Source organism: Burkholderia seminalis, from assembly GCF_001718535.1.
GTDB lineage: Bacteria > Pseudomonadota > Gammaproteobacteria > Burkholderiales > Burkholderiaceae > Burkholderia > Burkholderia seminalis.
In genome coordinates this window covers 1-55,124 of record NZ_CP013400.1, presented here as the reverse complement: position 1 = coordinate 55,124, position 55,124 = coordinate 1, and the positions used below count along the sequence as shown (strand labels likewise).

The window sequence follows — 55,124 nt, the reverse complement described above, 5'->3', positions numbered from 1 at the left end:
ACGTGTGGGCTCTCGGAAAAGATGTCTTTGGCCACCTATAGAAATCAAGGACTTGGACATCTTTTCTGAGAAAGCTGCATGCCACTCGTCTCAGAAAAAGTGTCCGCGGCCACGGAAACTCTCAGAAAAATTGTCCTTGGGAATTTCGCGGCTTCGCCCGGGCGTGTCGATGGAACCTGGCCCAAAAAGCAACGCTCCGAAATCGCGCCTCAGCATCCGCCGGCACTGGCTCGTTTGTGCTATGAATGTGCAAATAGTATGCATCGAACAATTTGCTATGAATCTCGATCTCACTTGCGACGCAACGCCACCAATTGGTTTCGACCAGTTCATGGCGACCTTGCGGGATTCCGAGAGCGTTGCACCGATCATCTCGGCACGGCGCTTTGCGGCCGCCTTGCATGTCGACATTCAAACGCTCGCTCGACTGGCCCATGTCCATCGCAATACAGTCACGCAAGCGTGCAAAAGTACCTTCGGGAAGCGCTGCGAATCATCCGAGCTGCGACCGATATCTCTGGCGACGTCCCAAAGGCCCTATATTGGTATCGCAATGAGCCGTTGCCAATCTTCGACTACAAGACAGCGGAACAGCTGGTGTCGGAAGGACGCGCAGACGACTTGCTACGCTACGTCGTTGCGCTCGATGCGGGTGTAGCGGGGTGAGGCGGGAAGCGCACTTTGCAGGTCAACGGAATACCGGTTACTCGCGCTGACCTCTGGTCGGTGATAGAAACAGGGAACGGGGAGGCATATCGGACTGGACGTCGTTCCGCGGTACGTTGCCAGCCCCACCTCTTCGAATTCCCGTTCGATGAGCGGGAATTTCCTATCCAGCAATCTAACGGCGTCCTCTCAGCACGTCAGACGGATACACAGTCGCGACAGACTAGCCGTTAGCAGAGCCGACGAGCGACCGTTAGATGACTGTGGCGTCACACTCCGAGAAATCGAACGGGCTAGCAACCGTGTTTCGGTTACTCGCGCCGACGAGCGAACTGAGGTGTTGCGCAAGAGCGAGTGACGTTCCCATCGGGACGATCCTCACCCCCATTTCAAGGGCCGCATTTACCTGATGGAATCCCTCAACCCACTCCAGATTGCCTTCAGTCGGCACGACCAATGGCACCTCAAAGAAACCCTTTCTGAGCAATTCCTTGTTCATGTGGACCTTCCCGGCGTTGTAATAGTACACACCGTTTGACTCCATCATCTCTTGGACCTTTTTTGAATCGGAAAGAACGATCGCTTGCGGCTCTCCATCACTGAACTCGTCGGCGAGGTATCCGAGACTCTTCGAGAACAATCTACACTTTACCATTAGTATCCCGAAGAACTCTGGCTGACTCAGCAGAACTTTCTGGACATCGACATTTTTCACAACGAGCGCGACAAACGCCTCAAACTGCGGCAGAGTCATCTGTTCCGCATTCTTGTGCAACATCGACCAGTTCGAGTAACCATACGAACGTGCAATGTTGTCGTGGTACACGGCAAGCTTTTGATCCGGATCGCTCTTCTTCAGACTCTTTGCGACACGCTTGAGCAGGCTAATGACTTTGGCGCGGTCGGCCAAAAGGGGACGAGTAGTCAGTTGGGACACGATTAACTCCTACCGAGCACATTCATTTCAGGCACGGCCCGCAGTTCCCGAGTGCTCGGAGAGGTTAAACGTGAGGAAGAGATGCGATGCTTCGCCTGCGCGGGCCGGCTGGCTTTCTCATAAGCCAGTTTGGATTCTGGCGTAGCCCCGGAAAAACGTCAATCCCCACGTATGTGGTCCGGTACCCCGTGGAGGCGATCGTGGCTATTGCACTCGAACAGGCCGGTGTACCCTTGATGACCCCGGCGGACTTTCCAGGTCGCTTCGATGGCCGCTGGCATCGTGAGCTGAAGGCGCTGGGATTCGAGATCCGGAACAAGCAGAACAAGTACGCCATGACCTCCAAATGTCCCACCGTGTCGGCCGCCGAGTTACTGGACATCATCACTAATCTCGGTGCGCCCGTCGTCATCACGAAAAACAAGAAAAAGTCGGCCGAGCAGAACTTTCGCGTCGATCCCTCGAACTCGAAGCAGTGGCTCGATGGTGACTGGAGGGGCCTCCCGCAAGATGTCGAACCGAAAGATGCCTATGTGCTGCACTGGATGGTCAACAGGTCAGTGGTCTGCATTGGCCGATACCTCGGCACCGTAGCGACGGATACCAAACGAAACTGCCTCATCCTCGACCAGGAGCACTTTTACAAAGTTGCCGACATGAACGGGGTATCGCAGACACATGAGAGACTCCGTGCCATCCTGAAGCAGCCAGGCCCCGTTACATACTCGTACTATCGACCTGCCCTGACTAACCCAAATGAAACCCCTGAGCAACGAAAAGCGCGATACCAGTTGGCCCAGGCACGCTTGGAACAGCCAGCGTTTCGTCGGGCGGTGCTCGCGCATTACGGCGGTAAATGCGTGATAACGGGTTGCGCCACGGAAGCGTTGTTGGATGCAGCCCACTTACCAGGTCGAGACTGGCGCTTGGGGCACAACAAGGCTACCGACGGCATCCCCCTACGCGTCGATCTTCATCGTGCGCTGGATCGGAAGTTTATCGAACTCAATGAGAAACACGAATTGACTTGGACGAGCCCCGAGCTTCACGGCATCTACGACGAGTATCTCGCCGAGAGCCGGGCCCGCGGCCGCAAATATGCGTAGCACCAGAAGGCGGGGATATGCAGATCGAGTGGCACCGTTGCGCGTCGTATGACGACGCGAAAGAATTCTCGCGCGTGGTCTATCTGCACGAGTGGGATGGGAAGCCTTTTTACTGGGGAGCGATACCCGAGAGTTTTTTTGGGGGGCACAAGCGTACCCGGGGCGACCTAACCGCCACGGGTCGATATACCAACGGATATCGTCACTGGATCGAGGGTTGCCTGAAGCACGGGGGGTGTCTGTATATCGGGGTGCCGGAGACGAATACGGTCGAATGTATCGAGGGAATCGAGGCCTACCTGATCCTGACCTATCCCAGCGAGATGAATCGCAAGATGCCGACTCAGTGCGGTGACATAACTCTGCTGCACACCGGCGACGTGCCGCTCTCTCTGCGGCAAGTCGACCAGTCCACGCCAACACCTCGTTGATTAGGTGGTTTCTGGAGCCATCTGGCTCATCTGCCGGTGGGTCAACATCTGGTCGTCCCAGAATTCCGTCTCGCAGTTCGGCGGCAGGTCTGCGGTGCGAATGGGGAGCAGTTTTGATGCAAATACTCGGCGATCCTGAGCAAGAAGGCGAAGGCAGCGATTGATCGCGAATTCAGTCAATACATGACTGCATAGAGTTCGTTAAGCGCTTAGCATGATGGCGTTCCATACCAAAGATTGCGCTTGGGGTGATCGTTGTCCGCATGATCATTCACGCGGACAACTTCTTGAGAATCCGGACAGGTATTTCGAGAAACAACAACACGCACCGCACCGAGCCCCCCCAAGCAGCATCCCCCCGTACCGGCATCCATCCACATAACTGTACCGGTACTGTACAGAAAACCGTCGCTAAACTGACCTCCATCCCAGTCCAGAACAGAAATGGAGAATCCGCGATGGAATTCCTCACCCTCAGCGCGTTGCCCGCCGGCATGCTGTTCGCGCTCGTCACGTCAATCACGCCCGGCCCGAACAACACGATGCTGCTCGCATCCGGCGTCAACTTCGGTTTCCGCCGCACGATGCCGCACCTGTTCGGCATCAGCATGGGCGTCGCGATCCTGATGCTCAGCGTCGGCTTCGGCCTCGGCGAGGCGTTCAAGCGCCTGCCGCTGCTGTATACGATCCTCGAGGCCGCCAGCGTCGCGTACCTGCTGTACCTCGCGTGGCGCATCGGCACGTCGGGCGAGGTGAAGGCGCACGGCGCCAAGCCGCGGCCGATGACGTTCGTCGAAGCCGCCGCGTTCCAGTGGGTCAACCCGAAAGCCTGGATGATGGTGCTGACCGCCGCGACGACGGTCCGCCTGTCCGCCGACTACGGGATGAACGCCGCATGGATGTCCGTCGTGTTCATCCTGATCGGCTTCCCGTGCATCTGCCTGTGGGCCGCGTTCGGCCTCGGCCTGCGCCGCTTCCTGTCGAATCCCCGCGCGCTGCGCATCTTCAACGTGACGATGGCCGTGCTGCTGATCCTGTCTCTGTATCCGCTCGTCGCGCACCTGCTGCCGCAGTAAGCGCTCACGGCGCGCCCGTTGAGATTCGCGCAAGGCAGGCGTACCCTTTTGGTACGGGCGCGCGCAACCGCTTCGCCGGTTGCGCCGCAGCTGTCGGGAGACAAGCCGATGAAGCCACTGCTGAGGGCGGGCGAACACATCGAGGGCGTGCACTGGATCGCCGAGTATCACCCGCTCACGCACGATATCCGCGTGCTGCGCGAGAACATCGAAGTCGGCACTTACTGCGCGCCGCCGACACTGTTCGGCGACGAGGAAGAGATGGGCGCCGCGAACCACGACGATCATCGCGGCCGGGAGGCCGCACTGCGCGCGTATCTGCGCAATTTCGTCAAGGAACACGACGCGGAAGAATAGCGGCCCGAGCGGTGCCGCTGGAAGCGGGGCCGGCGCAACGCACCGGCCCTTGCGTCGCTCAATGCCCGAGCGACTCGATCTTGCCGGCCGGCTGCGCGACGCCATGCGGCCGCGCCGTCTGCTTGATCAGCAACGCGATGCACGCGAGCACGCCCGCAACGGCGATCGTCGCGAACACGCCCGCGAACGAGAAGTGCCGGCGCGTCAGTTCGGCGACGAGGAACGATCCCGCGATCCCGCCGAAGCGGCCGACGCCGAGCATCCACGCGACGCCCGTGCCGCGCCCTTCGGTCGGATAGAACGCGGCGGCCAGCGCCGGCATCGACGATTGCGCGGTGTTCATCAGCACGCCGGCCACGAACACGATCAGCACGAGCAGCCCGACGTTGCCGGCCGCCTGCCCGATCGCGTACACGCTCACCGCCGTCAGCGCGTAACACACGGCGATCACGCGGTTCGCGTTGAAGCGGTCCATCAGCACGCCGCACAGCACCGCGCCCACGCCGCCGAGCGGGAACAGTGCCGAGATCAGCGTCGCGCTCTTCGGCGTCAGCCCCGCATCCTTCAGCAGGATCGGCATCCAGTTGATCGACGCGTAGAAGATCACGAGGCCCATGAAGTACGCGAGCCACAGCATCACCGAGCCGACGATGTACGAGCGCGACAGCACGACGCCGAGGCCCTTGCTGCCGGTTTGCGGCGCGGCTTCGGTCATCGCGAACGAGCCGGCGTTCAGCGCGTCGCGCGAGATGCGCGCGAGCGTGGCGCGGATCCTGTCGATGGACTGACCGCTCGCGACCATGAAGCGCACCGATTCCGGCATCTTCAGCAGCAACAGCACGCCGAGCAGCAGCGGCGTCACGCCGCCGAGCACCAGCACGCTGCGCCAGCCGAAATGCGGAATCATCCACGCGGCCAGGAAGCCGCCGAACGCGGCGCCAAGCGGGAAGCCGCAGAACATCAGGTTGATCACGGTCGCACGGCGCTTGTCCGGGCAGAACTCGCCCATCATCGTGACCGCGTTCGGCATCGCCGCGCCGAGCCCGACGCCGGTGATGAAACGCAGGATCGTCAGATGCCCGATCGTGTTCGAGAAGGCGGACATCAGGCACGCGACGCCGAACAGGAACACCGAGCCGAGCAGCAGCGAGCGGCGCCCGAGCCGGTCGGACAGCGGGCCCGACACGAGCGCGCCGCACGCGAGGCCGAACAGCGCGGCACTCAGCACCGGGGCGAGATCGGGTTTGGTCAGGTTCCATTCGCCGAGCAGCGACGGCGCGATGAAACCGATCGCGGCCGTATCGAAGCCGTCGAGCAGCACGATCACGAAACACATGAGGAACACGAGCCATTGAAAGCCGCCGAACGGCTGCTCGTTGATGAAGGTCTGGACATCGACCACGGGTGCGCGATTCATCGCGAGTCTCCTGGATATAGGTACGAGCAAGACGGCATGAAGCCGTGCCCTTTCTTTGTTCGCGCACCGGCCATCCGGTGCGCCGCGTGCCGATGCTCTGCCGGCACGTTCATCGATCCCGTCGCGCGACCCGCTTGCGACAGCAGGCCGCGCGACGGCGGCCGGCCGCCCTCAGCCGGCCGCGCCTGACCGGCCGTCTTACGCGGCCGCGTCCTGTTCCTTGAAGATCTTGTCCGCGAGATGGAACGCGGAATTCGCGGCCGGCACGCCGCAATAGATCGCGGTCTGCAGCAGCACTTCCTTGATCTGGTCGCGCGTCACGCCGTTGTTGCGCGCGGCGCGCAGGTGCAGCGCCAGTTCCTCGCCGCGGTTCAGCGCGACCATCATCGCGATGGTCAGCAGGCTGCGCGTATGGCGCGGCAGGCCGTCGCGCGTCCAGATCTCGCCCCATGCATAGCGCGTGATCAGGTTCTGGAATTCGTCGGTCACCTCGGTGCGGTTCTCGAGCGAGCGGTCGACGTGCGCGTCGCCGAGCACCGCGCGGCGCACCTTCATCCCTGCTTCGTAACGTTCCTGGTCGTCCATCGTCGTTACCTCATGCGTTCAGGAAATCGAGCAGCGCACGGTTGAAGCCGTCGGTGCACTCGATGTTCGAAATGTGCGCGGCGTCGAATTCGACGTGCAGCGCACCGGGAATCGCGGCAGCAAGCGCGCGGCCCTGGTCGGGCGGCGTCGACATGTCCTTCGCGCCGGTCACGACGAGCACCGGCAGCGTGATGCCCTTCACCTCCTCGCGCAGGTCGGCGGCGTTCAGCGCGTCGCAGTTCGCCGCGTAGCCGTCCTTGTCGGTATGCACGAAGGTGTCGCGGATCGCGTCGAACAGGCGCGGCTCGCGTTCGACGAATGCGTCGGTGAACCAGCGCGGCAGCACGGCGTCGGCGAGCGCGGCCATGCCTTCGGCACGCGCCTTCTGCGCACGCGGCACCCACACTTCCGGCGAACCGATCTTCGCGGCGGTATTCGACAGCACCGCGCGCACGATGCGTGACGGGTAGCGCGCGGCGAGCGCGGCGCCCGTCAGCCCGCCCATCGAAATCCCGCAGAAATGCGCGCAGTCGATGCCGACGTGGTCGAGCAGGCCGATCACGTCGCCGGCGAGCTGCTCGATCGTGTACGAACCGGCCGGTGCGTCGGAATGACCGTGGCCGCGCGTGTCGTAGCGCAGGATGTTGAAGTGCTGCGTGAGCGGGCGGATCTGCGGCGCCCACATCTGCAGGTCGGCGCCGAGCGAGTTCGAGAAGACGAGCCACGGCGCGTCGGCGCGCGCGGCACGGTCGATCCGGTAATGCAGTTTCACGCCGTTGACAGTGGCGAAAGGCATCAATGTTCTCCTGGTTGTTGCGCGCCCGCATGCAGCGCGAGCACGGCGTCGACATAGGCCTGCGCCTCGCCGACGTAATGTGCGGGATCGAGCAGCCGCGCGAGCGCGTCGCGCGACAGATGCGCCGACACGGTCGCATCGGCGGCGAGCACGTCGAACAGCGTCGCGCCGGTGCGCACCGCTTCCTTCGACGCATGCTCGACGACATGGTGCGCATCGAGCCGGCCGATGCGGTCGCCGAGCGCGAGCATCACGGCTTCGCCGAGGATCAGCCCGTGCGTGAGGTCGAGGTTCGCGGCGAGGCGTTCGGTATTGACGTCGAGCCCCGCGACGATCTGCGCGATCTGCGCGAGCGCGCCGCCCGTCAGGCGCGCGAGGTCGGGCAGCGCATCCCATTCGGCCTGCCAGCCGCCGAGCGCGCGTTCGTGCTCCTGCACCATCCCCGCGAATACGGTCGCGACGAGGCCCGGCGCGCGCACCGCGGCGGTCAGTACGGCCGCGCAGCCGACCGGGTTGCGCTTGTGCGGCATCGTCGACGAGCCGCCCTTGCCGGCGGCCGCCGGTTCGCCGAGCTCGCCGACTTCGGTCTGCATCTGCAGCGACACGTCGCGCGCGATCTTGCCGAGCGTGCCCGTCAGCATCCCGAAGCAGGACGCGGCTTCCGCGATGCGGTCGCGCTGCGTATGCCACGGCACGGCCGGCGCTTCAAGCCGCAGGTCGGCCGCGAGCGCGGCAGTGACGCCGCTCGCCTGCTCGCGCAGGCTCGCGAGCGTGCCGGCCGCGCCGCCGAACTGCAGCACGAGCGCCCGCGCGCGCAATTCGGCGAAGCGCGCGCGATGGCGCAGCAGCGCGTCGAGCCACTGGGCGAATTTCAGGCCGAGCGTGATCGGCAGCGCCTGCTGCAGCCACGTGCGGCCGATCATCGGCGTCGCGCGGTGCGTGCGCGCGAGCGCCGCGAGCGACGCGCACGCTTCGTCGAGCATCGGTTCGAGCACGTCGAGCGTGTCGCGCAGCTGCAGCACGGTCGCGGTATCGATGATGTCCTGGCTCGTTGCGCCCCAATGCACGAACTTCGCGGCCTCGGGGTCGTCGGCCTTCACCTGCGCGGTGAGCTGCTTGACGAGCGGAATCGCGAGATTGCCGCCGAGCGCCGCGCCGTGCGCGAGCGCGTCGGCGTCGAGCCGGCCGGCGTCGCATGCGCGTTCGATCGGCGCGACCGCGGTGGCGGGAATCACCTGCCGCGCGGCGAGCGCGCGCGCGAGCGCGGCCTCGACGTCGAGCATCCGCTGGATCGTCGCGCGGGGCGACCAGATCCGGTTGAGCGGCTCGGTGCCGCAGATGAGGGAGGTCAGGCGGGCGCTGTCTTCAAGCATGGCATCGGATTGGGGAAACGGCGTGTGCCTATTGTCCACCCAAGCGGGCCGGCCTGCGCGCGAGCGCACGCGCCGGCACGCCGGCGGTTCAGGCAGCCGCCTTCTGCGTCGCGTCGATCAGCGGCACGCCGGTCAGCTTCTGCAGTTCGTCGAACGACAGGTCGGTGAAGATCTCGCTCACCGCGAGGCCGTCGGCCGTCACGTCGAGCACCGCGAGATCCGTATAGATACGGCTTACGCATTGCACGCCGGTGACCGGATACGAGCACTGCGCGACGATCTTGCTTTCGCCCTGCTTCGTCAGGTGCTCCATCATCACGAACACCTGCTTCGCGCCGATCGCGAGATCCATCGCGCCGCCGACGGCCGGAATCGCATCGGGTGCGCCCGTATGCCAGTTCGCGAGGTCGCCGGTCGCCGACACCTGGAACGCGCCGAGCACGCAGTAGTCGAGATGGCCGCCGCGCATCATCGCGAACGAATCGGCGTGGTGGAAATACGCGCCGCCGGTGAGCAGCGTCACGTGCTGCTTGCCGGCATTGATCAGTTCGTCGTCTTCCTCGCCCGGCGCGGGCGCGGGGCCCATGCCGAGCAGGCCGTTCTCGCTGTGCAGGAAGATTTCCTTGCTCGGGTCGAGGTGGTTCGCCACCAGCGTCGGCACGCCGATACCGAGGTTCACGTACGCGCCTTCGGGGATGTCCTGGGCGACGCGCTTGGCCATTTCATCGCGGGTCAATCGTTTCATGTCGGGTCTCCTGGCGACCGGGGCTGACGCTTCAGCGCTTGCTCCGGTCCCATACAAAGTTCGGTCAGGCAGCTTGCGAAGCGGCGTGTTCGGCAGCCAGCTCGGCCGCGTGCGCGGCCTGCGGCACCTCGACGACGCGCTGGACGAAAATGCCCGGCGTCACGATGTGTTCCGGGTTCAGCGCGCCGAGCGGCACGACTTCCGACACCTGCACGATCGCGACCTTCGCGGCGCTGGCCATGATCGGCCCGAAGTTGCGCGCGGTCTTGCGATACACGAGGTTGCCCCAGCGATCGCCCTTGTACGCCTTCACGAGCGCGAAATCGGCGTGGATCGGCGTCTCGAACACGTACGGCTTGCCGTCGATCACACGCGTTTCCTTGCCTTCCGCGAGCTTGGTGCCGTAACCCGTCGGCGTGAAGAAGCCGCCGATGCCGGCGCCTGCCGCGCGGATGCGCTCCGCGAGGTTGCCCTGCGGCACGAGCTCCAGCTCGATCTCGCCCGCCCGGTACAGCCCGTCGAATACCTGCGAATCGCTCTGGCGCGGGAACGAGCAGATGATCTTGCGTACCTGCTTCGCCTTCAGCAGCGCCGCGAGGCCGGTCTCGCCGTTGCCCGCGTTGTTGTTGACGATCGTCAGGTCGCGCGCGCCCTGCTCGATCAGCGCGTCGATCAGCTCGGACGGCATGCCGGCCGTGCCGAAGCCGCCGATCATGATTGTCGCGCCATCGTGGATGTCGGCCACCGCCGACTGGAGCGATTCGAAAATCTTGTTGACCATGTCTCTTCCTGATACGAACCCGCGGCTCGATGCGCGGCCTGTCGAGGGGACACGCGCGTGCCGCGTGCCGCGCCGGGGCCGACGTCGATCCCGGCATTTGTTCGCTAATCGAACCTAGATTCGATTAGCGAACGATGGGCCGATCATAGAGGCGCGCACAGCGCGTTGTCAAGGCGGGTTCCCTCGGGGGCCGTCGCGTCGTCGAACGGCAATCCGACGTAGTTTTCGGCGAGCGACTGCGCGGCGGCCCGCGAGCGCGTCACGTATTTCAGTTCGGCAAACTTCAGGCGATTGACGAACGGCGAATCGTCCGGCGACGCGTGCAGCATGTTCGTCATGAAGTACGAGAAGTGCTCGGCGCGCCACACGCGTTCGAGGCAGGTCGCCGAATAGGTGTCGAGCGGCGTCGCGTCGCCCGTCCGGTAGCGTGCGCCGAGCGCGCGAGACAGCGCGCGGACGTCGGCCACCGCGAGGTTCATCCCCTTCGCGCCGGTCGGCGGCACGATATGCGCGGCATCGCCGGCAAGAAACAGGCGCCCGTGCTGCATCGTCTCCGACACGAAGCTGCGCATCGGCGTCACGCTCTTCTGCGTAATCCGGCCCTCGGTCGGCGTCCAGCCCGTGTCGTTCGAGAAGCGCGTGTGCAGTTCGTCCCAGATCCGCGCGTCGGACCATTCGGCGAGATCCTCGTCGGGCTTGCACTGCAGGTACAGGCGCGTGACCGTCGGCGAGCGCATCGAGAACAGCGCGAAACCGTTGTCGTGATGCGCGTACACGAGCTCGTCGAGCGACGGCGCGGCGTCGGCGAGGATGCCGAGCCACGCGAACGGGTAGACACGCTCGAACGTCTTCAGCCGCTCCGCGGGAATCGTCTGGCGCGCGATGCCGTGGAAGCCGTCGCAGCCGGCGATGTAGTCGCAGTCGATGCGGTCCGCGCGGCCGTCCGCATGCTTGAACGTGACGAACGGGTGCTCGCCTTCGACATCGTGCAGCGCGACGTCGCTGACCTCGAAGTGCATCGGGTGGCCGTGCTCGACGCCGGCCGCGATCAGGTCGCGCACGACTTCGTGCTGGCTGTAGACGGTGATCGCGCGCCCGCCGGTCAGCTCGGACAGGTCGATGCGATGGCGCCGGCCGTCGAACAGGAGTTCGATGCCGTGATGTTCGAGCCCTTCGCGGCGCATCCGGTCGCCGAGGCCGGCTTCGTTCAACGTGTCGACCGTCCCCTGCTCCAGCACGCCGGCACGGATGCGGTTCTCGCAGTATTCGCGCGAACGCGCTTCGACGAGGATGGAATCGACGCCTTGCAGGCGCAGCAGATGGGAAAGCAAAAGGCCGGACGGACCGGCGCCGATGATGGCGACCTGGGTGCGCATTGTTCGTCTCCTGAACATTGGTTCGAGTAATGGAACACATTTGAGCGCTTTCCCGACTATGCGGCAACGCGATTCAGGAGATATGTTGTATACGTTTTGACGATACTGGCCCGACGATGGAAGCGCTCGATCTGAACCTGATTCCCTACCTCGTCGCGCTCGACGACACGCGCAACGTGAGCCGCGCGGGCGACCTGCTCGGCGTGAGCCAGCCGCGCGTGAGCACCGCGCTCGGGCGGCTGCGCGAGTATTTCGGCGATCCGCTGTTCGTGCGCACGTCGCGCGGGATGGAGCCGACGCCGCGCGCGCTCGCGCTGCTGCCGGCCGCTCGCGACGCGCTCGCGCAGATCGAGCGCGGCCTCGTCGCGCCGCACGACTTCGACCCGGCCGCGAGCACGCATACATTCTCGATCGCGCTGTCGGACGTCGGCGAGATCGTGTTCCTGCCGAAGCTGCTGCAGGCGTTCGCGACGCGCGCGCCGCACGCGAACCTGCGTTCGGTCTCGCTCGCGCACGACGAAGTCGGGCGCGGCCTCGAAGCCGGGTCGATCGATCTCGCGGTCGGCTACTTCCCCGACCTCGACGGCAACAACTTCTTCCAGCAGCGGTTGTTCACGCACCGGTTCGTGTGCCTGATGCGGCGCGGCCATCCGTTCGAGCAGGCGCCGCCGTTCACGGTCGAGCAGTTCCTCACCTGCGGGCATGCGGTGGTGCGCGCCGAAGGCCGCAGCCAGGAGGTGCTCGAGAAATATCTCGCGAAGCAGCGCATGCAGCGCCGCGCGGTGCTCGAGACGCCGCACTTCATGAGCCTGCCGTTCATCCTGAGCCGCACCGACCTGATCGCGACGGTGCCGCATGCGATCGGCTATGCGTATGCGGCCGAGCACGCGTTCATCGTGCCCGTCGAGCCGCCGCTCGCGCTGCCGCGCTTCGACCTGAAGCAGCACTGGCACCGCAAGTACCACAACGATCCGCGCACCGCTTGGCTGCGCGGGGTCGTCGCGTCGCTGTTCAACGACGAGCAGGACGAATGGCCGAAGTGACGAAGGGTGAGCGCGGGGCCGCACGCACGACCCGCGAAAGCATGAAACAATGGCCGGATATCGGCCGCCGGAGGCGGCCTTCGATGGAGCCACTACATGGGTAAGGGAAAGAAAACCGTACGGCCCGAGCCGGCCGTCACCCGGCCGAGCCGCGAAGAAGCGGAAGACGCCGTCCGCGTGCTGTTGCGCTGGGCCGGCGACGATCCCGCGCGCGAAGGCCTGATCGATACGCCCGCGCGCGTCGTGCGCGCGTACGAGCAGTTCTTCGCCGGCTACGCGCTGGAGCCGCGCGACATCCTCGCGCGCACGTTCAGCGAAGTCGACGGCTACGACGAGATGATCGTGCTGAAGGACATCCGCTTCGAGAGCTACTGCGAGCACCACATGGTGCCGATCATCGGCCGCGCGCACGTCGCGTATCTGCCGAACCATCGCGTGGTCGGCATCTCGAAGCTCGCACGCCTCGTCGATGCATTCGCGAAGCGCCTGCAGATCCAGGAAAAGATGACCGTGCAGATCGCCGACACGCTGTTCGACGTGCTGCAGCCGAAGGGCGTCGGCGTGATCCTCGAAGCCGCGCACCAGTGCATCTCGACGCGCGGCGTGCACAAGCCGGGCGTCGAGATGGTCACGTCGCGCATGCTCGGCACGTTCCGCACCGATCCGTCGACGCGGCGCGAATTCCTGTCGATCGTCGCGAATCCTTCTTCAGTCAACCTCACGAATACCTGATGGCGCAGACGAAGCAAGCGGCGCACGCGCCCGTCGTGCTCGTGACCGGCGCCGCGCGCCGGGCCGGGCGCGCGTTCGCCGAGTATTTCGCGAAGCACGGCTATCGCACCGCGGTGCATTACGACCGCTCGGCCGATGCCGCGCAGGCAACCGCGCGCGCGATCGCCGAAAGCGGGCACGATGCGGTCGCGCTGCAGGCCGACCTGTCGGATGCCGCGCAGATCGCCGCGCTGATCGACCAGGTGTATGCGCGCTTCGGGCGCCTCGACGTCTTGGTCAACAACGCGTCGGTGTTCTGGCAGGACCATTTCCCGAGCTTCGACCTCGCGGCGTTCGACCAGGCATGGGCCGTCAACTGCCGCGCGCCGATCCTGCTCACGCGGGCATTCTACGAACGGGCGCGCGCCGCCGGCACGCAGGGCGTCGTCGTGAACGTGGTCGACCAGAAGATCAAGGAAAACTTTCACCGCGACCACTTCAGCTACACGGTCGCGAAGGCCGCGCTCGGCAACCTCACGCAGATGCTCGCGCTGTCGTCCGCACCGGTGCTGCGCGTGAACGCGGTGTTCCCCGGGCTGATGCTGCCGAGCGACGACCAGACGCAGGCCGATTTCGAACACGCGAGCCGCGCGTCGACGCCGCTCGCGCGCATCGCCGGCCCCGACGACGTCGCGAGCGCGATCCTGCTGCTGACCGGCAATGCGTACAACGGCGTGGATTTCGTCGTCGATGCGGGACAGAACCTGATCCGCGTCGACCAGGACGTGCTGTACAAGCACCGCTCGCCGGACGGCAAGCACTGACGCACACGGCGCGCGCCCGTGCGAAGCGGGCGCGCCGCCGCCCGCCGCGTTACGGCTTCTCGGCGCTCCCGCCTTCGCGAACCTTGCCCTGCGCGACGCTGGTGCCAGGCGGCACGCTGTGCGTGAGCCACACGTTGCCGCCGATCACCGAGCCGCGTCCGATCGTCACGCGGCCGAGAATCGTCGCGCCCGCGTAGATCACCACGTCGTCCTCGACGATCGGGTGCCGCGCATTGCCCTTCACCAGCGCGCCTTCGCCATCGGCCGGGAAACTCTTCGCGCCGAGCGTGACGGCCTGGTACACGCGCACGCGCTCGCCGATGATCGCGGTTTCGCCGATCACCACGCCGGTGCCGTGGTCGATGAAGAAGCTCGGGCCGATCTGCGCGCCCGGGTGGATATCGATGCCGGTGGCCGAGTGCGCGATTTCATTGATGAAGCGCGCGAGCAGCGGCACGCCAAGCCGGTGCAGCGCGTGGGCGAGCCGATGGTGCATCATCGCGAACACGCCGGGGTAGCACAGCAGGATCTCGGTGATGTGCTGCGCGGCCGGATCGCCCGCATACGCGGCCTGGATGTCGCTGACGAGCAGCGCGCGGACCGCCGGCAACTGCCGGCCGAATTCGCGCGCGATCTCGAACGCGCGTTCGTCGAGCTCGGCGAACGGCGTATCGGCATGCTCGGGCAGGAACGGCAGCGCACGGCGAATCTGCTCGGCCAGGATGCGCAGCGTGCTTTCGAGCGTGTGGCCGACGTAATAATCGACGCTTTCGTCGGTCAGGTCCGGTGCGCCGTAGTGCGTCGGAAACATCGACGCGCGCAGGCCGGTCACAATCTTGCAGATCGCATCGCGCGACGGCAGTTCGCGGATGCCGCGCGGATGGCGCGTGCGATGGAGTTCCTCGCGCGACTCGCGCAAGCCGGCGACGATTTCTTCGAGGCCCCACTGACGGGCGGGTGATGTCGACATATGCCAATGCACGCGGCCGCGCTCGGTCGCACGGCCGCTAATAAAGTGACGGGTTCCGCAAGATTACCGCGTTTTTCGTCCGGGAGCGGGACACCGGGGCTCGACCGGACGGCCGGTGCTGCACCGGCGCGGCGGCGTCACATCGTGACGCTGCTCGCGTCGATCCATCGCACGGCCCAGTCGCGCGCGTGCGCGATCGCGTCGCCTTCGTCGTTGAACTGGAGCTCGATCGGAAAAAAACGGTTCGCAACGAGCTCCCCGTCGCTCGATCGGGAGATCACGACGTAGGGCTTGAACGACCCGTCGCTGGCGCGCGCGGGCGCGCAATTCAACAGATAACCGCGGTGCGTGAAGGCAGTAGTCGCTTGCATGAATCCGCCACCTCTAGTCCCTTGCTTTGTTGTTCACTACCCGTCTCCAAGGGGTGCTGCGGCGCCCCGGCGCGGGCAGAGGCGGCGCGTCTGCATCCCCTGTCGCCGCTTCGCAGGAAAAGAATCATACTCTGTAGAAAACGTGTCTTCTAGCTGAAATAAATCATGACAAATCAGTGCGCGCCGCGCGGCTGCGGCGGTCGCTCGCGCGCCTTTTCCCGTCGTGCCCGGAACGGGATTTGCTTCGATCCGGAGCGTTTCGCCGCCAGGAGAGCCGCGATGGAATCATCCGGTCAAACAGGTCGTGTGCATCCGCGCAGCATCGAGCTCGACAACGACGACACGCACGACAGCACGGTCGACACCGACGGCAAGAACCGCGAGGCGTCGCGCCTCGCCGGCGGCGGGCCGATCTCGCCCGACCAGATCACGCGCAGCAATGCGTCGCTCGTCAACGCGATGCCGGAAGCCGGCGACGGCTTCGCCGGGTTCGACAGCCGCCCCGGCGGCAACCATCCGGCATTCGCGCTGCGCGCGGGCTACATGGTGATCGAGAAAGGTTTCGACGCGCCGGCTCCGGGCGACGCGCCGTTCGGCCCCGTTCACAGGATGTACGGCAGCGCGTACTGGCCCGGCCATGGACGGCGGCCGGAACGCATCATCGAACTGACGGCCGTACCGCGATAGCCGGCGCGCCGTTTGAATCGATCGTTCGTTTGCGCAACGGCATCGGTCGGCGACCGGTGGCGGCGGACCGGCGTGCGCGACCGATGCTCGATTGAACGATTTCACGCATCGGCATCCACGGCTTCATGCATGCCGCGAATCGTGCCAATGCCCATGCGTTGATCGAAGTCATGTCGAAACGGCCCGGTTGCGATTGAATGGCGACACGGGCGGTGCATCGACGTGTCTGTCACGCCCGGCTGGTGCATGTCCTCATGCGTTCCCGCCGCCGACGCGCGCGGCGGCCACGACCGAGCCGCACGCGACGCACCCCGCGTCGCGCGGTGCGGCAGGCGCCGTGCGGCCGCGCGACCCGGCGGGCGCCGCACTGCAAAGTCCCCGCCGTTGGTTTACCCTGCCTCGCAGCATCGCGCATTGCCCAGCCCGATCGGCCATCCGGCCGACTTCGTTTCAACCCGCCATTCGGAGACACTATGTACAAGCGTATTCTGGTTGCCGTCGACGGCAGCGACACGTCCCGCCACGCGTTCGATGCCGCGCTGGCGCTTGCGAAAGCGCACGGCGCCGAGCTGCAACCGTTCTACGTCGTCGAGAACGCCGCGATCTACTACAACGTGCCCGGCTACGATCCGTCCGTGCTGCGCGATCAGCTCGTCGCGCAGGGCAACGCACTCGCGCAGGATTTCACGAAGCTGATGCAGGCCGCCGGCGTGAAAGGCGAAACACGGCAGAACGAAGCGACGTCGCTCAACGATGTCTCGTCGTTGATCCTCGATGGTGCAAAGGCGTTCGGCGCCGATCTGCTCGTGCTCGGCACGCATGGCCGCCGCGGCTTCCGCCGCCTCGTGCTCGGCAGCATCGCCGAACAATGCGTGCGGCACGCCACCGTGCCCGTGCTGCTGATCCCCGCGGCCGCGAACGTCGACGAACAGCCCGCCTGAACGGTATCCGGCACGCGCCGCCGGTCGCGACGTTTTGTCACCCGACAGCGGCAACTTGCGGTGGGACAATGATTCCGTCGATCCAACGCCGGAGTAAACGATCATGCTGACGCCCGTCGCCACACGTCCCGCCGCCACGCCGCACACCGGTAGCTGGGCGCCTCGCCAGGCCGCGCACTGCTCGTCGTGCGCAATGCGGCACCTGTGCATGCCGCAGGGCCTGGCACCCGAAGCACTCAGCCGCCTCGAGTCGGTCATCTGCGCGGCACGCCCCGTCAAGCGCGGCGAAGCGCTGTTCCGCGAAGGCGACGCATTCGACAACCTGTACGCGGTGCGCTCGGGTTCGCTGAAAACCGTCGCGACCCGCCACGACGGCCGCGAACAGGTCACGGGCCTGCATCTCGCCGGTGAAGCGCTCGGCCTCGACGGCATCTGCGACGATACCCACCCGCGTACCGCGGTCGCGCTGGAAGACAGCTCCGTCTGCGTGATCCCGTACAGCGCGCTCAAGGCACTGTGCTCGGAAGCCGGCTCGATGCAGCTGCGCATGCACAAGCTGATGAGCGAACAGATCGTGCGCGAAACGTCGCAAACGATGCTGCTCGGTTCGCTGAATGCGGAAGAGCGCGTCGCCGCCTTCCTGCTCGACGTGTCGTCGCGCTACCTGAAGCGCGGCTACTCGCCGTCGGAATTCAACCTGCGGATGACGCGCGAAGACATCGGCAGCTATCTCGGCATGACGCTCGAAACGGTCAGCCGCACGCTGTCGAAGTTCCAGAAGCGCGGCTTGATCGAAATGCAGGGCCGCCACGTGCAGATCGTCGACTTCGACGGCCTGCAGCACGTCTGATCCCGCTCGGCGCGCACGGCTCGCGCGCCGCCGGCATCGCCTGCCGAATCAATCGAGAAACAGCGCGGCGCGCGTCTTCAGCGCCGCGCTGAAATCGTCGAGCCAGCCGATCGACAGGCGCCAGCTCTGCCAGTAGAGATCGATGTCGACGGTGCGCCCGCGCGACATGTCCACGAGCTCACCCGCCGCCAGCTGGCGATCGACCATCCGGTCCGGGCACATCCCCCATCCCAATCCCGTTTCGCATGCGCGCAGATAGCCTGCCACGTGCGGTATCCAGTGCTGCGGCGGATCGAGATCCGCGCGTGTCACGCGCCGGATGAAACGCGCCTGCAGCCCGTCCTTCGGATTGAACATCACGCACGGCGCGCGGCGCAGCGCGTCGCGCGTGATGCCCGCGCTGAAATAGCGGTCGTAAAACGCCGGCGAGCACACCGCGCGATAGCGGATGCGGCCGAGCCGTTCCGACCGGCATCCCTGGATCGGCTCGGCCTGCGCGGTCACGGCGCCCTGCACGCTGCCGTCGCGGATGCGCGACGCCGTGTAATCCTGGTCGTCGATCACGAGGTCGAGCAACGTCTCGCGCTCGGTGCAGAACGGCCCGACCGCATCGATGAACCACGTCGCGACGCTGTCGTCGTTGACGGCCACGCGCAGCGTCGGCCACGCGCTCGCGATCTGGCCCGGCAGCGCCGGCATCCGGCCGCCCAGTTCGGCCTCGAGCAACTGCACGCGTTCGGTATGCCTGCACAGCAGCGCGCCCGACGTCGTCGCGACGCACGGCTGCCCGCGCTTGACGAGCACGCTGCCGACGCGCTCCTCCAGCAGCTTCACGCGCTGCGACACGGCCGACGGCGTGACATTCAGCTCCTTGGCCGCCCGTTCGAACGAACCATGCCGGATCACGGCCGCGAGGGCATCGAGCAACGCATAGTCGAGCATTAGATTTCCTTAATCCGCATTAGGTGAATTAGCTTCTCTTATCTTCATGCTGACCGCAGACTAGCGCTACCCGATTCATTCGTCTACTGCCCATCCCGCTGCCCATCATCATGAACTGGCTCGCTTTTTCCCACGGCGCCGCCCTGTGCGGATCGCTCATCGTCACCATCGGCGCGCAAAACGCGTTCGTCCTCCGCCAGGGCATCATGCGCGCGCACGTCGGCAAGATCGTGCTGCTGTGCGCGCTGTCCGACATGATCCTGATCGGCGCGGGCGTCGGCGGCGCATCGGTGCTCGTCGAACGCTATCCGGCCTTCGTCCATGCGGTGCTGTATGTCGGGCTCGCGTATCTCGCCTGGTTCGGCATCAACGCGCTGCGCCGCGCGTTCACGCCGGGCCACGCCACGCTCGACGTGCGCGGCGACGCGGTCGCGCCGCCGTCGCAGGGCGGGCTCGCGATCGTGCTGATGACGCTCGCGTTCACGTGGCTCAACCCGCACGTGTATCTCGACACGTTCCTGCTGATCGGCACGGCCGGCGCACGCGAACCGGAAGGCGCACGGCTCGCGTTCGCGATCGGCGCGATGACGGTCAGCGTCGTGTGGTTCCTCGGGCTCGGCTACGGCGCGCGCCTGCTGGCGCCGTGGTTCCGCAAGGCCGTCGCGTGGCGCGTGCTGGACGGCGCGATCGGCGGCATGGTGCTGTTTCTCGCGGCGGTGCAGTTGCGCTGACGGCCCTCCTCGGACGGGCGGCCGACTGCCGCCCGTCTTTCCCACCGCGCCGGCACCCCGCCCGCGCAGCCTGCCTCCTCGTCGCCCCCGCCGCCGTAAAAAATTCGCTCCCGATCGAACGCAGCCGCACGAAACGCGCACGTAACGGACGACGCATCCGTCATCTGCCGCGAGCCGTCCATCATCGCGGCGACGCACCGGCTGCACGAACCGGAGCGATCGGCGAGAATGTCCGGTGTCCCGCGACAACGGCGAAACCGCATCGCGCACGCCGCCGTCCCGCCGCATTCGTATCGCCCCATCCGCAGTTCAATCCCGTCACCCGCAGTTATCGGAGAGGAACATGGCATACCGCACCCTCGGCACATCGACCATCCAGGTTTCGCCGCTCGCGTTCGGCGGCAACGTCTTCGGCTGGACCGTCGACGAAAGCACGTCGTTTTCGCTGCTCGACGCGCTCGCCGACACCGGCATCAACTTCATCGACACGGCCGACGTCTATTCGGCCTGGGTCCCCGGCAACAGCGGCGGCGAATCGGAAACCATCATCGGCAAGTGGCTCAAGCGCTCCGGCAAGCGCGAGCAGGTCGTGATCGCGACCAAGGTCGGCCTGCTGGCCGCGCGCGCGGGGCTGACGAAGGACAACATCCTGAAAGCCGTCGACGATTCGCTCGGCCGCCTGCAGACCGACTATATCGACCTGTATTTCTCGCATCGCGATCTCGCCGATACGGCCCCGCTCGAGGAGACGCTCGGCGCGTATCGGACGCTGATCGACGCCGGCAAGGTGCGCATCATCGGCGCGTCGAACTACAGCGGCGCGCGCCTGCGCGAAGCCGCCGCGATCAGCCAGCGCGACGGGCTGCCCGCATACCAGGTGATCCAGCCCGAGTACAACCTGATCGACCGCGCCGGCTACGAACGCGATCTCGAGCCGGTCGTGCGCGACCTGAAGCTCGGCGTCGTCAACTACTACGCGCTCGCGAGCGGCTTCCTGTCGGGCAAGTACCGCAGCGAGGCCGACCTGAAGAAGAGCGTGCGCGGAGATCGTGTCGCCGGCTATCTGAACGAACGCGGCCTGCGCATCCTCGCGGCACTCGACGCCGTGTCGGCGAAGCACCGCACGCAGCCGGCCGCGATCGCGCTCGCGTGGCAGATCGCGCGGCCGACGATCACCGCGCCGATCGCCAGCGCGACGTCGCTCGCGCAGCTCGACCTGCTCGGCGAGGCGATCCGCCTGCAACTCGATCAGGACGATATCCGCCAGATCGACGAGGCCAGCGCGCCTTGAGACCCGTCGCGGCAGCAGGCCGGCCGGAGAAGTCGCGCGATTCGCGCGGTTGCACGGCCGGCCTGTGTCATATGTACGCCGGTATCACCGTCCGCGCGGACACGGACAATCGCGGAATCACGGATGGATACAATGGCGCGCATCCTTCGCGCCCGAACCCATCCCACGCACCCGGACCGCCGATGAACCGCATCCCGCGTCGCGCCCGATTCTCCCGCCCGCTCGCCGCGGCGATCGCCGCGCTGCTCGGCTGCGCGCCGGCCCTGTCCGTCGCCGGCTGGTACGAAATCGCGAACTACACGGGCACGATCGGCCACGCACCCGTTCACGTATCGCTGCAGACCTACGACGCCATCAACCGCAACGACGCAGGCCGCTGGCGCGTCGACGGCAGCTATTACTACGACGCGCATCGCAAGCCGATCCCGTTGCAGGGTCGGCGCACGCCCGACGGCCGCATGACGCTGTGCGAAGCATCGCAGCCCGCGTCGACGGCCGACTCGCCGGTCGTGCCGGCCGCGTCGCCCACGCGGCCGAAGCCTTGCCCGATCGCGCTGAACCTCGCCGGCAAAACGGTGACCGGCACGTGGGACGACGGCCGCCACACCTTCCCGATCACGCTGAACGAAGTCGGACGGCTGAACGACAACGACCAGGATCATCTCCAGCTCGACGGCGTGGTCGATATCCCGATGTGGTATCGCACCAGGACGCACATGCTGGTCGGTGTTTATGCGCTGTCCGACACGTGCGGCATCGCGATGCGGTCGCTGCGCGCCGTGAACATCGCGACCGGCCGCGTCGACCGCACGATCGCGCTCGGCTGCGACGCGGGGATGCTGATGACGTCGATCTACGCGAACGTCACCGACGCACGGCGTGCCGGCTACGTGAGCGTCGCGTTCCGCGGCGGCAAGATGGGTAACGAGCGGGACGTGCCGCTCGGGCTGCCGTCGTCTTCGTCGAAGTGAGCCCGCGCCGGCTGCCCGAAAATCACGGCCGTGTCTTGACTCGTACGGCCGCTTCCGTTGACTCGGCCGGACATCGATCGCGCAACCGCCCGCCGCGCCCCGCTGCAAGCGCGTGACGCGCCGGCCCCGGGTCTTTCACGGATTGACCGCGCCGTTCGACGTGCCCGAGACTGCGCCGCTCGGGCGGTCATTGGGAGAACGTCATGCCGGATACCAGCACGGAGATCGCCACGGTCTCGACGCGCGCCGTACGCGGCGCCGAGCGCGTCGACTTCTGGGTCGACCATGTCGCGCGCACGCTCGTGCGGATCGAATGCAGCGGAAAGTCGTCCGAAGGCATCGATGCGTCGATGCGCACGCGCGATCTCGGGCTGTTCCGCGCATGCGACATCGTCGCGAACCGGCACGCGGTCGTGCGCACGCCGCACAACATCCACACGGATCAGCGCGACGCCATCTTCATCTGCCTGATGCACGCGGGGCAGGGCTATACGTTCCAGGACGTCGACTGCATGCAGCACGCGCCCGGCGACCTCGTGCTGTACGACACGTCGATGCCGTACGGTCACGGCTTTCCGGCCGACATGGCGATGACCGTGCTCGACGTGCCGCGCGACGTGTTCGAAGCGCGCGTCGGCCCGTGGCGCTACCGCAGCCTCGTCAAGATCGATCGCGACGACGGCGTGACGTCGTGGGCCGTGCGGCAGGTGGTCGGGCTGCTCGCCGCGCCGCACGAGCCGACGCCCGACGCGCGCGAACGGCGCGCCGCCGCGCTCCTCGATCTCGTGCAGTCGATGCTGCGGCTACGCGACGGCGACACGTCGCCGACCAAGTCGACCGTCCACACGCTGTCGCGCGCGAAGGCCTTCATCGACAGCCATCTCGCCGACGACGATCTCGACAGCCAATCGGTGAGCCGTGCGATCAACCTGTCGCCGCGCCAGCTTGCGCGCGTGTTCGAGATCGAAGGGATGCCGCTCACGCGCTACATCCTCGCGCGGCGGCTCGAACGGTGCCGTGCCGACCTGCGCGACCGGTCGCTGAAGCACCTGACGGTCAGCGAAATCGCGTTCCGCTGGGGCTTCAACAACAGCGCGCACTTCAGCCGCAGCTACCGCGCGCGATTCGGCGAGACGCCGAGCGCGTCGCGCGCACCCGCCGACGCCCGCTAGCGCCCGTTCGCGCGCCGCCACCCGCCGCCGTGTCCGGGCGAGGCAAGCACGGCGGCCGTCCCGGTCAAATGGGGCCGCAACCCGTTCGCTAAGCTGGCTTCCTGCGCGGCGGCACGCGTTCCGCCGCCCGACAACAAGGAGAAGAAGCGGGATGGAGACGTACGACCACATCGTCGTCGGCGGCGGTTCGGCCGGCTGTACGGTCGCGCATCGGCTGGTGACGGCCGGCAGGCGCGTACTGCTGCTCGAGGACGGCCCGAAGGACGACAGCCTGTTCATCCGGATTCCGGCGACGTTCATCCGCGTGCTCGGCACACGGCGCACGGTCACGTTCGAGAGCGAGCCGCAGCCCGGCGCGGCCGGCCGCAAGACCTATGTGCCGCAGGGCCGCACGCTCGGCGGCGGCAGTTCGGTCAACGCAATGCTGTACGTGCGCGGCACACGCGACGACTACGACGACTGGGCCGCGCTCGGCTGCACGGGCTGGAGCTGGGACGACGTGCTGCCCGTGTTCAAGCGCGCCGAATCGCACCTGCGGCTGTCCGAGCCGTTCCACGGCACCGACGGGCCGTTGAAAGTCGGCGACACGCGCTTCCGGCATCCGCTGAGCCTCGCGTTCGTGAAGGCGGCGCAGGAAACCGGCATCGCGTACAACGACGACTTCAACGGCGCCGCGCAGCACGGCGTCGGCTTCTATCACACGACGATCTTCGACGGGCAGCGCGGCAGCACCGCGGCCACCTATCTCGCCGAGGCGCTCGCCCATCCGAACCTGCGCGTGCTGACCGGCTGCCGCGTGACGCGCATCCGGTTCGACGGGCGGCGTGCCGCCGGCGTCGAATGGCGCACCGAAGGCGGCGCAACGGGCGCGGCCGCCGCACGCGCCGACGTCGTGCTCGCGGCCGGCGCGCTGAGCACGCCGAAGCTGCTGATGCTGTCGGGCATCGGGCCCGGCGCGCACCTGCGCGCGCACGGCATCGACGTGCTGCACGACAGCCGTGACGTCGGCGCGAACTATCAGGATCATCTCGAGGTGTCGATCTACGGCCGCAGCCACGCGCCGGTCAGCCTGCTCGGCGAGGATCGCGGGCTGAAGGCGCTGCGGCACGGGCTGCAGTGGATGCTGTGCCGCACGGGCCTGCTGACGTCGAACGTGGTCGAATCGGGCGCGTTCGTCGATACGACGGGCGGCGGCCGCCCGGACATCCAGTTCCACGTGCTGCCGACGCTCGTCGGCGACGTCGACCGCGCGCCGCTGCCCGGCCACGGACTGTCGATCAACCCGTGCCTGCTCAGGCCGCGCTCGCGCGGCTCCGTGCAACTGCGCGGCAACGATCCGGCCGCGCCTATCCTGTTCGACAGCGGTGCGCTGTCGGATCCGGCCGATGTCGACGGCCTCGTGCGCGGTGTCGCGCTCGCGCGGCGGATCATCCGCGCACCGTCGCTCTCGCGCATCGTCCGCGAAGCCGAGACGTTGAGCGACGCGACGCTCGCCGATTACGTGCGGCGCCGCGCGAAAACCGTCTATCACCCGGCCGGCACGTGCCGCATGGGGAACGACGACGAGGCGGTCGTCACGCCGCACCTCAACGTGCGGGGCGTCGACGGATTGCGGATCTGCGATGCCTCGGTGATGCCGCGCATCGTGTCCGGCAACACGAACGCGCCGACGATCATGATCGCGGAGCGCTGCGCCGAGTTCATGCTGGCGGAGTGACGCGGCGCGCGTGCGGCATGCGGCACCGCGCCGAAAGCAAAAGCGGCGCGTGACCCACGCGCCGCCGAACCTGCGAAAGCCGGGCCTCAGCCCCCGGCCGCACGCGCCGCATCGCGCAGCGCCATCGGCGACGCGCCGTAGCGCTCGCGGATCGCGCGGCTGAAGTGCGCCTGGCTCGAAAACCCCCAGCGAAACGCGATCTCGCCGATGCTCGTCTTGCGCAGCCGCGCGTCGGTCAGCTCGCGATGCGCGTGCGACAGCCGCTCCGACCAGATGTGCTGCGTGATCGACTCGCCTTCGGCCGCGAAGAGCCGGCCCAGATGCCGCAGCGACAGCCCGACCGCGTCCGCGACGGCCTGTGGCCCGAGTTCCGGCTCGCCGAGATGCGTCGCGATGTACTGCTTCGCGGTCAGCAGGTACGACAGCGACGCACGCGACGCGCCCGCGCCGTTGACTTCCGTGTCGATGAGTTCCGCGATCAGCGTACGCGTATGCTCGACGAACCGCGCGGCATCGTGCGCCACCGGATCCTTCATGAAACGCTCGACGCTCGCGCGCAACGTCGCGCCGAGCATCGCGCCCGCGCCCGGTTTCGGCGCGATCCGCAGCGGCAGCGCGGCCAGCTCCGCGTCGAGCCGCTCGTCGAACGACGTGACCGGCATGTCGATCAGCAGCTGCCGCATCGGCGTCAGGAATCCGAAAAGATAGGGCACGCGCGTGTCGTAGACGACGACATCGCCGGCTTCCGCGAGCAGGCACCGGTCGCGCTGGATGAAATACGCGCGCCCGCTCAGGATCTGGCACGCGAACAGCGATTCCTTCGGCAACTGGCGCACCAGCGCGGGGCTGCGCTCGATCACGTGATCCTGACCACTGATGTCGGCGATGCCGAGGCCCGGCAGCGTGATGTCGGTCTTCTCGACCTCGAGCCCGGCCGGCGACAGCGACGAGCAGCGCAGCCCGACCAGCGTCGCCGCATTGAACGCATCCCAGTACGCCATCCTGTCGCGCGCCGGCACGTCGGCCGTCGAGCCTCGCGTGCGTGAAAAAACGGTCGAATTCGTCACGTCGCCTCCTGCGGGCGCCCGCCGCGCGGAGCGGCACGGATTGGGGGATGGTTCGTCTGGATTCTGGTGCGATGCAATGTCCGGCGCGGTCAAGCAATTCGTCCAGCCCAGTCAAGAGCGGCGCGCACCGGCTGGCTAAAGTCGAGCCCACGACAACCCATAGAAGGAGACAAACCGTGGTCGACCAAGCCGTATCCGAATTCTGGCAAAACATTCCGGCGATTGCCAATCCGTTCAAGCCCGATGCGCTGCCCGAAGCGTACATCCCGAACGCGGCCACCGACGACGAACGCTATTACGTTCCGTTCACCGAAACGGTTTCGTCCCGGCCGCTGTGGATCTCGCCGTCGCAGAACAAATGGTGCGACATCCTGATGGCCAAGGAAGCCGGGCTCGTGAACCGGCACTATCACCCGCACGAGGTGTTCGCGTACACGCTGTCCGGCAAATGGGGCTACCTGGAACACGAATGGACCGCGACGAAGGGCGACTTCGTGTACGAAACGCCCGGCGAAGGCCACACGCTCGTCGCGTTCGATCACCCCGAGCCGATGCGCGCGTTCTTCATCGTCAAGGGGCCGCTGATCTGGCTCGACGACGAAGGCAACCCCGACGGCTACTTCGACGTGCATTCGTACATCGCGATGTGCAAGGCGCATTACGAGAAGGTCGGCCTCGGCGCGCAAGCGATCGAGAAGCTGTTCCGCTGACGCACGACGAGGCGCCCCATGACATCCCCGTCTTCCTCCCGGTCCCCCTGGACGTACGAGAACAGGCTGCTGCTGATCCTGTTCATGACGTTCGGCTTCGTCTTCTTCGACCGCCTCGCGCTGTCGTTCCTGTTCCCGTTCATGTCGGCCGAGCTGCACCTGACGAACACGCAGCTCGGCATGGTGTCGTCCGCACTGGCGCTCACGTGGGCGCTGTCGGGCGCCGCGACCGGCGCATGGTCCGATGCGCGCGGCACGCGCAAGCCGCTGCTGATCGCCGCCGTGCTCGGCTTTTCCGTGTGCTCGGCACTCTCCGGGCTCGTCGGCGGCTTCGCGAGCCTGATCGCGTTCCGCGCGCTGATGGGCATTGCGGAAGGCCCCGTGCTGCCGCTGTCGCAATCGCTGATGGTCGAAAGCTCGACGCCGAGCCGCCGCGGCTTGAACATGGGCCTGCTGCAGGGTTCGGCCGCCGGCCTGCTCGGCGCGATGATCGGCCCGCCGGTCGTGATCGGCATCGCCACCGCGTACGGCTGGCGCGAGGCGTTCTACGTGTCGTGCATCCCGGGCTTCCTGATCGCGTTCTGCATCTGGCGCTGGGTGCGCGAAGTGCCGCCCGGCGGCGCGCGGCACGTGCAGGCCGACGGCACCGGTGCGCCGGCCGCGAGCGGCGCGGCGATCAACCGCTGGGCGCTGCTGAAGGAACGCAACATCCTGCTCTGCGTGCTGATCAGCTGCTTCTTCCTCACGTGGTTCGTCGTGATCATCTCGTTCGCGCCCGTCTTCCTCGTGGAAAGCCGCCACCTGTCGCCGTCCGACATGGGCATCGTGATGACCTGCCTCGGCGCCGCGTGGGTGTTCTGGGGCTTCGCGGTGCCGGCGATCTCCGACCGGATCGGCCGCAAGCCGACGATGATCGTGTTCGCGCTGATCGCGGCCGTGTGCCCGCTGGTGATGATCCATGTCGGGTCGGTCTGGGCGCTCGGTGCGCTCGTGTTCGTCACCTATACGGGCCTCGGCTGCTTCACGCTGTTCATGGCGACGATCCCGGCCGAAACGGTGCCGCCGCGCGCGATCGCCAGCGCGCTCGGGCTGATCATGGGCGCCGGAGAGCTGATCGGCGGCTTCGTCGCGCCGACTGTCGCAGGCTTTGCCGCGGACAAGTATGGCCTGCAGTTCGCGATGTGGACGTCGGCGACCGGCGCGATCCTCGCGTGCGTGCTGTCGTTCGGCCTCGTCGAAACCGCGCCGGCCGTGCTGCGCAAGCGCGCGCTCGCCGGTGCCGCCGCCAGCCGCCTCGACACGCCAAACCTCGGAGGGCGCTGACATGCGGGCACTTCAATGGCATGGCCCGCGCGACGTCCGTCTCGTCGACATCGACACGCCGCGCGTCGGCCCCGGCGACGTGCGCATCGCGATCGCGTATTGCGGGATCTGCGGCAGTGACCTGCACGAATATGCGGACGGCCCCCACGCGATTCCCGTCGACGCGCCGCACCCGCTGTCGCGCCGCACCGCGCCGCTGACGCTCGGCCACGAGTTCTGCGGCACCGTCGTCGAAGTCGGCGAAGGCGTGACGGCGCTGCGCGCGGGCGACCGCGTCGCGGTCGAGCCCGAGTACCGCTGCAGCCAGTGCGCGTACTGTCGCGCCGGGTCGTACAACCTGTGCGTGTCGATGGGCTTCGCCGGGCTGATGGGCGACGGCGGGATGGCCGACTTCGCGGTCGTGCCGGCCTACATGCTGCATCGCCTGCCCGACGGCGTGAGCCTCGAGCAGGCCGCGGTGATGGAGCCGGCCGCCGTCGCGCTGCATGCGCTGCGGCGCGGCGCACTGCGGCTCGGCGAGACCTGCGCGGTGTTCGGGCTCGGACCGATCGGCCTGCTGCTGATCATGCTCGCGAAGCTGCAGGGTGCGACGACGATCGTGGCTGTCGACGTGTCGCCCGAGCGGCTCGCGGCCGCCACGCGCGTGGGCGCGACGCATGCGTTCGACGCGCGTGCGCTCGACGCCGGCACGTTGCAGGATGCAATCCGCACGGCGACAGGCGGGCTCGGCGTCGATGCGAGTTTCGAGGCGGCCGGGCTGCCGGCCACGTTCGAGTCGGCGATGCAGGCGCTACGCAAGGGCGGCCGCCTCGTGATGGTCGGCCTGATGCCGCATGCGGGCTTCGACGCGTTCCGCGCGGTCAACGACGAGCTGACGTTCACCGCGAGCGTCGGTTACCGACACGCGTACGAAGACCTGCTGCGCATCGTCGCGTCGGGCGCGCTCGATCTCACGTCGATCGTCACGCGCACGGTGTCGCTCGAGGACGCCGTCGCCGACGGCTTCGATGCGCTGCTCGCCGACCGCACGCAGATCAAGATTCTCGTTTCACCCGCGCAACGGCCCGCCCGTCGCGCCCATCTCACCGGGAGTGCCGAGCATGAGTCGTCAGTGGGCGTTTGAAGGCCAGTCCGTCGTCGTGACGGGCGGCACGTCGGGCATCGGCGCGCGCACCGCGTTGCGGTTCGCGCAAGCCGGCGCGTCGGTCGTCGCACTCGGGCTCGACGCCGCCGGCCCGCATGCGCCCGTGCATGCGGGCATCCGCTGCGTGGCGCTCGACGTGACCGACAGCGATGCGCTCGCGCGTACGATCGCGGCGCTGCCGCGGCTCGACGTGCTCGTCAACGGCGTCGGCATCAGCCGGCACGCGGACGAATACCGGATGGACCAGTTCGAGCTCGTGCTGAACGTGAACCTGACGTCGGTGATGCGCGCGTCCGACGCCGCCCGGCCGGCGCTGTCGGCACACGGCGGCAGCATCGTCAATATCGCGTCGATGTACACGTACTTCGGCAGCAAGGACCGGCCCGCGTACAGCGCGAGCAAGGGCGGCATCGCGCAGCTCACGCGCTCGCTCGCGCAGGCGTGGGCCGATCGCGGCATCCGCGTGAACGCGGTCGCGCCCGGCTGGATCGACACGCCGCTCAGTACCGGCCTGAAGGCCGACGCGCAAGCGTCGCGCCGCATCCTCGAGCGCACGCCGCTCGGGCGCTGGGGCACGGCCGACGAGGTCGCGGAAGTGATCCTGTTCCTCTGCTCGCCCGGCGCGTCGTTCGTGACCGGCGCGGTCGTGCCGGTGGACGGCGGGTACTCGACGGTCTAGCGCTCGGCGCGCGGGGCATCGGCGGATTCGCGAAATCCGCCGATACCCGTCGCGCGGCCGGCTCCCTTCCGTTGCCGCCGAACCGGGATTCTTCCGGTTCTGGTTTGTTCATATCAATCAGTAGTCCGATCAAAAAATATCCGATCCGATCGGAAACATGTGAGGAGCACATTGGAGATGACGAAAAAGACCTTACTGGCACTCGCGGCCTGCACGCTTCCGGCTGCGGCGTTTGCACAGAGCAGCGTGACGATGTTCGGGCTGATGGACGCCGGCATCAGCTATGTCAGCAATCAAGGCGGCCACGGCGCCGCGAAATTCGACGACAACATCTTCTTTCCGAACCTGCTCGGCTTCGAGGGCAAGGAGGATCTCGGTGCGGGCACGCGCGCGATCTTCCGGCTCGTGAACCAGTATTCGCTCGGCAACGGCTCGATCATCGGCGGCGGGCTGTTCGCGCGCACCGCCTACGTCGGGCTGCAGAACGACCGGTACGGCACGCTGACGCTGGGCAACCAGTACGAGTTCATGGTCGATTCGCTGGCCGCCAGCGGCAACGAGATCGCGCAGGATCTCGTCGGCCTGTACGGCTTCCGCAACGGACCGTTCGACAAGCTCGCGCTGCCGAACAACCCGACGGGCGCGTTCGACTGGGACCGCGTCGCGGGCAGCAATCGCGTCGCGAATTCGGTCAAGTACACGAGCCCGTCGCTGTCGGGCCTGACCTTCGGTGCGCTGTACGGCTTCGGGAACGTCGCGGGGTCGATCGGCGCGAACAACACGGTCAGCGTCGGTGCGAGCTACGACAACGGCCCGTTCGGCGCGGGCGCGGCCTATACGAACCAGAAATACGGCGCCGTCGGCGGACTGCCGCCCACCAGCGTGCGCAACTGGGGCGCGGGCCTGCATTACACGGTCGGCACGGTCACGGGGAAGGCGCTCTTCACGACCGTGCACAACGCGCAGAACGGCGCGGGCGCATGGTCGGCCGAAGCCGGGGCCGCATGGCACCCGTCGCCCGCCTGGGTCGTCGGCGCGAGCTATACCTACATGAAGGGCAACGACACGCTCGACAACGCGCATGCGCATCAATTCCTGGCCGCCGTCCAGTACTGGCTGTCGAAGCGCACGATGGTGTATGTCGCCGGCGTGCATCAGCGCACCGGCCACGGCAGCAACGCGCAGATCAACGGCGTGATGGATGCGGACGGCGCATCGAGCGGCGCCCGGCAGTCGATCGCGCGGATCGGGTTCAGTACGCGGTTCTGACAGCGGGGGCTGGAGGGGAGCGGCCCCTTCGCTTGCTTCCGTCTGCCGTGGGAATACGGTGCAACGGCAAGCGACGCATGCATCGGGAATAAATCCGGCCCGGTCCCGGTCCATCGGGTGTCGCCACGCCGTTCGCTGCGCCGGACGCGCGGGTGCGCGGCACCCTACCCGAATCTGCGAGACCGCTCATGTCACAGCCCAACCACGCCGCCTACGCACGCTTCGCGATCGCCATGCACGGGTCGATCGCGATCCTGATCCTGTTGAACCTCTCGATCGGGCTCTACATGGATACGTTTCCGCACAACTCGCCGCAGTTCAACGGCATCCTGTTCTATCACGCGTCGATCGGCAGCCTGATCTTCATGCTGACCGTGCCGCGCCTCGCCTGGCGCGCGACGCACACCCCGCCGCCGCTGCCGGACAACGTCCCGGCCTGGCAGGCGCGGATCGCCGGTGCGTTGCACGGCGTGCTGTACCTGCTGCTGCTTCTCGTGCCGCTGACCGGCTACGTGCACCGCCTCGCCGGTGCGCACGCGGTCAGCTTCTTCGGCATCACGGACCTGCCGATGCTCGTCGGCCGCGACGAACCGTTGCGACTCCTGACCGATACGCTGCATCGCGCGCTGGTGCTGACGCTCGGCCTGCTGCTGGCCCTGCACGTCGGCGCCGCGATGAAGCACAAGTTCGTGGATCGCGACGGGGTGGCGGAGCGGATGGGCATCTGAAGGAAACGGGCACACGCGCCGGCCCGCGGCGCGTCGTTCGGCTGCCGCTCACCGCGCACCGCAGCGATTCCGGTGGACGATCTCGGGATCGACGCTCACGCGCCCCGGCGAGATCCGCATCATCACCAGCTTGGCATCGCCGCCCGGCGTCGACCACAGGCTCACCTGCGTCAGGTCGGTCCCGTTCGACGACCTCAGCCAGCGCACCATGCGGACCTGATCGGGAAAGCAGGTCGTCGCGCCTTCGTTGTCTTCGACGATGGTCCCGTACGCTTTCAGCGTCGCACGCATCGCGTCGACGGCCTGCGCGCGTGATACGGTCGCGCGCATCGCGTCGGCCGCGTCGTCGTAGATCGCGTCGAACGCCTGCGCGTTGAAGCGCTGCACGACCAACGCTTCCGCCCGAAGCGCGGCCTGCCTGTCGTCGGCGTAGTAGCCGAAGTGGATGCGCATGCCGAGCGCGAACCATGCGACGCCCGCCAGCGCAACCAGCGCCAGCGCGACCTGCCACGTACGGTTCGCGGCTTTCGATCCCATGGTCGGCGACCTCCTACGAGACATCGGCGCCGTCGTGCATGTCACGCGGCGCCGCACCGGTAGTCAACACGCGCGAATCCTCGATGCGCTGCCTGGCCTCGGCGACGATACGCAACGATTCGCGGACGAATGCGTCATCCGCGGCCGCCTCGAGCAGCAGCGCGTCGGCGCGTTGACGCCGGTCTTGGCGTGGATTGTGCGGCAGGATGAACGTCATTCGAATTTTCCAGGGCGCGGAAAGCGAGAGCCGCTTCTCAAGCGCGCTCGTCCGGGCGAGCGCGCCGATTGTCGCCACTGAGTGCACGGACCACAACACACCGGCATCGGAATTGACCATTGTTGACATGGGCGACGGTGCGGGAGGTCATCGCGCGATGCACGGCGTCCCCCTCATAGACCCAATCCAACCCCAAATAAACCCCCTTGACGCCCTATCTTTCGATATATATCTTTAGATATGTTTTTCGACATATAGGACAGGATCATGCGACACAATCACTTCCGCGGCCATGACCGTTGCGACGGTCATGGTGCGCATGCCCGCCCCGACTGGTTCGCCGGTCTCTGGTACGCGATCGGCCGCCACCGCCGCGGCCACGACATGTTCGGTGGCGGCCCGTTCGGCGGCCGGGGCGGGCGCGGCGGCTTTGGCGATTTCGGCGACGACGGTATGCCGCGCGGCCGCCAGTTCAGCTCCGACGATCTCCAGTTGCTGCTGCTCGCGCTGGTCGCCGAACAGCCGAGCCACGGCTACGAGCTGATCAAGGCGCTCGACACGCGTTCCAACGGTTTCTACAGCCCGAGCCCCGGCATGGTGTATCCGGCGCTCACGTATCTGGAAGAAGTCGGCTTCGTCGCATCGCAGGCGGAAGGCAACCGCAAGCGCTATGCGCTGACCGACGCCGGCCGCGCGCATCTCGATGCGCAGCGCGAACGCGTCGACACGCTGTTCGCTCGCCTCACGCACCTCGCACGCAAGATGGAATTCATGCGCCGCGCGTTCGCCGGGGAATCGGCGGGCAACGAAGCACCGGACGAATCGCAGGCCGGCTGGCTGCCGGAGTTCGTCGAGGCGCGCCTCGCGCTCAAGCGGGCGCTGCTGCACAAGAGCGCAGCCGACGCCAACGAACAACGCCGCATCGCGGCCATCATGCGCCGTGCGACGGCCGAAATCGAAGGCGGCTCCGGCGCGTGATCCGCGCCGCCCCGTCAAACCTCAAGGAGAACGGATTGATGCAGAACCTATCCGAGCGCACCGTGACCCGCGTGCGCCATACCCTCAAGTTCCGCCTGCTGCAGGTCCTGCGCGTGCGTGCCGTGACGCCGCACCTGCTGCGCGTCACGCTCGGCGGCCCCGATCTCGCGGATTTCGAGTCCGCGTCGTTCGACGATCACGTGAAGGTGTTTTTCCCCCCGCCCGGTGCGGAACGGCCCGCGATGCCGACGCTCGGCGCGAACGGCCCCGAGTTTCCGGAAGGCGAACCGAAGCCGGTCGCGCGCGACTTCACGCCGCGCCGCTTCGATCGCGCCGCCCGCGAGCTCGATCTGGAATTCGTGCTGAACCATCCGGGCCCCGCGTCGCAATGGGCCGCGCAGGCACGTGTCGGCCAATGGCTCGGCATCGGCGGCCCGCGCGGTTCGTTCGTCGTCCCGACCGGTTTCGACTGGCATCTGCTGATCGGCGACGATACGGCGCTGCCGGCCGTCGCGCGGCGTCTCGAGGAATTGCCGGCCGGTGCGCGTGCGGCTGTCGTGCTGGAAGTCGCCGATCGGGCCGCGCAAATCTCGTTCGACACGCGCGCCGACGTGCATGAAGTCTGGCGCTTCCGCGCCGAAGCCGACGCGGCGAACGGCGATGCGCTGTTGGATGCCGTCCGCGACCTGCCGTTGCCGTCGTCCGGCGACGGCTACGTGTGGGCGGCCGGCGAAGCGCTGTCGATGCGGGCGGTCCGCCAGCACCTGACCGGCGAGCGCGGCGTCGACAAGTCGCGCATCCGCGCGGCGGCCTACTGGAAGCGCGGCGCGGCGGCCGTGCACGAAACGCTGGAAGACTGACGGGGGCGGGTACCCGGTAAACGGGCGCCGGTCGGCCGGCGGATGACACAATCGTGGCGTCCGCGCACCAGCGGGCTTGGCACCGGTATCGCGGCTGGTATATATCTGTATCTGCGACGCCGCTGTCAGGCGACAGCCGCCGCAGCCCGCCCAGGAGCGCCCGGTCATGACAAAAGAAAGCCACGCTTCGCCTTTCCTTCGCCACCTGAAGATCGTCGGCTATTGCGGCCTCGCCGCGGTAGTGCTCGCGCTGTTCGTCGCGATGTGCGCGATCCTGAAGGAAAGCGCCCTCGAGCGCGATGCCGCTCAGCACCCGACCGATACGTCCGAACTGCACGATGCGGGCGGCGGCCCGTCCGCCTCGGCCGATTCGGCCAAGACACCCGGCTGACGGCGTCCTGCCCGATTTCCGTTCATTCAGGGCGCGTGCCGGCGCCCCATCACGACCGCGTGTACCGAATCGCCGATCCGTTCGAGCAGCGCGATCGCGCGTTGCCCGCACAGGTGCGCGGCCAGCGCGCCGGCCGTACCGACCAGCACGCCGCCTGCCATGTCGAACGGCCAGTGCACACCCGCATACACGCGCCCCCATGCAATCACCACGGCCAGCGCGACCATCACGAACCCGGTGACGCGGGTCGTGCCGCCGAGCATCAGACCGACCGCCATGCTCCACGCAAACGTCATGTGATCGCTCGGAAACGAGCTGTCCGGCGCGTGCGGAATCAGTTGCGTGCCGACGCCGGCCATGAACGGGCGCGGCGAGAACCAGACATGCCCGATCACTTGCGCGAGCACGAGCGCCACGCACACGCCGACGCCGGCTTCGATCGCCTGGCGTCGTGTCGGGCGCGCGCCGAAGATCCAGGTGAGCAGCAGCATCGCCGGCAGCGCATAGACCAGCCAGTCGGCAGCGAAGATCGCGAGGCGGCCGACGCCCGGCTGCGGCGCAACCCCGGCGTTGAGGGCGGAAAAGAGGGTGAGATTGAGGTTCTGCATGAATCCGGTTGCATGGGCAAAAAAAAACGACCGGTTGCCCGGCCTGATACGAACGATGCTAGGGCGCGCCCGCTTAAGCGATGCTTAATGCGTTCGCCGCCGGGGCGAAGGCCGCCGCGGCGAACGCACTTAGAGCATGCACCGCAACACAAGTTCACACAATTGTCATATTCCCGCGCGACCGTCTCCCGCAAAGGCTCACCCCGCCTCCCGAAAAGGCTCACCTTTTTCACATCGTGGTGTCATCGGCGCGTGCGACCATCGGACCGCCGGGCGCCTTCCCCGCCGTTGGTATCGTTCATCTCAATATTTACGCCGCAAATCATTCGAAATCGGCAACAATTAATTCCAGATGCGGCATCGCACAACGGCAACGCACAGGCATACGATTACGAGCACTCATCCACGAAGCGATCAACAACAAGGAGTCCGCATGAAAGCCAGCGATGTCCGATCGAAAGCGTTTGCGATGCCGTTGACCAGCCCTGCCTTCCCGATGGGCCCGTACCGTTTCGTCGATCGTGAGTTTCTGATCATCACGTATCGCACCGATCCGGACCGTCTCCGTGAAATTGTCCCCGAGCCGCTGCAGGTTACCGAGCCGCTCGTGCATTACGAATTCATTCGCATGGCCGATTCGACCGGTTTCGGCGACTACACCGAAAGCGGCCAGGTCATCCCCGTCGAATACAACGGCCAGCCGGGCGGCTATACGCTCGCGATGTATCTCGACGATCACCCGCCGATCGCCGGCGGCCGCGAGCTGTGGGGCTTCCCGAAGAAGCTCGCGTCGCCCACGCTGCACGTGAACACCGATCACATCCTCGGCACGCTCGACTACGGCAAGGTGCGCGTCGCCACCGGCACGATGGGCTACAAGCACAAGGAACTCGACATCGACGAGCAGACGAAGCGGCTCGCCGGCCCCAATTTCCTGCTGAAGATCATCCCGCACGTCGACGGCACCGCGCGCGTCTGCGAACTCGTGCGCTATTACATGCAGGACATCAAGATGAAGGGCGCGTGGACGGGCCCCGCGTCGCTCGAACTGGCGCCGCATGCGCTTGCGCCCGTGGCCGACCTGCCCGTGCTCGAAATCGTCGAGGCCCGGCACCTGGTCGCCGATTTGACGCTGGGCCTCGGCGAAGTCGTCTACGATTACCTGGCCAAGTAACACGTCCGCAGTCCTTTCTCCCTGTCAAACCTTTCATCACGGGAATTCGAACATGAGCAACCTGAATGGCAAGACCGCAGTCGTCACGGGCGCCGCGAGCGGCATCGGCAAGGAAATCGCCCTCGAGCTCGCCAAGGCGGGCGCGGCCGTCGCGATCGCCGACCTGAACCAGGACGGCGCGAACGCGGTCGCCGACGAGATCAACAAGGCGGGCGGCAAGGCGATCGGCGTCGCGATGGACGTGACGAACGAGGACGCCGTGAACAGCGGCATCGACAAGGTTGCCGAGGCATTCGGCTCGGTCGACATCCTCGTGTCGAACGCCGGCATCCAGATCGTCAACCCGATCGAGAACTATTCGTTCTCCGACTGGAAGAAGATGCAGGCGATCCACGTCGACGGCGCGTTCCTGACGACGAAGGCCGCGCTCAAGCACATGTACAAGGACGATCGCGGCGGCGTCGTGATCTACATGGGTTCGGTGCACTCGCACGAAGCGTCGCCGCTGAAGTCGGCGTACGTGACGGCCAAGCATGGCCTGCTGGGCCTCGCCCGCGTGCTGGCGAAGGAAGGCGCGAAGCACAACGTGCGCTCGCACGTCGTGTGTCCGGGCTTCGTGCGCACGCCGCTGGTCGACAAGCAGATTCCGGAGCAGGCCAAGGAGCTCGGCATCAGCGAAGAGGAAGTGGTGAAGAAGGTGATGCTCGGCAACACGGTCGACGGCGTGTTCACGACGGTGCAGGACGTCGCGCAGACGGTGCTGTTCCTGTCGGCGTTCCCGAGCGCCGCGCTCACGGGCCAGTCGTTCATCGTCAGCCACGGCTGGTTCATGCAATGAAGCCGCACGCCCGCACGGAAAAGCAGGCCGTCGATGCGGCGGACCTGCAACACGAAGCCGGCGCGCCGGCCCCCGCGCGATCGCTGCCGTACGAAACGATCGCGCTCGTCCTGCAGGGCGGCGGCGCGCTCGGCGCGTACCAGGCCGGCGTGTTCGAAGGACTGCACGAGGCGGGCGTTCCGCTCGACTGGATCGCGGGCATCTCGATCGGCGCGCTGAACACCGCGCTGATCGCCGGCAATGCGCCCGAGCATCGCGTCGAGCGCCTGCGCGAGTTCTGGGAAACGATCTGCCAGCCGGCATTCTTTCCGACGGTTCCGGCCGCGTTCGAATTCGCGCTGTTCAACAGCATCGACCAGATCCGCACGTTCTTCACGGCGTCGCAGGCGGCCAGCGCGATGATGCAGGGCCAGCAAGGCTTCTTCGTGCCGCGCTTTCCGCCGCCGCTGCCGGGCGTGTCCGACCATCCCGAGAAAATCAGCTGGTACGACACGTCGGCGCTGCGCACGACGCTGCTGAAACTGTGCGATTTCGACCGGATCAATTCGGGCGAGACACGCGTGTCGGTCGGCGCGGTCAACGTCGGCACCGGCAACTTCGTGTACTTCGACAACTCGCGCATCCGCCTCGCGCCCGAGCACTTCATGGCGTCCGGTGCGCTGCCGCCCGCGTTCCCGCCCGTCGAGATCGACGGCGAGTATTACTGGGACGGCGGCGTCGTGTCGAACACGCCGCTGATGGAAGTGCTCCGCGCCCGGCCGCGCCGCGACACGCTCGCGTTCCAGGTCGATCTGTGGAGCGCACGCGGGCCGCTGCCGCGCACGATGGCCGACGTCGCCGAACGCACGAAGGACGTGCAATATTCGAGCCGTACGCGTTTCGTCACCGACACGCTGCAGCGCGAACAGCGCTATCGCAACGTGCTGCGTCACGTGCTCGAACAAGTGCCGGAAGAGCAGCGCAAGAACGACCCGTGGTGCGTCGAGGCAGAAGCGATGTCGAGCGGGAAGAAGTACAACATCCAGCACCTGATCTACCAGCAGAAGGCGTACGAGCATCACTACAAGGACTATCAGTTCGGTCTGTCGACGATGCGCGACCATTGGTCCGCGGGGCTCGACGACATCCGCAAGACGCTCGCGGTGAAGGACGGCCTCGCGCTGCCCAACAACGACGCGGGCTTCGTCACGCACGACATTCACCGCCGCCGGTAATGCCGTGTACGGCGGCCCGGCGCGATGCATGCGCCGGGCCGTTCTCCTTTCAGATTCACCATGCCGATTTTCATTGCACTATTCGCGCTCATCGCGATTGGATGGGGCGCGGTTCACCTGTTTCACGTCATCGCCGCGCAGTTCGGCCAGCCGGTCGCGATCGCGGCCGCCGTGCTCGCCGCCGCCATCGCGATCGCACTGGTCGCGTGGTGGATCAAGCGCCGCCGCGACATCGCACCGAATACGAAGGAAGACGGCTGGACGCACATCGTGCATCGCGCGTGGGGCGAGTTGCGGCTGTCCGCGACGCAAGGGCTGCTCTGGCTGTCGCACGACGGCGCCGACGGTCGTTATACGCTGTCGCAGCTCGACGGCTGCCAGGCTGCCCCGATCGGCGGCCGCTGGCATCTCGTCGTACGTGTGCGCGACGCCGGGCGCGGCGAATGGAAGCTGCCGATGACGGACAAGCGCGACGCGCAGCGCTGGGCACGCGTGCTGATGCTCGCGAAGGACAACCGGCTCTGAACAATGCGCGCCCGGCGCGCGCGGGCAACCGCGCCGCGATCCGCTATCGCGCGCCGACCGCCCGCAGCGCATCGAGCACATGCTGCGTCGCTCGTTCGACGGGGCCGGCCCGATGGGCAATACCCAGTTCGCGCCACAACGCCGGGCGCAGCGGCCGCATGACGATGCGCGCATCCGGCAGCGGCGCCCCGGCCTCGTGCGGCAGCAGCGTCGCCCCATAACCCGCGGCGACCAGGCTCTTGATCGCATCGTTGTAGTTGAGCTCGATCCGCGGCTCGGGCCGATGGCCCCCGAGCGCGAACCATTCCGTCGTGAGCCGTGACAGGCGCGTGGTCGCATCGTTGAGAATCAGCGGACGCGCCGCCAGATAGGCCGGCGTCACACGCGCCGGAAGCCGCCAGTCCGCGGGCAGGAAGGCCATCACCGGATCGCGCCGCCATGCGCGGATCGACAGCCCCGCGACCGGCGCCTGCGGCAGCGCCACCAGCCCGACGTCGAGCGTGCCCTGCGCGATGCGCGCCAGCGTGTCCTGCGACGTGAGCACCGCGATCTGGACGTCGATATCCGGATGCTGTTCGCGCAGCCGCGCCACCGCCTGCGGCAACAGGTGCGCGATCGCCCCGGTCGATGCGCCGAGGCGTACCCGCCCGGTCAGCCCCTGCACCTGTCGCTGCACGTCGTCCAGCGTGGCCTCGACCTCGGCCAGCAGACGCCGCGCTCGCTCCACCAGCACTTCACCGATCGTCGACGGCCGCACGTTTCCGCGCGTGCGGGACAGCAGCGGCGCGCCGACACGGCTTTCCAATTCGGCGATATGAAGACTGACGGTCGGCGGCGCGAGATGAAGCCATTGCGCCGCCGCGACGAAGGATCCCTGGTCGGCAATCGCGACCAGCGTACGCAGGCGATCGAGACTGATCTCGCGCATCAAGCACCTCTCGTTCAGGAAAGCTGAATCGGATAGTCAGTAAATTCAACTTTTCCTATTCTAGGCGTTCGATGGACGATACGGCTTTCCCCCGACGACCGAACGCGAGGAACACGACCATCATGCGCTTTCCCACTGTCTTCATCGACGGCGACCAGGGCACGACCGGACTGCTGATTCACGAGCGCCTGCGCGACCGCGCCGACATGCGGCTGCTCACGCTGCCGGCTGCCGAACGCAAGGACCCCGTACGCCGCGCCGACGCGCTCAACGCGTGCGACATCGCGATCCTGTGCCTGCCCGATGCGGCCGCGCGCGAAGCGGTCGGTTTCATCCGGAACCCGGCGGTACGCGTGATCGATGCGAGTTCCGCTCACCGCACGCAACCCGAATGGGTCTACGGCTTTCCCGAGATGGCCGACGGACACGCGCAGCACATCGCGCACGCAAAGCGCGTCACCAATCCGGGCTGCTATCCGACAGGCGCGATCGGCCTGCTTCGCCCGCTGCAACAGGCCGGCCTGCTGCCGCGCGACTACCCGGTGAGCATTCATGCGGTTTCCGGTTACTCGGGAGGCGGACGGGCGGCCGTCGAAGCATTCGAATCGGGTGATGCCGCCGCACGCGGGCGGCCGCTGCAGGTGTACGGCCTGGCACTCGAGCACAAGCATGCGCCCGAGATCCGGCTGCACGCCGGGCTCGCGCACCGCCCGTTCTTCGTGCCGGCCTACGGTGCCTACCGGCAAGGTATCGTGCTCACCATACCGATCGAACTGCGCTTGCTGCCGGCCGGCGTGACCGGTGAGCGGTTGCATGCGTGTCTCGCGCACCATTACGCCGGTGCGCGTCACGTCGACGTCACGCCGCTTGCCGAGGCGCGCGCGATCACGCATCTCGATCCGCAAGCGCTGAACGGCACCAATGACCTGCGGCTCGGCGTATTCGTCAACGAGGATCACGGTCAGGTGCTGCTGTCCGCCGTGTTCGACAATCTCGGCAAAGGGGCATCCGGTGCAGCCGTACAGAATCTCGACCTGATGCTCGGTGCGTCGAGCGCGGCGTAATTTGCGCGCAGGCATCGTCGAAGGCCTGCCCGCCAGGCCGACCGGCGTCGCATCCGGCGCTGTGCCGATGCCTGCGCACGCCCCCGTAAAAGCTCACCTTTAGCCTATTTCAGGCCGTATCGCCGCCCGCCGCGGCATTCATGCCGGCCAGCGTCTCCGCCAGAAAGTCCACGCACACGCGCACCTTCGCCGACGCCGCCACGCGTTCCGGATACACGGCCCAGATGTTCGCGGGCTGAATCGCGTCCGGCAGCACGCGACACAGTTCACCGCGTTCGATCAGCGGCGCGGCCTCCCAGATCGAGCGCAACACGATCCCGCGCCCGGCAAGCGCCCATTGCACGGCCACCTCGCCGTGGTTCGTCGACAGTGCGCCGCCGACCTTCACCGTGACCGTCTCGCCGCGCACGTTCAGTCGCCATACACCCAACGGATGATCGCGCTCCTTGATCGCCAGACAGTCGTGCGACGCGAGATCCGCGAGCGAGCGCGGCGTGCCGCGTCGTGCGAGATAGTCGGGCGACGCGCACAGCACGCGATGGTTCGCGGCGAGGCGGCGCGCGATCAGGTGATCGGCGATCTCGTCGCCGATGCGCACGTCGAGGTCGTAGCCTTCGCCCGCGACATCGACGAGCCGGTCGAACAGATCGAGCCGCACGTTCAGTTGCGGGTAGCGCGCGCTGAAGTCGAGCAGCGCCGGCGCGACGACATGCCGGCCGAAACCGAAGCTGCTCGAGATGCGCAGCGTGCCGCGCGGCACCGTGCGCGTGGTCGACACGTCCTCGACGAGATGATCGACGTCGTCCAGAATCTTCTCGGCACGCGCGAACACGCGTTCGCCGGCTTCCGTAACCGTCACGCGGCGCGTCGAGCGATGCAGCAGGCGCGTACCGAGCTGCGCCTCGAGCAGCGCGATGCGCTTGCTGACGTACGCGGGCGACACCGCGAGCTGCTCGGCTGCCGCGCTGAAGCTCGTCAGGCGGACGACCAGGCTGAACACGCGCAGGTCGTCGAGATTCGGTGATTTGTTCACGATTCGTGGAAAGTCGATTAACCTTTCACACGATTCTAATCCGAATGGAAATAAATAGAATGACGTGACGGGCCGCCGCCTCCCTCGGCAGCCGGCCGACCAGCCAAGGAGATTTGCATGACCGACAGGACTTACAGAATTGCCGTGATTCCCGGCGACGGCATCGGCCGCGAAGTGATGCCCGAGGGCCTGCGTGCGCTCGCGGCCGTGACCGCGCGCTTCGGCATCCGCTTCGACTTCGTCGAGATCGACTGGGCGAGCTGCGACTACTACGCGCAGCACGGCAAGATGATGCCGGACGACTGGAAGGCGCAGCTGTCGGGCATGGACGCGATCCTGTTCGGCGCGGTCGGCTGGCCCGCAACGGTGCCCGATCACATCTCGCTGTGGGGCTCGCTGCTGAAATTCCGCCGCGAATTCGACCAGTACATCAACCTGCGGCCCGCGCGCCTGTTCGACGGCGTGCCGTCGCCGCTCGCCGGCCGCCGCCCGGGCGACATCGACTTCATGATCGTGCGCGAGAACACCGAGGGCGAATATTCGTCGGTCGGCGGCACGATGTTCGAAGGCACCGATCGCGAAGTCGTGATGCAGCAATCGATCTTCACGCGGCACGGCACCGAACGCGTGCTGAAATTCGCATTCGAGCTCGCGCAGCGGCGCGCGAAGCGCCTCACCGTCGCGACGAAGAGCAACGGCATCGCGATCAGCATGCCATGGTGGGATGCGCGCGCGGCCGACATGGCCGAACGCTATCCGGAGATCGCCGTCGACAAGCAGCACATCGACATCCTGTGCGCGCGCTTCGTGCTGCAGCCGGACCGCTTCGACGTCGTCGTCGCATCGAACCTGTTCGGCGACATCCTGTCGGATCTCGGGCCGGCCTGCACGGGCACGATCGGCATCGCGCCGTCGGCGAACCTGAACCCGGACCGCACGTTCCCGTCGCTGTTCGAACCCGTGCACGGTTCCGCGCCCGACATCACGGGGCAATACATCGCGAACCCGGTCGCGATGATCTGGTCGGCCGCGATGATGCTCGATTTCCTCGGTAACGGCGCGGGCCGCGAACGCGAAGCCCACGACGCGATCGTCGCCGCGATCGAGGATGTGCTGCGCACCGGGCCGCGTACGCGCGATCTCGGCGGTGACGCAGGGACGCAGGCAGTGGGTGAGGCGATCGCCGCGCGGATCGCGGGCTGACGGTCATGCCCGGCGCGGGCCGGGCAGCACTTCGTGCATCCGTGCGCGGTGAGCAACACGCGATGCGTTCGCGCACTCGTGCAGCCTCGCCGGACGCGTGCGCAACGAAGTCGATCCGATCGGTGAGTGGCACGTCACGCGTGCGCACACCGATCGGCGATGCCTGACCCGATGAGATCGGTGAGATGCATCACGCGGCGGAACACACCGATGCGCATCGACGTGCCTGCATCACCCGCGCCATGTCGCGTCGATCTGCGCGAAGTACACAGTCCGACGCGACATTTCACCTCCTCCCGAATAATCTCACCTCAGCGCATCGACTCCCGAATTTCCTCACCATTGAACCTCGGCGAGGCGTGCGGCGTTCCGCCGAGTCGACACGCATCTCACAGCCCGAGGTCGGACAGCCCCGGATGATCGTCCGGGCGACGGCCGAGCGGCCAGTGATAAAGCCGATCCGCCTCGCGAATCGGCAGATCATTGATGCTCGCATGACGATGCGCCATCAGGCCGTTCTCGTCGAACTCCCAGTTCTCGTTGCCGTACGAGCGGAACCAGTTGCCCGCGTCGTCGCGCCATTCGTACGCAAAACGCACCGCGATGCGATTGCCGTCGAACGCCCACAGCTCCTTGATCAGCCGGTAGTCGAGTTCGCGCGTCCACTTCCGCTGCAACAGCCCGACGATCTCGTCGCGGCCCGTCACGAACTCCGCGCGATTGCGCCATCGGCTTTGCGGCGTATAGGCGAGCGACACGCGTTGCGGGTCGCGCGTATTCCACGCGTCCTCGGCGGCGCGCACCTTCTGGCGTGCCGTTTCGAGCGTGAAGGGCGGAACGGGCGGGCGGACTTCGGGGGAAGCGGACATGGGTTGCTCCTGTTCAGGTTCTGGCCGCGAACGAACGCAGCCGGTTCGAATTCGCTGCGTCGGCTACCGCGACACGGTATCGAGCAGCAGTTCAGCCGTCGCGCGCGCATCGCGCGCGACGTTTGCATCGCCGCTGACGAGCGCCACGCCGATCGCGCCGTCGATCAGCACGAGCCACTGGCGCGCGAGGCGGGCGAGCCCGCGGCGCTCGATGCCGGCTTCGTCGGCGTACGCATCGAAGCACGCGCGCACGAATGCCAGCAGCCGTGCCTTGTGCTCGCGCGCGACGACACGCACGGGATCGTCGGCGTCGGGGATTTCGCCCGACGTATTCAGGAACGCGCAGCCGTGAAAGTCGGGCTGCCCGAACCAGTCGCGCAGCACGTCGAACATGCCGAGCAGCTGCGCGCGCGGCGCCTTGCCGCGTGCCTGCGTGGCATCGACGAACCAGCGCATCCAGCGCTCGTCGCGGCGTTCGAGGGCGGCGACCACCAGCGCCTCTTTCGATTCGAAATGCGAATAAACGCTCTTGCGTGCCGCGCCGGATCGCTTGACGATCGCATCGATGCCCGTTGCGTGGATGCCGCCCGAATAGATCAGCGCTTCGGCCGCGTCGAGCAGCCGGTCGCGAACACCCGGTTCGCCGGAGGAGTCGTGAGATGGGTTCATGCGTTTACGGTAGAACGATCGTTCTCCATCGTCAACCCCCGTGTGAAAAAGCCCTGTCGTCAAAAGGGCTGAAGCGCGGCCTGACGGCGCGCGTTTACGACATTTTTTCTTGAAGGCGATACGGGGCGCTCACTACACTTCGGTCACCCTGTCTGGGCACAAGGACATCATGCAGCGACCGGAATCCGCGCGCCCCGCGCGCGCTCATGCGGCTTATGCGAAGCGGCTCGTCGGCCGCGTCGTCGTGCGGCAAGCAGGTGCCGCGTCATGAAACACGACGTGCCGAAACGCGACGGCGGAAACGATCGCGCACCGCTCGACGTCCGCCAGGCGCGCGTGCGTGCTGCGCTGCGGCTGCGCGGCGTGATGAAGCTGACGATCGTCACGATCGCGGTTGCGCATGTGCTGACGTTCGCGTTCGACCGCCTGCTGGTCGCGGCCGGTTTCGCGCCGGACGCCGCAACGGTGCTGCTGTTCCGTTTCGTGACGTGCGCGCTCGTCAGCTTCTGGCTGCAGGCGGATGCCCTGCGCGCGTATCGGTACGCGGCGCAGCACGGGTTCGTCACCGTTCCCGGTGCACACGGCGATCCCGTTGACGTTGCGCCGCAATGCCCGAAACGCTGGCTCGTCGTGCTGAATCTTCAGCTCGAACCGCGATGGTTGAAGGGTGAAGAAAGCAGGTAGCGATCCGCGCACCGTCGAACGCCGTGCGCGACGCGTATGAGTGAGTCGCAACGACGTTCGCAGGCTCACGGTTGATGGCGCGATTCGATTCGGCCTCGCTGGCGGCGCATCGCGAACGAGCGCTCGGCGAGCGAAGCAGGGAAGCACGTGGAAAGGGAGGGCAGGCGCCGAACGGCGTAAACGGAAGAAGCGAAGCAGAGGCTGACAGGTGAAGCGAACGGGCAATCGCAAGTCACCGATGTGCGATTCGCGCCCGCAAACACAGCTCCCGAATAGTCTCACCTCAAGCGTTGAATCACGCACGTCGATGCCGACGATGTGCATGTCAACGAAAGCGGGGCAGGCGGCAAACGCGCCGCCCTGCCCCGTCTCGATACTCGACTCAGGCCGTCCAGTCGAGAATCACCTTGCCGCTTTCGCCGGACAGCATCGCGGCGAAGCCTTGCTCGTAATCGTCGGCCGCGAAGCGATGCGTGATGATCGGCGACAGGTCGAGGCCGCTCTGCAGCATCGCGACCATCTTGTACCAGGTCTCGAACATCTCGCGGCCATAGATGCCCTTGATCTCGAGCCCCTTGAAGATCACCTGGTTCCAGTCGATCGCCGTCTGCGCGGGCGGGATGCCGAGCAGCGCGACCTTGCCGCCGTGGTTCATCGCCTCGAGCATGCTCGTGAACGCGCTCGGCACGCCCGACATCTCGAGACCGACGTCGAAGCCTTCGGTCATGTGCAGGTCGGCCATCACGTCGCGCAGCGACTCGCGTGCGACGTTGACCGCACGCGTCGCCCCCATCTTGCGGGCGAGTTCCAGCCGGTAGTCGTTGATGTCGGTGATCACGACGTTGCGCGCGCCGACGTGCTTCGCGATCGCGACGGCCATGATGCCGATCGGGCCCGCGCCGGTGATCAGCACGTCTTCGCCGACGAGGTTGAACGACAGCGCCGTATGCGTCGCGTTGCCGAACGGATCGAAGATCGACGCGAGATCGTCGGAGATCTCCGGCGGAATCTTGAACGCGTTGAACGCCGGAATCGCCAGATACTCGGCGAACGCGCCTTCGCGGTTCACGCCGACGCCGACCGTGTTGCGGCACAGATGCCGGCGCCCCGCGCGGCAGTTGCGGCAGAAGCCGCACGTGATGTGGCCTTCGCCGGACACGCGATCGCCGATCGCGAAGCCGCGCACTTCCTGCCCCATCTCGACGATCTCCCCGACGTATTCGTGACCGACGTGCATCGGCACGGGGATCGTCTTCTGCGCCCAGTCGTCCCACTTCCAGATATGGATATCGGTGCCGCAGATCGCCGTGCGGCGGATCTTGATCAGCACGTCGTTGTGGCCGACTTCCGGACGCTTCACGCGCGTGAGCGTGAGACCGGGGCCGCGTTCGAGCTTTGCCAGTGCTTTCATGGTCGCGCCTCCGTCAGATGATGCCGAGCGACTGGCCGACGCGCACGAACGCGGCGACCGTCTGGTCGATCTGCTCGGGCGTATGCGCGGCGCTCATCTGCGTACGGATGCGCGCGCGGCCACGCGGCACGACCGGGAACGAAAAGCCGATCACGTAGACGCCTTCACCGAGCAACTTGTCGGCCATGTTCGTCGCGAGCTGCGCGTCGCCGAGCATCACCGGGATGATCGGATGCGCGCCGGGGACGAGCGTGAAGCCCGCTTCGGTCATCTGCTGGCGGAAACGCACGCCGTTCTCGCGCACGCGCGCGCGCAGCTTCGCGCCTTCGTCGCTGCCGAGCAGTTCCAGCACCTTCAGCGATGCCGCGGCAATGCTCGGTGTGAGCGTGTTCGAGAACAGGTACGGACGCGAGCGCTGGCGCAGCAGTTCGATCACCTCGCGACGCGCGGCGACATAACCGCCCGATGCGCCGCCGAGCGCCTTGCCGAGCGTGCCCGTGATGATGTCGACGCGGCCTTCGACGCCGCAGTGCTCGGGCGTGCCGCGGCCGTGCGCGCCGATGAAGCCGACCGCGTGCGAATCGTCGACCATCACGAGCGCGCCGTAGCGATCGGCGAGATCGCAGATGCCTTTCAGGTCGGCGATGATGCCGTCCATCGAGAACACGCCGTCGGTCGCGATCAGCTTGTGGCGCGCGCCCGCCGCGTCGGCTTCCTTGAGCTTCGCCTCGAGGTCGGCCAGGTCGTTGTTCTTGTAGCGGAAGCGCTTCGCCTTGCAGAGGCGAATGCCGTCGATGATGCTCGCGTGGTTCAGCTCATCGCTGATGATCGCGTCGTTCTCGTCGAGCAGCGTCTCGAACAGCCCGCCGTTCGCGTCGAAGCAGCTCGAATAGAGGATGCTGTCCTCGGTGCCGAGAAACGCGGCCAGCGCGCGTTCCAGTTGCTTGTGGACGGTTTGCGTGCCGCAAATGAAGCGCACCGATGCCATGCCGAAGCCGTCCTGGTCGAGGCCGGCCTTCGCCGCATCGATCAGGCGCGGATCGTTCGCCAGACCCAGATAGTTGTTCGCGCAGAAATTGAGCACGCCGGCACCGCCGGCGAGCGTCACGGCCGCCGCCTGGGGACTCGCGATCTCGCGCTCGGTCTTGTAAAAACCGTCCGCGCGGATCTGGTCGAGCGTCCCGCGCACCTGGGCGAGAAAGGCATCACGCATCGCAAAGCTCCTGACAGGGATTCGCATTCCGCAGCGCACCGCTCGTGGCGGCGGCGCAACGGCCTGCTACTGTTATAGTCGGTCGTTCGGTTGACCGCATTTATCCGATATTCCGAACTAGAATTCGAAATATCGAACAACTCTAAGCGAACGGAATCCAAATGGCAAGTTCCCCCGGATCGCGGCGCACGCCTGCCGGTGCCGCACCGCAGCCGCCGGCCGCGACACCGCCGCGTGTCGGCGAACAGATCCAGCGGCTGCGCAACGAGCGCAAGCTGACGCTCGACGACCTGTCGCGCGCGGCCGGCGTATCGAAATCGATGCTCTCCGAAATCGAACGCGACAAGGCCAACCCGACGATCGCCGTCGCGTGGCGGCTGACGAATGCGCTCGGCATCACGCTCGACGAATTGTTCTCGCAGCCGAAGGCGCCCGAGACGATCCGTGTGGACGGCCCGCACGACATTCCGACGCTCGCCGGCCACGACGGCCGGTACCAGCTGCGCGTATGGGGCCCGATCGACCTCGCCGGCAAGTTCGAGTGGTACGAACTGACGCTGCCGGGCGGCGGTGCATTGGTATCGAACGCACACGAACCCGGCACGCGCGAGCACCTCACCGTGCTGCAGGGCGCGATGGAAATCGAAGCCGCCGCGGCCAGCCGGCGCCTGAAAGTGGGCGACACCGCACGCTACCCGGCCGACGAGCCGCACGCGATCCGCAACCCCGGCAAGGCCGAAGCGCGGGCACTGCTGATCGTGATCCATCGCTGACGGCACGGATAGCTGGCCAACAGGCCATGCAGGCCAGTTGCGGAAAACACTGTATGTTTGTACAGTATACGGACATTCCGCCATGCACGGGCCGGAGCCGGCGCACCGAGGCGCCCGCCCCGGTCGACAGGAGCCTGCAATGACAGAAGAACAAGATTTGGCCGCGCTCAGCTTCAAGGCTGCCGCGCACGATCTCGAACTGATCGTCCGACATATCGCCGGGCGCTACATCCGCCAGCGCGTGCCGCTCACGTGGCGCCTGCTGCACGCGATCGAAGCCGAGGCGCTCGCCGACCTCGGCTTTGCCAGCCGGCACGAAGCCGGCATGCGTCAACTGTTCGAACGACCGTCGGACATGACGTTTCCCGAAACGGACGACCCCATCGACTTCGGGCGCTCGAATGCGCTGCCCGCCGTCTTTTCGTTCGCGGTCCTCGCGTATGAAGCCGCGGCCGCGTCGCACGACACGGCGCCTCGCGAGCGTGCTCATCGTCCGTCCAAGGCGTGGGGCGACTGATGGCCGAGCCCCGGCCGTTGCGCACGGCGGCCGGTCCAGCCTCCTGCTGCCCGAGACGTTGCGGAAAGGGCTACCATATACGCAACTAACGGAATAAATACCATGTCCCTTCCCACCTCGCCCGGCACCGCCGCACGCCCGGAAGAACCGGATCTGTTCGACCGCGGCGCATCCGACTGGATCGTCTCGCCCGAAGCCGCGTTCGACGCATGGCTTGCGATGCAGGACTATCGTCGCTCGTCGGCCGACGTCTATCGCGCGCAATGGGGCGCCTTTCTCACGTGGATGCGTGCACATCAAAAGAATCTGGCAACGGTCGACACGGCAACCATCGCCAACTTCGTCGGGGAGCTGCCGATCAGGAAAACGCAGCGCATGCGCTATCTGCGCCTGATCGAGCGTGTGCTCGACCACATCCGGCGCACCGAATACGCATCGACGAACCCGGCTCGCTTCATTGCTCAGGATGGCGAAGCGAACTGGCGCAAGGCACGCGACAACGAGCCGACCGGCTTCCTCACCCCGGCCGAGCGCGCGACGTTGCTCGCCTATCTGTTTTCGCCGATCGGCGTATCGGGTTCCGCGTACTGGAAAGAACGGCGCGACCGGGCGCTCGTCGCCGCGTTTCTCGGCGCCGGCATCAAGACCGGCGAAGCGCGGGCACTCACGATTAGTTGCATCAATACGAGCGGCACGTCGCTGCGGATCGAGGCGGCGCATCCGGATTACGCGCGCGAAACCCATCTGGCGTCGTTTGCGATCGCGCTGCTCGAGGCATGGCTCACCGAACGCAAGCGCCAGGACATCCCCGGAGAGCTCGTGTTCCCGGCATCGCACGCCGGGCGGCCGATGCACAAGGCGACGATGCTGCGCGCGATCGACGCGATCGTCGAATCGGCCGGGCTCACGTCATCGCGCACCGCGCGTGCGAGCCCGCAGACGCTGCGCAATACCTATGCGGCCGAACTGTTCGAACACGATGTGCCACCCGAGCGCGTGGGTAAATGGCTGGGCTTCATGCGGCCGGTCTCGTCGAACCGCCTGCATCGCGCGTGGAAAAACTGGCGCGATGGCCTGGCCGCGCACAACGGTGACGCAACCGACAGCGACGAAACTCACTGATCCGGAAACGGCTGCTCACGCGACACGATCCGTGAGCAGCCTTGCGTGACGCAGCCTCACCGTTTCACGGCTCCCGAAAAACCTCACCTCAAGCGTCCCGGATCCTCTCACCTGTGCAGGCGCTGCCGATCTTCGGGTCAGGAACGCGCAAAACGCGCGACGGCTTCGAACCGGGACGGCCATGCGCCCGACGCGTGTTCGCATTCCGGGCACGCCACTTCAAACCCTTCTTCGCTGTGTGACAGCTCGGGCTCCCCGTCGCAATGCGGGCACTCGGCCGGCACCGGAATGTCCTGATCCAGTGCGGTGCCGATCGCGGAAAACGCTTCCGCATCCAGCTGCCCGGCATCCGCCAGGCGCCGGATCAGCGCGGCGATTTCCGGATTCATTCCTCGGCTCGCGCGGAGCGCATTCGCGTCGCGAGTCGCGCGTTCCAGCTCATCGCCCTGGGTGCGCAGCTGTTCTTCGAGCCGGTCTGCGCGGGCCTTGGCCGAACTCAGTTGCTGCAGAAAATCGAATTCCTTGCGCTGAACGTCGCGTAACCCGCTCTGATAGCTCGACGCCATGCTGCGCAACGAGTCCAGCTCGACCAGCATCGGCTTGACGCGGCGTTCGGCTTCGGCCACGGCGTCCTTGATTTGCTGCGCGTAGTGCTCGGTGCGCTGCTGCAATTCGGCCTGCAATGCATCGATCCGGTCGCGCAGCGCAGCGTTTTGCGCCTGCTCGGTGTCGACGCGGGCCGCCGCCGCGGCCAGTTCCTTTTCCAGTCGGGCGATTGTGGTGAGCAACGTGGCTTCGCTTGCCGAACCGTGCGTCGATTGCGACACGAGTTGAACTTCGAGTTCGGTCACGCGGGCCTGCAGTTGCTCGTTCCGGGCTTCGCCGCGGGCGAGCGCCTCTTCCAGCGTCTGCTGGCGGATGGTTGCGTCGCGCAACCGCCGTTCGGCGTCGGCCATGCCGGCGCGAACCTGTTCACGATCGTCATCGAGGCTGTCGCGCGCGGCTTTCAGCGCTTCTTCATAGAGTGCGCCGAGCAATGCACCGGCTTTTTCCTCGACGGCCTTCGGGATCGCCGCACCGTCGAGCCGAATCTTGGACGCGGAACGGATGCGCTCCCAGAAATGATCGATGTCTTTCGGAATGTCGCTGGCGCTGCCGGTCTGGGTGAGATCGCGGACATTGGCGGCCGATGGCCGGATGCCGAGATCGAAGAACAACCGCTTGCATGCATGCAGCGACAATTCCTGACGACGTGCACCGCTGGCACGCAGCGATTCCAGTTCGTCGCGAATGACTTGGCGCATTTCATCCAGGGTCATGACCAGGCTCACAAACGTTGAAGTGTGGCAATCATAACGAAATACGTATTTCCTGATACCAATTTTGTGCAGGCGTGGTGAATTTACGTCGTAATGCACAGAAAGCGGGTTTGTGAGCCTATCCGGACGAATGTGGTTCGGGATTCCGTGAAACAAAGCGAAGAAAAGCAGCCAAGTCTTTGTTGTACAAGCATTTTCCTGCGGACCCCGAATTTGGGCATTTGTTTCACATGCCGACGGATCCGTTTGCCGGCGGGTGTTCAGGGGTTGGGGTGTCTGTGGAAAACTCGTCAGCCGATGTCTTGAGAGTATTAGAAGTAAACACCCTTGAACCCTTAGTTAAAAACGTTAACGCCACGGCACAGCCTTATGTAGCAAGGCTTTCCAGCCGACAAGGTGAAGTTTTACGGGAGCCAAGGTGATCGTCTGCGGGAGCTGACGTGATGGGGTTCAGGGAGCAGCGTGAGCCGTTGCAGGAAAGGTCGTGAGCGGATTCGGGATCACAGTGAAACACGAGATTTCCCAAAGGTGAGCGTTTTCGGGGCCGCACAACCACAGAACCCGCGCGCTGCCTGACTGCACAGTTTTCTGCCTGTGCAGACACAGGTGAGAATTTGCGGGACCTTCTTTGCGCCCCGATTCTGCACATCTTTTAGGCAGTTTGGGCGAAAGGTGAGGTTTCACGGGACTCCGCGAGATTTTGCTGTGAGGATTTCCGGGAACCGAGCGCCATTTTGCACAGCAAAAGTGCGTTCAGGGGCCCGTGATGCCCTAAAGGTGAGGTTTTTCGGGAGGGAAATCCGGGTTTTCCTGCCCTGATCCCGCTGAGGTGAGCTTTTTCGGGGCATGGATCACAGGCGGTGCGCTCGCTCACAGGTGAGGCTTTTCGGGAATGGAATTTGCCCGAAAAATGGGCAAAGGTGAGGCTTTTCGGGACCCTTGAGCGGCCGAATTCGCCGAAAAGCCCGCCAGGACTGGAAGAAATCTCGTTTTTGCTGTGCCACTTTTTGGCACAGGTGAGATTTTTCGGGGGCGGACCCAGGGTCGTCGTATGAAGGATTCCCGCCGAAAGGTGAGACTTTTCGGGGGACATCTACCGCGCACAGCCAAATGCCTTCTGTGCATAAGTATCGGAACGCATTGAGGTTTTTGATACCGCGGTGGTTACGGTGAGGTTTTTCGGGAGCCATTCCCGTGCCTGTCGACGCACAGCCTTTTTTCGGCAAGGTGAGCGTTTTCGGGAGGCGGTACCGGTCAATCCCGCGTGAGTCGGGCCTTCGTCGGCATCCAGGCAAAAGAACAAGCTGTGCTCAAGGTGAGTATTTTCGGGACCTGATCCGATTGGGCCGCTGTACAATGCGCGCCCGGACCTGCAAATCAGGCCCGATCGGGCCGCACGAGCCGGTTTCGGCGGCGCCGTGTCGAACGCCGGACCCGATTCCGATCTTCCCGCGAGCCGCGCCTGTACATGCATACAGGCCGCCGCGAGGCGATCCGGAACGCAGGGTGCGAGGCAATCGCAACCCTGTGCCGAACCCCCGGCCGTGAAGTCGCAAAATTACGACAAATCGAAAGGTGAGCCGATACGGGAGCGAATTCCGCACGTGTCGAGCACAGGTGAAATTCTGTGAATCCGCGCATCCCGCGGCACGTCTGGAAGAGTCCGGAACGCCGCAATGACGGACCGGTGAGGGTTTTCGGGAGTCGCTGGGGTGAGTGCTGTTTTGCACGCGTGCTTCACCGGCTATGGTGAGCATGTCGTTCTGGACGCACATCACCGCAGGCGCTATCCTTCCGGGAAACTTCACCTCCGACCCGACGTATGGCCACGACGAAGCGCGCCAAGAAAACCGATGTGGATGTGGTGAGTGCCAGTTCCGCCGAATTGCGCAAGGCCGTCGAGGCGATTGCCATTCAGCCGAAAAGCGGCAAGATCACGCTCCTCACTCGCAAGCTGTTCAATGTCCTGCTGGCCGTCGCGCAGCAGGCCGACGACTCGGGCGATACCTACCGCGCGCTGCTGTCGGACATCGTTGCCAACTCCGCTTTCGATTCGAACGACACCGCACTGGTGAAGGAACACCTGCGCCGCATGGTGTCGGTGCAGGTCGAATGGAGCACGGGGACGTCGAGCCAGAAGCCTGGCCGCAAGTGGGGGATCTCGACGCTGATCGCCGACGCCGAAATTCTCGAGGATCCGACGACCCGCCGCGTGTGGGTCGAATTCTCGTTCGCGCCGAAGATCAAGAAGAAACTGCTCGACCCGGTCCAGTACGCGCGCCTGAGCCTGCAGTTCCAGAGCCAGCTGCGCAGCAGCGCGGGTCTCGCACTGTACGAGATCTGCGTGCGCTACCTGACGAACCCGAGCCACCTGACGATGCGCGAGCCGTGGGAATGGTGGCGGCCGATCCTGTCGGGTACGCCCGATACGGAAGCCGGCGACGAGGCGAAGCGCGAGTACAAGTACTTCAAGCGCGACTACCTGCGCCCCGCGATCGCGGAAGTCAACGCGGTCACCAATATCTTCGTCGAGCTGATCGAGCACCGCGAAGGACGCCGGGTGGCGGAGATCCAGTTCCGCGTGACCGAGCGCAAGCAGCCGATGCTCGCGCTCGACGAACACCCGAACGTGTTCGACAGCACGCTGGTCGACCGGATGGTGAAGCTCGGAATCCCGCTGAAGGAAGCGCAGACGCTCTATGCGGACAGCGAGGAGAATCGGATTCGCGCCGCACTGCAGATGACCGAACAGCGGATGCGCAGCACGACGCTGCCGCCGGTGCGCAGCGCGCCGGCGTTGTTCAAGGATGCGCTGAAGAAGGGTTATGCGCCGCCGGTCGAGTCGGTCGATGCGCTGCCGGCCGGCACGCCGTCCGCGAAGGTCGCGGCGGCCCAGCCTGACGACCTGAAGGCGCGCCTGCTGAGCGAGTTCTCGGCGTTCCGCCGCAAGGAAGCGAAGGTGTTGTACGAAGAGCAGGGCGACGCGGAGCGCGAAGTGGCGCGCGAATCGTTCGAAGCGGAGGCGCTGCCGACGATGGGCTCGCATCTGCGCGACGACTGGCGCAAGCGCGGCCTCGATTCCAAGCTGGCCGAGACGGCCTTTTTCGACTGGCTGGCCCAGAAGACCTGGGGCGAGCCGACGGACGGCGACCTGCTGTCGTTCACGCTGAACCAGTCGCGGGCCGCCTGA

Annotated in this window: 57 protein-coding genes and 1 pseudogene; 36 read left to right on the top strand and 22 right to left on the bottom strand. The window is 66.3% G+C overall.

Annotation, left to right across the window (positions count from 1 at the left end; translation table 11 throughout):
• Positions 1-277 precede the first annotated feature (277 nt).
• Positions 278-666: pseudogene (locus WJ12_RS35095) on the top strand (DUF2384 domain-containing protein).
• Between the two features lie 253 nt (positions 667-919).
• Here the strand turns inward: WJ12_RS35095 and WJ12_RS36860 are convergent.
• Positions 920-1,603 (bottom strand): P-loop NTPase family protein, encoded by a 684-nt coding sequence (locus WJ12_RS36860; RefSeq protein WP_226103853.1) that lies wholly within the window; start codon positions 1,601-1,603, stop codon positions 920-922.
• 200 nt (positions 1,604-1,803) lie between these two features.
• On the opposite strand from WJ12_RS36860, the gene WJ12_RS20925 reads away from it, so the two are divergent.
• The 4 genes from WJ12_RS20925 (at position 1,804) to WJ12_RS20905 (ending at position 4,573) form a co-directional block, all read left to right on the top strand.
• Entirely contained in the window at positions 1,804-2,709 is a 906-nt protein-coding gene (locus WJ12_RS20925) for an HNH endonuclease signature motif containing protein (protein ID WP_197423849.1), read from the top strand.
• 17 nt (positions 2,710-2,726) lie between these two features.
• Positions 2,727-3,140 (top strand): hypothetical protein, encoded by a 414-nt coding sequence (locus tag WJ12_RS20920; RefSeq protein WP_069245811.1) that lies wholly within the window; start codon positions 2,727-2,729, stop codon positions 3,138-3,140.
• A gap of 458 nt (positions 3,141-3,598) precedes the next feature.
• Complete coding sequence (locus WJ12_RS20910; RefSeq protein ID WP_049029386.1) at positions 3,599-4,216, top strand: LysE family translocator; 618 nt, start codon at positions 3,599-3,601, stop codon at positions 4,214-4,216.
• Between the two features lie 108 nt (positions 4,217-4,324).
• Positions 4,325-4,573: a hypothetical protein gene (locus WJ12_RS20905; protein WP_034189741.1), complete on the top strand. Its 249-nt coding sequence runs from the start codon at positions 4,325-4,327 to the stop codon at positions 4,571-4,573.
• A gap of 58 nt (positions 4,574-4,631) precedes the next feature.
• Here the strand turns inward: WJ12_RS20905 and WJ12_RS20900 are convergent, their stop codons facing one another.
• The 7 genes from WJ12_RS20900 to pobA form a co-directional block, all read right to left on the bottom strand.
• Entirely contained in the window at positions 4,632-5,990 is a 1,359-nt protein-coding gene (locus WJ12_RS20900) for an MFS transporter (protein ID WP_034189742.1), read from the bottom strand.
• A gap of 198 nt (positions 5,991-6,188) precedes the next feature.
• Positions 6,189-6,575, bottom strand: coding sequence for a 4-carboxymuconolactone decarboxylase (gene pcaC, locus WJ12_RS20895; RefSeq protein ID WP_034189743.1), 387 nt, complete (start codon positions 6,573-6,575; stop codon positions 6,189-6,191).
• Positions 6,576-6,585: 10 nt separating this feature from the next.
• Positions 6,586-7,371, bottom strand: a complete 786-nt coding sequence (pcaD, locus tag WJ12_RS20890) for a 3-oxoadipate enol-lactonase (RefSeq protein ID WP_059556389.1) — start codon at positions 7,369-7,371, stop codon at positions 6,586-6,588.
• Positions 7,371-8,744: a 3-carboxy-cis,cis-muconate cycloisomerase gene (locus WJ12_RS20885; protein WP_059556390.1), complete on the bottom strand. Its 1,374-nt coding sequence runs from the start codon at positions 8,742-8,744 to the stop codon at positions 7,371-7,373. The genes pcaD and WJ12_RS20885 overlap by 1 nt, the downstream gene beginning before the upstream one ends.
• An 88-nt stretch (positions 8,745-8,832) precedes the next feature.
• On the bottom strand, positions 8,833-9,489 hold the full coding sequence (locus tag WJ12_RS20880) for a CoA transferase subunit B (RefSeq protein WP_034189746.1): 657 nt from the start codon (positions 9,487-9,489) through the stop codon (positions 8,833-8,835).
• Between the two features lie 64 nt (positions 9,490-9,553).
• Complete coding sequence (locus tag WJ12_RS20875; protein WP_021157587.1) at positions 9,554-10,270, bottom strand: 3-oxoacid CoA-transferase subunit A; 717 nt, start codon at positions 10,268-10,270, stop codon at positions 9,554-9,556.
• Between the two features lie 143 nt (positions 10,271-10,413).
• Entirely contained in the window at positions 10,414-11,646 is a 1,233-nt protein-coding gene (gene pobA / locus WJ12_RS20870; RefSeq protein WP_034189748.1) for a 4-hydroxybenzoate 3-monooxygenase, read from the bottom strand.
• Positions 11,647-11,762: 116 nt separating this feature from the next.
• Between pobA and WJ12_RS20865 the strand changes: the two genes are divergently transcribed.
• From WJ12_RS20865 to WJ12_RS20855, 3 genes are all read left to right on the top strand, one after another.
• Positions 11,763-12,689 carry a LysR family transcriptional regulator gene (locus tag WJ12_RS20865; protein ID WP_034189749.1) on the top strand — a complete coding sequence of 309 codons (927 nt, stop codon included), beginning with the start codon at positions 11,763-11,765 and terminating at the stop codon, positions 12,687-12,689.
• A gap of 96 nt (positions 12,690-12,785) precedes the next feature.
• Positions 12,786-13,421 (top strand): GTP cyclohydrolase I FolE, encoded by a 636-nt coding sequence (gene folE / locus WJ12_RS20860; RefSeq protein ID WP_034189750.1) that lies wholly within the window; start codon positions 12,786-12,788, stop codon positions 13,419-13,421.
• On the top strand, positions 13,421-14,224 hold the full coding sequence (locus WJ12_RS20855; RefSeq protein ID WP_034189751.1) for an SDR family oxidoreductase: 804 nt from the start codon (positions 13,421-13,423) through the stop codon (positions 14,222-14,224). The genes folE and WJ12_RS20855 overlap by 1 nt, the downstream gene beginning before the upstream one ends.
• A 49-nt stretch (positions 14,225-14,273) precedes the next feature.
• Here the strand turns inward: WJ12_RS20855 and epsC are convergent, their stop codons facing one another.
• Positions 14,274-15,194 (bottom strand): serine O-acetyltransferase EpsC, encoded by a 921-nt coding sequence (epsC, locus tag WJ12_RS20850; protein ID WP_034189752.1) that lies wholly within the window; start codon positions 15,192-15,194, stop codon positions 14,274-14,276.
• Positions 15,195-15,331: 137 nt separating this feature from the next.
• Entirely contained in the window at positions 15,332-15,565 is a 234-nt protein-coding gene (locus WJ12_RS20845) for a hypothetical protein (RefSeq protein ID WP_034189753.1), read from the bottom strand.
• A gap of 279 nt (positions 15,566-15,844) precedes the next feature.
• Here WJ12_RS20845 and WJ12_RS20840 point away from each other — a divergent pair, with 279 nt between their 5' ends.
• From WJ12_RS20840 to fnr, 3 genes are all read left to right on the top strand, one after another.
• Complete coding sequence (locus WJ12_RS20840) at positions 15,845-16,252, top strand: DUF3005 domain-containing protein (protein ID WP_034189754.1); 408 nt, start codon at positions 15,845-15,847, stop codon at positions 16,250-16,252.
• A 473-nt stretch (positions 16,253-16,725) separates the two neighbouring features.
• Positions 16,726-17,193, top strand: coding sequence for a universal stress protein (locus WJ12_RS20835; RefSeq protein WP_034189755.1), 468 nt, complete (start codon positions 16,726-16,728; stop codon positions 17,191-17,193).
• Between the two features lie 103 nt (positions 17,194-17,296).
• Positions 17,297-18,043, top strand: a complete 747-nt coding sequence (gene fnr, locus WJ12_RS20830; protein ID WP_034189756.1) for a fumarate/nitrate reduction transcriptional regulator Fnr — start codon at positions 17,297-17,299, stop codon at positions 18,041-18,043.
• Positions 18,044-18,091: 48 nt separating this feature from the next.
• Here fnr and WJ12_RS20825 read toward each other — a convergent pair whose 3' ends face one another.
• Positions 18,092-18,985, bottom strand: coding sequence for a LysR family transcriptional regulator ArgP (locus WJ12_RS20825; RefSeq protein ID WP_034189757.1), 894 nt, complete (start codon positions 18,983-18,985; stop codon positions 18,092-18,094).
• Positions 18,986-19,095: 110 nt separating this feature from the next.
• Here WJ12_RS20825 and WJ12_RS20820 point away from each other — a divergent pair, with 110 nt between their 5' ends.
• From WJ12_RS20820 to WJ12_RS20800, 5 genes are all read left to right on the top strand, one after another.
• On the top strand, positions 19,096-19,716 hold the full coding sequence (locus tag WJ12_RS20820) for a LysE/ArgO family amino acid transporter (RefSeq protein ID WP_059556391.1): 621 nt from the start codon (positions 19,096-19,098) through the stop codon (positions 19,714-19,716).
• 343 nt (positions 19,717-20,059) lie between these two features.
• Positions 20,060-21,007 carry an aldo/keto reductase gene (locus WJ12_RS20815; protein WP_059556392.1) on the top strand — a complete coding sequence of 316 codons (948 nt, stop codon included), beginning with the start codon at positions 20,060-20,062 and terminating at the stop codon, positions 21,005-21,007.
• Positions 21,008-21,189: 182 nt separating this feature from the next.
• The gene (locus tag WJ12_RS20810; protein ID WP_051701026.1) at positions 21,190-21,978 is read left to right on the top strand and encodes a hypothetical protein; all 789 of its coding nucleotides are present in this window, start codon (positions 21,190-21,192) and stop codon (positions 21,976-21,978) included.
• 203 nt (positions 21,979-22,181) lie between these two features.
• Complete coding sequence (locus tag WJ12_RS20805) at positions 22,182-23,150, top strand: helix-turn-helix domain-containing protein (RefSeq protein WP_034189760.1); 969 nt, start codon at positions 22,182-22,184, stop codon at positions 23,148-23,150.
• A gap of 151 nt (positions 23,151-23,301) precedes the next feature.
• Complete coding sequence (locus WJ12_RS20800; RefSeq protein ID WP_034189761.1) at positions 23,302-24,867, top strand: GMC family oxidoreductase; 1,566 nt, start codon at positions 23,302-23,304, stop codon at positions 24,865-24,867.
• Positions 24,868-24,953: 86 nt separating this feature from the next.
• On the opposite strand, the gene WJ12_RS20795 is transcribed toward WJ12_RS20800, so the two are convergent.
• Positions 24,954-25,934 (bottom strand): helix-turn-helix domain-containing protein, encoded by a 981-nt coding sequence (locus tag WJ12_RS20795; protein ID WP_069245809.1) that lies wholly within the window; start codon positions 25,932-25,934, stop codon positions 24,954-24,956.
• Between the two features lie 176 nt (positions 25,935-26,110).
• On the opposite strand from WJ12_RS20795, the gene WJ12_RS20790 reads away from it, so the two are divergent.
• The 6 genes from WJ12_RS20790 to WJ12_RS20765 all read left to right on the top strand — a co-directional run bounded on the left by WJ12_RS20790 (position 26,111) and on the right by WJ12_RS20765 (position 31,787).
• A complete protein-coding gene (locus WJ12_RS20790; protein ID WP_034189763.1) occupies positions 26,111-26,644 on the top strand; it encodes a 2,4'-dihydroxyacetophenone dioxygenase family protein in 534 nt (177 codons plus the stop codon).
• Between the two features lie 18 nt (positions 26,645-26,662).
• Positions 26,663-27,967 (top strand): MFS transporter, encoded by a 1,305-nt coding sequence (locus WJ12_RS20785; protein ID WP_034189764.1) that lies wholly within the window; start codon positions 26,663-26,665, stop codon positions 27,965-27,967.
• 1 nt (position 27,968) lies between these two features.
• Positions 27,969-29,090 carry a 2,3-butanediol dehydrogenase gene (locus tag WJ12_RS20780; protein ID WP_059556393.1) on the top strand — a complete coding sequence of 374 codons (1,122 nt, stop codon included), beginning with the start codon at positions 27,969-27,971 and terminating at the stop codon, positions 29,088-29,090.
• Entirely contained in the window at positions 29,068-29,790 is a 723-nt protein-coding gene (locus tag WJ12_RS20775) for an SDR family NAD(P)-dependent oxidoreductase (RefSeq protein WP_034189766.1), read from the top strand. Before WJ12_RS20780 ends, WJ12_RS20775 begins: the two co-directional genes overlap by 23 nt.
• 177 nt (positions 29,791-29,967) lie before the next feature.
• Positions 29,968-31,059, top strand: a complete 1,092-nt coding sequence (locus WJ12_RS20770; protein ID WP_034189767.1) for a porin — start codon at positions 29,968-29,970, stop codon at positions 31,057-31,059.
• Positions 31,060-31,247: 188 nt separating this feature from the next.
• On the top strand, positions 31,248-31,787 hold the full coding sequence (locus tag WJ12_RS20765; protein ID WP_034189768.1) for a cytochrome b: 540 nt from the start codon (positions 31,248-31,250) through the stop codon (positions 31,785-31,787).
• 48 nt (positions 31,788-31,835) lie between these two features.
• Here the strand turns inward: WJ12_RS20765 and WJ12_RS20760 are convergent, their stop codons facing one another.
• Together WJ12_RS20760 and WJ12_RS20755 are read right to left on the bottom strand one after the other, a co-directional pair.
• Positions 31,836-32,324 carry a hypothetical protein gene (locus tag WJ12_RS20760; RefSeq protein WP_049030293.1) on the bottom strand — a complete coding sequence of 163 codons (489 nt, stop codon included), beginning with the start codon at positions 32,322-32,324 and terminating at the stop codon, positions 31,836-31,838.
• A 13-nt stretch (positions 32,325-32,337) separates the two neighbouring features.
• On the bottom strand, positions 32,338-32,541 hold the full coding sequence (locus WJ12_RS20755) for a hypothetical protein (protein WP_034189769.1): 204 nt from the start codon (positions 32,539-32,541) through the stop codon (positions 32,338-32,340).
• A 267-nt stretch (positions 32,542-32,808) separates the two neighbouring features.
• On the opposite strand from WJ12_RS20755, the gene WJ12_RS20750 reads away from it, so the two are divergent.
• From WJ12_RS20750 to WJ12_RS20740, 3 genes are all read left to right on the top strand, one after another.
• The gene (locus tag WJ12_RS20750) at positions 32,809-33,519 is read left to right on the top strand and encodes a PadR family transcriptional regulator (protein ID WP_059556394.1); all 711 of its coding nucleotides are present in this window, start codon (positions 32,809-32,811) and stop codon (positions 33,517-33,519) included.
• 38 nt (positions 33,520-33,557) lie between these two features.
• Positions 33,558-34,379, top strand: a complete 822-nt coding sequence (locus WJ12_RS20745) for a siderophore-interacting protein (RefSeq protein WP_059556401.1) — start codon at positions 33,558-33,560, stop codon at positions 34,377-34,379.
• Positions 34,380-34,545: 166 nt separating this feature from the next.
• Positions 34,546-34,770, top strand: a complete 225-nt coding sequence (locus tag WJ12_RS20740) for a hypothetical protein (RefSeq protein ID WP_034189771.1) — start codon at positions 34,546-34,548, stop codon at positions 34,768-34,770.
• Between the two features lie 26 nt (positions 34,771-34,796).
• Here WJ12_RS20740 and WJ12_RS20735 read toward each other — a convergent pair whose 3' ends face one another.
• Positions 34,797-35,378 (bottom strand): undecaprenyl-diphosphatase, encoded by a 582-nt coding sequence (locus tag WJ12_RS20735; protein WP_059556395.1) that lies wholly within the window; start codon positions 35,376-35,378, stop codon positions 34,797-34,799.
• Positions 35,379-35,811: 433 nt separating this feature from the next.
• Between WJ12_RS20735 and WJ12_RS20730 the strand changes: the two genes are divergently transcribed.
• From WJ12_RS20730 to WJ12_RS20715, 4 genes are read left to right on the top strand one after another with little or no spacing between them, the layout of a single operon-like run.
• Positions 35,812-36,552 carry an acetoacetate decarboxylase gene (locus WJ12_RS20730; RefSeq protein WP_034189773.1) on the top strand — a complete coding sequence of 247 codons (741 nt, stop codon included), beginning with the start codon at positions 35,812-35,814 and terminating at the stop codon, positions 36,550-36,552.
• A gap of 52 nt (positions 36,553-36,604) precedes the next feature.
• Positions 36,605-37,390 (top strand): 3-hydroxybutyrate dehydrogenase, encoded by a 786-nt coding sequence (locus WJ12_RS20725; RefSeq protein WP_069245808.1) that lies wholly within the window; start codon positions 36,605-36,607, stop codon positions 37,388-37,390.
• Complete coding sequence (locus tag WJ12_RS20720; protein ID WP_034187538.1) at positions 37,387-38,604, top strand: patatin-like phospholipase family protein; 1,218 nt, start codon at positions 37,387-37,389, stop codon at positions 38,602-38,604. The genes WJ12_RS20725 and WJ12_RS20720 overlap by 4 nt, the downstream gene beginning before the upstream one ends.
• Positions 38,605-38,664: 60 nt before the next feature.
• Complete coding sequence (locus WJ12_RS20715) at positions 38,665-39,129, top strand: hypothetical protein (protein ID WP_059559287.1); 465 nt, start codon at positions 38,665-38,667, stop codon at positions 39,127-39,129.
• Between the two features lie 43 nt (positions 39,130-39,172).
• On the opposite strand, the gene WJ12_RS20710 is transcribed toward WJ12_RS20715, so the two are convergent.
• Positions 39,173-40,057 carry a LysR family transcriptional regulator gene (locus tag WJ12_RS20710; protein ID WP_049036010.1) on the bottom strand — a complete coding sequence of 295 codons (885 nt, stop codon included), beginning with the start codon at positions 40,055-40,057 and terminating at the stop codon, positions 39,173-39,175.
• A gap of 122 nt (positions 40,058-40,179) precedes the next feature.
• Here WJ12_RS20710 and argC point away from each other — a divergent pair, with 122 nt between their 5' ends.
• Positions 40,180-41,121, top strand: coding sequence for an N-acetyl-gamma-glutamyl-phosphate reductase (gene argC / locus WJ12_RS20705; RefSeq protein WP_059559286.1), 942 nt, complete (start codon positions 40,180-40,182; stop codon positions 41,119-41,121).
• Between the two features lie 109 nt (positions 41,122-41,230).
• Here argC and WJ12_RS20700 read toward each other — a convergent pair whose 3' ends face one another.
• A complete protein-coding gene (locus WJ12_RS20700) occupies positions 41,231-42,154 on the bottom strand; it encodes a LysR substrate-binding domain-containing protein (protein ID WP_059559284.1) in 924 nt (307 codons plus the stop codon).
• A gap of 117 nt (positions 42,155-42,271) precedes the next feature.
• Between WJ12_RS20700 and WJ12_RS20695 the strand changes: the two genes are divergently transcribed.
• A complete protein-coding gene (locus WJ12_RS20695; protein ID WP_034187543.1) occupies positions 42,272-43,357 on the top strand; it encodes a tartrate dehydrogenase in 1,086 nt (361 codons plus the stop codon).
• A 389-nt stretch (positions 43,358-43,746) separates the two neighbouring features.
• Here WJ12_RS20695 and WJ12_RS20690 read toward each other — a convergent pair whose 3' ends face one another.
• Both WJ12_RS20690 and WJ12_RS20685 read right to left on the bottom strand, forming a co-directional pair.
• On the bottom strand, positions 43,747-44,226 hold the full coding sequence (locus WJ12_RS20690; protein WP_049036013.1) for a nuclear transport factor 2 family protein: 480 nt from the start codon (positions 44,224-44,226) through the stop codon (positions 43,747-43,749).
• A 63-nt stretch (positions 44,227-44,289) separates the two neighbouring features.
• Positions 44,290-44,895 (bottom strand): TetR/AcrR family transcriptional regulator, encoded by a 606-nt coding sequence (locus WJ12_RS20685; RefSeq protein ID WP_059559282.1) that lies wholly within the window; start codon positions 44,893-44,895, stop codon positions 44,290-44,292.
• A gap of 267 nt (positions 44,896-45,162) precedes the next feature.
• Between WJ12_RS20685 and WJ12_RS20680 the strand changes: the two genes are divergently transcribed.
• Entirely contained in the window at positions 45,163-45,579 is a 417-nt protein-coding gene (locus WJ12_RS20680; protein ID WP_049036016.1) for a hypothetical protein, read from the top strand.
• Between the two features lie 382 nt (positions 45,580-45,961).
• Here WJ12_RS20680 and tdh read toward each other — a convergent pair whose 3' ends face one another.
• Positions 45,962-46,990: an L-threonine 3-dehydrogenase gene (gene tdh / locus WJ12_RS20675; protein WP_034187547.1), complete on the bottom strand. Its 1,029-nt coding sequence runs from the start codon at positions 46,988-46,990 to the stop codon at positions 45,962-45,964.
• 13 nt (positions 46,991-47,003) lie between these two features.
• The gene (locus WJ12_RS20670; RefSeq protein ID WP_059559279.1) at positions 47,004-48,203 is read right to left on the bottom strand and encodes a glycine C-acetyltransferase; all 1,200 of its coding nucleotides are present in this window, start codon (positions 48,201-48,203) and stop codon (positions 47,004-47,006) included.
• Positions 48,204-48,364: 161 nt separating this feature from the next.
• Here WJ12_RS20670 and WJ12_RS20665 point away from each other — a divergent pair, with 161 nt between their 5' ends.
• From WJ12_RS20665 to WJ12_RS20655, 3 genes are all read left to right on the top strand, one after another.
• On the top strand, positions 48,365-48,976 hold the full coding sequence (locus tag WJ12_RS20665; protein ID WP_034187549.1) for a helix-turn-helix domain-containing protein: 612 nt from the start codon (positions 48,365-48,367) through the stop codon (positions 48,974-48,976).
• Between the two features lie 139 nt (positions 48,977-49,115).
• Positions 49,116-49,493, top strand: coding sequence for a DUF2471 family protein (locus tag WJ12_RS20660; protein WP_049036022.1), 378 nt, complete (start codon positions 49,116-49,118; stop codon positions 49,491-49,493).
• Positions 49,494-49,595: 102 nt separating this feature from the next.
• Positions 49,596-50,615: a tyrosine-type recombinase/integrase gene (locus WJ12_RS20655; RefSeq protein WP_034187551.1), complete on the top strand. Its 1,020-nt coding sequence runs from the start codon at positions 49,596-49,598 to the stop codon at positions 50,613-50,615.
• Between the two features lie 137 nt (positions 50,616-50,752).
• On the opposite strand, the gene WJ12_RS20650 is transcribed toward WJ12_RS20655, so the two are convergent.
• A complete protein-coding gene (locus WJ12_RS20650) occupies positions 50,753-51,934 on the bottom strand; it encodes a DNA-binding protein (RefSeq protein WP_059559277.1) in 1,182 nt (393 codons plus the stop codon).
• A gap of 1,822 nt (positions 51,935-53,756) precedes the next feature.
• Between WJ12_RS20650 and WJ12_RS20645 the strand changes: the two genes are divergently transcribed.
• Positions 53,757-55,124, top strand: coding sequence for a replication initiation protein (locus WJ12_RS20645; RefSeq protein WP_034187552.1), 1,368 nt, complete (start codon positions 53,757-53,759; stop codon positions 55,122-55,124).

Coding starts and splice junctions, on each gene's coding strand:
- WJ12_RS20820 (WP_059556391.1), top strand. CDS start 19,096: ATGAACTGGCTCGCTTTTTCCCACGGCGCCGCCCTGTGCGGATCGCTC.
- pobA (WP_034189748.1), bottom strand. CDS start 11,646: ATGCGCACCCAGGTCGCCATCATCGGCGCCGGTCCGTCCGGCCTTTTG.
- WJ12_RS20775 (WP_034189766.1), top strand. CDS start 29,068: ATGAGTCGTCAGTGGGCGTTTGAAGGCCAGTCCGTCGTCGTGACGGGC.
- WJ12_RS20900 (WP_034189742.1), bottom strand. CDS start 5,990: ATGAATCGCGCACCCGTGGTCGATGTCCAGACCTTCATCAACGAGCAG.
- WJ12_RS20885 (WP_059556390.1), bottom strand. CDS start 8,744: ATGCTTGAAGACAGCGCCCGCCTGACCTCCCTCATCTGCGGCACCGAG.
- folE (WP_034189750.1), top strand. CDS start 12,786: ATGGGTAAGGGAAAGAAAACCGTACGGCCCGAGCCGGCCGTCACCCGG.
- tdh (WP_034187547.1), bottom strand. CDS start 46,990: ATGAAAGCACTGGCAAAGCTCGAACGCGGCCCCGGTCTCACGCTCACG.
- WJ12_RS20880 (WP_034189746.1), bottom strand. CDS start 9,489: ATGAAACGATTGACCCGCGATGAAATGGCCAAGCGCGTCGCCCAGGAC.
- WJ12_RS20815 (WP_059556392.1), top strand. CDS start 20,060: ATGGCATACCGCACCCTCGGCACATCGACCATCCAGGTTTCGCCGCTC.
- WJ12_RS20715 (WP_059559287.1), top strand. CDS start 38,665: ATGCCGATTTTCATTGCACTATTCGCGCTCATCGCGATTGGATGGGGC.
- WJ12_RS20720 (WP_034187538.1), top strand. CDS start 37,387: ATGAAGCCGCACGCCCGCACGGAAAAGCAGGCCGTCGATGCGGCGGAC.
- WJ12_RS20825 (WP_034189757.1), bottom strand. CDS start 18,985: ATGCTCGACTATGCGTTGCTCGATGCCCTCGCGGCCGTGATCCGGCAT.
- WJ12_RS20845 (WP_034189753.1), bottom strand. CDS start 15,565: ATGCAAGCGACTACTGCCTTCACGCACCGCGGTTATCTGTTGAATTGC.
- WJ12_RS20835 (WP_034189755.1), top strand. CDS start 16,726: ATGTACAAGCGTATTCTGGTTGCCGTCGACGGCAGCGACACGTCCCGC.
- WJ12_RS20710 (WP_049036010.1), bottom strand. CDS start 40,057: ATGCGCGAGATCAGTCTCGATCGCCTGCGTACGCTGGTCGCGATTGCC.
- WJ12_RS20840 (WP_034189754.1), top strand. CDS start 15,845: ATGGAATCATCCGGTCAAACAGGTCGTGTGCATCCGCGCAGCATCGAG.
- WJ12_RS20680 (WP_049036016.1), top strand. CDS start 45,163: ATGAAACACGACGTGCCGAAACGCGACGGCGGAAACGATCGCGCACCG.
- WJ12_RS20760 (WP_049030293.1), bottom strand. CDS start 32,324: ATGGGATCGAAAGCCGCGAACCGTACGTGGCAGGTCGCGCTGGCGCTG.
- WJ12_RS20645 (WP_034187552.1), top strand. CDS start 53,757: ATGGCCACGACGAAGCGCGCCAAGAAAACCGATGTGGATGTGGTGAGT.
- WJ12_RS20650 (WP_059559277.1), bottom strand. CDS start 51,934: ATGACCCTGGATGAAATGCGCCAAGTCATTCGCGACGAACTGGAATCG.
- WJ12_RS20745 (WP_059556401.1), top strand. CDS start 33,558: ATGCAGAACCTATCCGAGCGCACCGTGACCCGCGTGCGCCATACCCTC.
- WJ12_RS20800 (WP_034189761.1), top strand. CDS start 23,302: ATGGAGACGTACGACCACATCGTCGTCGGCGGCGGTTCGGCCGGCTGT.
- argC (WP_059559286.1), top strand. CDS start 40,180: ATGCGCTTTCCCACTGTCTTCATCGACGGCGACCAGGGCACGACCGGA.
- WJ12_RS20765 (WP_034189768.1), top strand. CDS start 31,248: ATGTCACAGCCCAACCACGCCGCCTACGCACGCTTCGCGATCGCCATG.
- WJ12_RS20780 (WP_059556393.1), top strand. CDS start 27,969: ATGCGGGCACTTCAATGGCATGGCCCGCGCGACGTCCGTCTCGTCGAC.
- WJ12_RS20755 (WP_034189769.1), bottom strand. CDS start 32,541: ATGACGTTCATCCTGCCGCACAATCCACGCCAAGACCGGCGTCAACGC.
- WJ12_RS20695 (WP_034187543.1), top strand. CDS start 42,272: ATGACCGACAGGACTTACAGAATTGCCGTGATTCCCGGCGACGGCATC.
- WJ12_RS20910 (WP_049029386.1), top strand. CDS start 3,599: ATGGAATTCCTCACCCTCAGCGCGTTGCCCGCCGGCATGCTGTTCGCG.
- WJ12_RS20690 (WP_049036013.1), bottom strand. CDS start 44,226: ATGTCCGCTTCCCCCGAAGTCCGCCCGCCCGTTCCGCCCTTCACGCTC.
- WJ12_RS20735 (WP_059556395.1), bottom strand. CDS start 35,378: ATGCAGAACCTCAATCTCACCCTCTTTTCCGCCCTCAACGCCGGGGTT.
- WJ12_RS20905 (WP_034189741.1), top strand. CDS start 4,325: ATGAAGCCACTGCTGAGGGCGGGCGAACACATCGAGGGCGTGCACTGG.
- WJ12_RS20740 (WP_034189771.1), top strand. CDS start 34,546: ATGACAAAAGAAAGCCACGCTTCGCCTTTCCTTCGCCACCTGAAGATC.
- pcaD (WP_059556389.1), bottom strand. CDS start 7,371: ATGCCTTTCGCCACTGTCAACGGCGTGAAACTGCATTACCGGATCGAC.
- WJ12_RS20730 (WP_034189773.1), top strand. CDS start 35,812: ATGAAAGCCAGCGATGTCCGATCGAAAGCGTTTGCGATGCCGTTGACC.
- WJ12_RS20685 (WP_059559282.1), bottom strand. CDS start 44,895: ATGAACCCATCTCACGACTCCTCCGGCGAACCGGGTGTTCGCGACCGG.
- WJ12_RS20855 (WP_034189751.1), top strand. CDS start 13,421: ATGGCGCAGACGAAGCAAGCGGCGCACGCGCCCGTCGTGCTCGTGACC.
- WJ12_RS20665 (WP_034187549.1), top strand. CDS start 48,365: ATGGCAAGTTCCCCCGGATCGCGGCGCACGCCTGCCGGTGCCGCACCG.
- WJ12_RS20785 (WP_034189764.1), top strand. CDS start 26,663: ATGACATCCCCGTCTTCCTCCCGGTCCCCCTGGACGTACGAGAACAGG.
- WJ12_RS20770 (WP_034189767.1), top strand. CDS start 29,968: ATGACGAAAAAGACCTTACTGGCACTCGCGGCCTGCACGCTTCCGGCT.
- pcaC (WP_034189743.1), bottom strand. CDS start 6,575: ATGGACGACCAGGAACGTTACGAAGCAGGGATGAAGGTGCGCCGCGCG.
- WJ12_RS20750 (WP_059556394.1), top strand. CDS start 32,809: ATGCGACACAATCACTTCCGCGGCCATGACCGTTGCGACGGTCATGGT.
- WJ12_RS20725 (WP_069245808.1), top strand. CDS start 36,605: ATGAGCAACCTGAATGGCAAGACCGCAGTCGTCACGGGCGCCGCGAGC.
- epsC (WP_034189752.1), bottom strand. CDS start 15,194: ATGTCGACATCACCCGCCCGTCAGTGGGGCCTCGAAGAAATCGTCGCC.
- WJ12_RS20810 (WP_051701026.1), top strand. CDS start 21,190: ATGAACCGCATCCCGCGTCGCGCCCGATTCTCCCGCCCGCTCGCCGCG.
- fnr (WP_034189756.1), top strand. CDS start 17,297: ATGCTGACGCCCGTCGCCACACGTCCCGCCGCCACGCCGCACACCGGT.
- WJ12_RS20865 (WP_034189749.1), top strand. CDS start 11,763: ATGGAAGCGCTCGATCTGAACCTGATTCCCTACCTCGTCGCGCTCGAC.
- WJ12_RS20875 (WP_021157587.1), bottom strand. CDS start 10,270: ATGGTCAACAAGATTTTCGAATCGCTCCAGTCGGCGGTGGCCGACATC.
- WJ12_RS20670 (WP_059559279.1), bottom strand. CDS start 48,203: ATGCGTGATGCCTTTCTCGCCCAGGTGCGCGGGACGCTCGACCAGATC.
- WJ12_RS20655 (WP_034187551.1), top strand. CDS start 49,596: ATGTCCCTTCCCACCTCGCCCGGCACCGCCGCACGCCCGGAAGAACCG.
- WJ12_RS20660 (WP_049036022.1), top strand. CDS start 49,116: ATGACAGAAGAACAAGATTTGGCCGCGCTCAGCTTCAAGGCTGCCGCG.
- WJ12_RS20805 (WP_034189760.1), top strand. CDS start 22,182: ATGCCGGATACCAGCACGGAGATCGCCACGGTCTCGACGCGCGCCGTA.
- WJ12_RS20920 (WP_069245811.1), top strand. CDS start 2,727: ATGCAGATCGAGTGGCACCGTTGCGCGTCGTATGACGACGCGAAAGAA.